This is a genomic window from Geobacillus sp. CCR (genome assembly GCF_052906625.1).
This window is the reverse complement of sequence record NZ_JBREBQ010000009.1, coordinates 57,016-101,206: the sequence shown is the minus strand read 5'-3', so window position 1 is coordinate 101,206 and position 44,191 is coordinate 57,016. Positions and strand designations below refer to the sequence as shown.

Annotated in this window: 50 protein-coding genes and 2 pseudogenes (1 of these 52 cut by a window edge); 10 read left to right on the top strand and 42 right to left on the bottom strand. The window is 53.3% G+C overall.

Annotation, left to right across the window (positions count from 1 at the left end):
* On the top strand, positions 1-304 hold a 304-nt coding region (locus ACVBDQ_RS06910), incomplete at its 5' end, for a transposase (RefSeq protein WP_446663119.1).
* 13 nt (positions 305-317) lie between these two features.
* On the opposite strand, the pseudogene ACVBDQ_RS06905 reads toward ACVBDQ_RS06910, so the two are convergent.
* Positions 318-584, bottom strand: a pseudogene (locus ACVBDQ_RS06905) (NUDIX domain-containing protein); the annotation flags it as partial.
* A gap of 565 nt (positions 585-1,149) precedes the next feature.
* Entirely contained in the window at positions 1,150-3,360 is a 2,211-nt protein-coding gene (gene katG, locus ACVBDQ_RS06900) for a catalase/peroxidase HPI (RefSeq protein ID WP_429879219.1), read from the bottom strand.
* A gap of 315 nt (positions 3,361-3,675) precedes the next feature.
* Between katG and ACVBDQ_RS06895 the strand changes: the two genes are divergently transcribed.
* Positions 3,676-3,807, top strand: coding sequence for an iron-containing alcohol dehydrogenase (locus ACVBDQ_RS06895; RefSeq protein WP_023634322.1), 132 nt, complete (start codon positions 3,676-3,678; stop codon positions 3,805-3,807).
* Between the two features lie 203 nt (positions 3,808-4,010).
* Here ACVBDQ_RS06895 and ACVBDQ_RS06890 read toward each other — a convergent pair whose 3' ends face one another.
* From ACVBDQ_RS06890 to ACVBDQ_RS06855, 8 genes are all read right to left on the bottom strand, one after another.
* Positions 4,011-4,280, bottom strand: coding sequence for a hypothetical protein (locus tag ACVBDQ_RS06890; RefSeq protein WP_014195798.1), 270 nt, complete (start codon positions 4,278-4,280; stop codon positions 4,011-4,013).
* A gap of 24 nt (positions 4,281-4,304) precedes the next feature.
* The gene (locus tag ACVBDQ_RS06885) at positions 4,305-4,805 is read right to left on the bottom strand and encodes a hypothetical protein (RefSeq protein ID WP_014195797.1); all 501 of its coding nucleotides are present in this window, start codon (positions 4,803-4,805) and stop codon (positions 4,305-4,307) included.
* A gap of 311 nt (positions 4,806-5,116) precedes the next feature.
* Positions 5,117-5,305 carry a hypothetical protein gene (locus ACVBDQ_RS06880; RefSeq protein WP_429879218.1) on the bottom strand — a complete coding sequence of 63 codons (189 nt, stop codon included), beginning with the start codon at positions 5,303-5,305 and terminating at the stop codon, positions 5,117-5,119.
* Entirely contained in the window at positions 5,302-6,531 is a 1,230-nt protein-coding gene (locus ACVBDQ_RS06875) for a DNA polymerase IV (RefSeq protein WP_429879217.1), read from the bottom strand. The genes ACVBDQ_RS06880 and ACVBDQ_RS06875 overlap by 4 nt, the downstream gene beginning before the upstream one ends.
* A gap of 65 nt (positions 6,532-6,596) precedes the next feature.
* On the bottom strand, positions 6,597-6,959 hold the full coding sequence (locus tag ACVBDQ_RS06870) for a LysE/ArgO family amino acid transporter (RefSeq protein ID WP_014195795.1): 363 nt from the start codon (positions 6,957-6,959) through the stop codon (positions 6,597-6,599).
* Complete coding sequence (locus ACVBDQ_RS06865) at positions 6,956-8,332, bottom strand: PH domain-containing protein (RefSeq protein ID WP_446663118.1); 1,377 nt, start codon at positions 8,330-8,332, stop codon at positions 6,956-6,958. Before ACVBDQ_RS06865 ends, ACVBDQ_RS06870 begins: the two co-directional genes overlap by 4 nt.
* Positions 8,333-8,505: 173 nt before the next feature.
* Positions 8,506-8,643, bottom strand: a complete 138-nt coding sequence (locus ACVBDQ_RS06860) for a hypothetical protein (protein ID WP_429879215.1) — start codon at positions 8,641-8,643, stop codon at positions 8,506-8,508.
* Entirely contained in the window at positions 8,633-9,115 is a 483-nt protein-coding gene (locus ACVBDQ_RS06855) for a PH domain-containing protein (protein ID WP_429879214.1), read from the bottom strand. The genes ACVBDQ_RS06860 and ACVBDQ_RS06855 overlap by 11 nt, the downstream gene beginning before the upstream one ends.
* 205 nt (positions 9,116-9,320) lie before the next feature.
* On the opposite strand from ACVBDQ_RS06855, the gene ACVBDQ_RS06850 reads away from it, so the two are divergent.
* The gene (locus tag ACVBDQ_RS06850; RefSeq protein ID WP_042381153.1) at positions 9,321-10,685 is read left to right on the top strand and encodes an amino acid permease; all 1,365 of its coding nucleotides are present in this window, start codon (positions 9,321-9,323) and stop codon (positions 10,683-10,685) included.
* Positions 10,686-10,736: 51 nt separating this feature from the next.
* Here ACVBDQ_RS06850 and ACVBDQ_RS06845 read toward each other — a convergent pair whose 3' ends face one another.
* The 5 genes from ACVBDQ_RS06845 to ACVBDQ_RS06825 form a co-directional block, all read right to left on the bottom strand.
* Positions 10,737-10,925 (bottom strand): hypothetical protein, encoded by a 189-nt coding sequence (locus ACVBDQ_RS06845; protein WP_231847818.1) that lies wholly within the window; start codon positions 10,923-10,925, stop codon positions 10,737-10,739.
* Between the two features lie 229 nt (positions 10,926-11,154).
* Positions 11,155-11,721, bottom strand: coding sequence for a YdhK family protein (locus ACVBDQ_RS06840; protein WP_277391998.1), 567 nt, complete (start codon positions 11,719-11,721; stop codon positions 11,155-11,157).
* Between the two features lie 126 nt (positions 11,722-11,847).
* Complete coding sequence (locus ACVBDQ_RS06835) at positions 11,848-12,405, bottom strand: TVP38/TMEM64 family protein (protein WP_429879213.1); 558 nt, start codon at positions 12,403-12,405, stop codon at positions 11,848-11,850.
* A gap of 31 nt (positions 12,406-12,436) precedes the next feature.
* Positions 12,437-13,117, bottom strand: coding sequence for a response regulator transcription factor (locus tag ACVBDQ_RS06830; protein WP_011231185.1), 681 nt, complete (start codon positions 13,115-13,117; stop codon positions 12,437-12,439).
* A 2-nt stretch (positions 13,118-13,119) separates the two neighbouring features.
* On the bottom strand, positions 13,120-14,493 hold the full coding sequence (locus ACVBDQ_RS06825; RefSeq protein WP_044744309.1) for a sensor histidine kinase: 1,374 nt from the start codon (positions 14,491-14,493) through the stop codon (positions 13,120-13,122).
* A 216-nt stretch (positions 14,494-14,709) separates the two neighbouring features.
* On the opposite strand from ACVBDQ_RS06825, the gene ACVBDQ_RS06820 reads away from it, so the two are divergent.
* From ACVBDQ_RS06820 to ACVBDQ_RS06810, 3 genes are all read left to right on the top strand, one after another.
* Entirely contained in the window at positions 14,710-16,803 is a 2,094-nt protein-coding gene (locus ACVBDQ_RS06820; protein WP_011231183.1) for a DNA topoisomerase III, read from the top strand.
* A gap of 120 nt (positions 16,804-16,923) precedes the next feature.
* Positions 16,924-17,121, top strand: coding sequence for a hypothetical protein (locus ACVBDQ_RS06815; protein WP_011231182.1), 198 nt, complete (start codon positions 16,924-16,926; stop codon positions 17,119-17,121).
* Positions 17,121-17,948, top strand: coding sequence for a serine/threonine protein kinase (locus ACVBDQ_RS06810; RefSeq protein WP_021321385.1), 828 nt, complete (start codon positions 17,121-17,123; stop codon positions 17,946-17,948). The genes ACVBDQ_RS06815 and ACVBDQ_RS06810 overlap by 1 nt, the downstream gene beginning before the upstream one ends.
* A 152-nt stretch (positions 17,949-18,100) precedes the next feature.
* Here the strand turns inward: ACVBDQ_RS06810 and ACVBDQ_RS06805 are convergent, their stop codons facing one another.
* The 5 genes from ACVBDQ_RS06805 to ACVBDQ_RS06785 form a co-directional block, all read right to left on the bottom strand.
* On the bottom strand, positions 18,101-18,880 hold the full coding sequence (locus tag ACVBDQ_RS06805) for an enoyl-CoA hydratase/isomerase family protein (RefSeq protein ID WP_011231180.1): 780 nt from the start codon (positions 18,878-18,880) through the stop codon (positions 18,101-18,103).
* 39 nt (positions 18,881-18,919) lie between these two features.
* Entirely contained in the window at positions 18,920-19,690 is a 771-nt protein-coding gene (locus tag ACVBDQ_RS06800) for an SDR family NAD(P)-dependent oxidoreductase (protein ID WP_014195784.1), read from the bottom strand.
* 69 nt (positions 19,691-19,759) lie between these two features.
* The gene (locus ACVBDQ_RS06795) at positions 19,760-20,512 is read right to left on the bottom strand and encodes an SDR family NAD(P)-dependent oxidoreductase (protein ID WP_011231178.1); all 753 of its coding nucleotides are present in this window, start codon (positions 20,510-20,512) and stop codon (positions 19,760-19,762) included.
* 307 nt (positions 20,513-20,819) lie between these two features.
* Entirely contained in the window at positions 20,820-21,083 is a 264-nt protein-coding gene (locus ACVBDQ_RS06790) for a hypothetical protein (RefSeq protein ID WP_011231177.1), read from the bottom strand.
* 30 nt (positions 21,084-21,113) lie between these two features.
* Positions 21,114-21,380 (bottom strand): hypothetical protein, encoded by a 267-nt coding sequence (locus ACVBDQ_RS06785; protein ID WP_011231176.1) that lies wholly within the window; start codon positions 21,378-21,380, stop codon positions 21,114-21,116.
* A gap of 153 nt (positions 21,381-21,533) precedes the next feature.
* Here ACVBDQ_RS06785 and ACVBDQ_RS06780 point away from each other — a divergent pair, with 153 nt between their 5' ends.
* Both ACVBDQ_RS06780 and ACVBDQ_RS06775 read left to right on the top strand, forming a co-directional pair.
* Entirely contained in the window at positions 21,534-21,740 is a 207-nt protein-coding gene (locus tag ACVBDQ_RS06780; protein ID WP_011231175.1) for a hypothetical protein, read from the top strand.
* A 154-nt stretch (positions 21,741-21,894) separates the two neighbouring features.
* A complete protein-coding gene (locus ACVBDQ_RS06775; RefSeq protein ID WP_014195782.1) occupies positions 21,895-23,145 on the top strand; it encodes a trehalase family glycosidase in 1,251 nt (416 codons plus the stop codon).
* A 35-nt stretch (positions 23,146-23,180) separates the two neighbouring features.
* Here ACVBDQ_RS06775 and ACVBDQ_RS06770 read toward each other — a convergent pair whose 3' ends face one another.
* The 6 genes from ACVBDQ_RS06770 to chrA all read right to left on the bottom strand — a co-directional run bounded on the left by ACVBDQ_RS06770 (position 23,181) and on the right by chrA (position 29,659).
* Positions 23,181-23,966 (bottom strand): ABC transporter ATP-binding protein, encoded by a 786-nt coding sequence (locus tag ACVBDQ_RS06770; RefSeq protein WP_014195781.1) that lies wholly within the window; start codon positions 23,964-23,966, stop codon positions 23,181-23,183.
* On the bottom strand, positions 23,963-25,090 hold the full coding sequence (locus ACVBDQ_RS06765) for a nitric oxide synthase oxygenase (protein WP_212744051.1): 1,128 nt from the start codon (positions 25,088-25,090) through the stop codon (positions 23,963-23,965). The genes ACVBDQ_RS06770 and ACVBDQ_RS06765 overlap by 4 nt, the downstream gene beginning before the upstream one ends.
* Before the next feature lie 280 nt (positions 25,091-25,370).
* On the bottom strand, positions 25,371-27,488 hold the full coding sequence (locus tag ACVBDQ_RS06760; protein WP_446663117.1) for a YhgE/Pip family protein: 2,118 nt from the start codon (positions 27,486-27,488) through the stop codon (positions 25,371-25,373).
* An 87-nt stretch (positions 27,489-27,575) separates the two neighbouring features.
* Positions 27,576-28,010 (bottom strand): DMT family transporter, encoded by a 435-nt coding sequence (locus ACVBDQ_RS06755; protein WP_025039060.1) that lies wholly within the window; start codon positions 28,008-28,010, stop codon positions 27,576-27,578.
* Positions 28,011-28,066: 56 nt separating this feature from the next.
* Entirely contained in the window at positions 28,067-28,270 is a 204-nt protein-coding gene (locus ACVBDQ_RS06750; RefSeq protein WP_128082653.1) for an acyl-CoA carboxylase, read from the bottom strand.
* A gap of 180 nt (positions 28,271-28,450) precedes the next feature.
* On the bottom strand, positions 28,451-29,659 hold the full coding sequence (gene chrA / locus ACVBDQ_RS06745; RefSeq protein WP_025039059.1) for a chromate efflux transporter: 1,209 nt from the start codon (positions 29,657-29,659) through the stop codon (positions 28,451-28,453).
* A gap of 74 nt (positions 29,660-29,733) precedes the next feature.
* Between chrA and ACVBDQ_RS06740 the strand changes: the two are divergent.
* Positions 29,734-30,239 (top strand): annotated as a pseudogene (locus tag ACVBDQ_RS06740) (QueT transporter family protein).
* A 10-nt stretch (positions 30,240-30,249) separates the two neighbouring features.
* Here the strand turns inward: ACVBDQ_RS06740 and ACVBDQ_RS06735 are convergent.
* Both ACVBDQ_RS06735 and ACVBDQ_RS06730 read right to left on the bottom strand, forming a co-directional pair.
* Entirely contained in the window at positions 30,250-30,507 is a 258-nt protein-coding gene (locus ACVBDQ_RS06735; RefSeq protein WP_013145362.1) for a hypothetical protein, read from the bottom strand.
* On the bottom strand, positions 30,504-31,505 hold the full coding sequence (locus tag ACVBDQ_RS06730) for a DMT family transporter (protein ID WP_100659659.1): 1,002 nt from the start codon (positions 31,503-31,505) through the stop codon (positions 30,504-30,506). The genes ACVBDQ_RS06735 and ACVBDQ_RS06730 overlap by 4 nt, the downstream gene beginning before the upstream one ends.
* Before the next feature lie 303 nt (positions 31,506-31,808).
* Here ACVBDQ_RS06730 and ACVBDQ_RS06725 point away from each other — a divergent pair, with 303 nt between their 5' ends.
* Positions 31,809-32,252, top strand: coding sequence for an OsmC family protein (locus ACVBDQ_RS06725; protein WP_011231160.1), 444 nt, complete (start codon positions 31,809-31,811; stop codon positions 32,250-32,252).
* A gap of 191 nt (positions 32,253-32,443) precedes the next feature.
* Here ACVBDQ_RS06725 and ACVBDQ_RS06720 read toward each other — a convergent pair whose 3' ends face one another.
* The 14 genes from ACVBDQ_RS06720 to ACVBDQ_RS06655 all read right to left on the bottom strand — a co-directional run.
* The gene (locus ACVBDQ_RS06720) at positions 32,444-33,658 is read right to left on the bottom strand and encodes an ABC transporter substrate-binding protein (protein ID WP_011231159.1); all 1,215 of its coding nucleotides are present in this window, start codon (positions 33,656-33,658) and stop codon (positions 32,444-32,446) included.
* A gap of 126 nt (positions 33,659-33,784) precedes the next feature.
* A complete protein-coding gene (locus tag ACVBDQ_RS06715; RefSeq protein WP_011231158.1) occupies positions 33,785-34,492 on the bottom strand; it encodes an ABC transporter ATP-binding protein in 708 nt (235 codons plus the stop codon).
* Positions 34,485-35,249: an ABC transporter ATP-binding protein gene (locus ACVBDQ_RS06710; RefSeq protein WP_011231157.1), complete on the bottom strand. Its 765-nt coding sequence runs from the start codon at positions 35,247-35,249 to the stop codon at positions 34,485-34,487. Before ACVBDQ_RS06710 ends, ACVBDQ_RS06715 begins: the two co-directional genes overlap by 8 nt.
* 2 nt (positions 35,250-35,251) lie before the next feature.
* Positions 35,252-36,289 carry a branched-chain amino acid ABC transporter permease gene (locus tag ACVBDQ_RS06705; RefSeq protein ID WP_011231156.1) on the bottom strand — a complete coding sequence of 346 codons (1,038 nt, stop codon included), beginning with the start codon at positions 36,287-36,289 and terminating at the stop codon, positions 35,252-35,254.
* Positions 36,289-37,152: a branched-chain amino acid ABC transporter permease gene (locus ACVBDQ_RS06700; protein WP_020279658.1), complete on the bottom strand. Its 864-nt coding sequence runs from the start codon at positions 37,150-37,152 to the stop codon at positions 36,289-36,291. The genes ACVBDQ_RS06705 and ACVBDQ_RS06700 overlap by 1 nt, the downstream gene beginning before the upstream one ends.
* 61 nt (positions 37,153-37,213) lie before the next feature.
* The gene (locus ACVBDQ_RS06695; protein WP_021321368.1) at positions 37,214-37,840 is read right to left on the bottom strand and encodes a TetR/AcrR family transcriptional regulator; all 627 of its coding nucleotides are present in this window, start codon (positions 37,838-37,840) and stop codon (positions 37,214-37,216) included.
* Positions 37,841-37,860: 20 nt separating this feature from the next.
* Positions 37,861-39,030: a thiolase family protein gene (locus ACVBDQ_RS06690; protein ID WP_446663116.1), complete on the bottom strand. Its 1,170-nt coding sequence runs from the start codon at positions 39,028-39,030 to the stop codon at positions 37,861-37,863.
* An 80-nt stretch (positions 39,031-39,110) separates the two neighbouring features.
* Positions 39,111-39,515, bottom strand: a complete 405-nt coding sequence (locus ACVBDQ_RS06685) for a MaoC family dehydratase (RefSeq protein WP_079936478.1) — start codon at positions 39,513-39,515, stop codon at positions 39,111-39,113.
* Positions 39,512-39,961, bottom strand: a complete 450-nt coding sequence (locus ACVBDQ_RS06680) for a MaoC family dehydratase N-terminal domain-containing protein (RefSeq protein WP_446663115.1) — start codon at positions 39,959-39,961, stop codon at positions 39,512-39,514. Before ACVBDQ_RS06680 ends, ACVBDQ_RS06685 begins: the two co-directional genes overlap by 4 nt.
* 18 nt (positions 39,962-39,979) lie before the next feature.
* Entirely contained in the window at positions 39,980-40,744 is a 765-nt protein-coding gene (locus ACVBDQ_RS06675) for a beta-ketoacyl-ACP reductase (RefSeq protein WP_013523726.1), read from the bottom strand.
* A gap of 36 nt (positions 40,745-40,780) precedes the next feature.
* The gene (locus ACVBDQ_RS06670) at positions 40,781-41,959 is read right to left on the bottom strand and encodes an acyl-CoA dehydrogenase family protein (protein ID WP_013523725.1); all 1,179 of its coding nucleotides are present in this window, start codon (positions 41,957-41,959) and stop codon (positions 40,781-40,783) included.
* 179 nt (positions 41,960-42,138) lie between these two features.
* Entirely contained in the window at positions 42,139-42,882 is a 744-nt protein-coding gene (locus tag ACVBDQ_RS06665) for an NAD-dependent protein deacylase (protein WP_011231148.1), read from the bottom strand.
* A 189-nt stretch (positions 42,883-43,071) separates the two neighbouring features.
* Positions 43,072-43,821: an oxygen-insensitive NADPH nitroreductase gene (nfsA, locus tag ACVBDQ_RS06660; RefSeq protein WP_446663114.1), complete on the bottom strand. Its 750-nt coding sequence runs from the start codon at positions 43,819-43,821 to the stop codon at positions 43,072-43,074.
* 95 nt (positions 43,822-43,916) lie between these two features.
* Positions 43,917-44,191: the final stretch of a pirin family protein gene (locus ACVBDQ_RS06655; protein WP_068895472.1), read on the bottom strand. It continues 559 nt past the right edge of the window; the window shows 275 of its 834 coding nt (coding positions 560-834); its start codon lies off the right edge, out of view; the stop codon is at positions 43,917-43,919.

Here is a 44,191-nt window from a genome sequence, read left to right as displayed (position 1 = left end):
CCAACAACGTTGGACTGTTGAGGTCTTTTTCCGTTGGGTGAAGCAATATCTGAATGTCCCGACCTTGTTTGGCACGACGGAAAATGCGGTATACAACCAACTGTTTGCGGCGTTCATCGCGTATGTGTTGCTGCGATGGCTGTATGATCAAACCAAAAAACAGACGAACGTCTCTCTTTCCTTCATTTCGTTCGTTCGCCGTTTTTTCTCTGGGCAGCTTCCTCTCGATTGGAAATCCGGGATGGCCGCTGCTTTGTTTGAGTATGCCCAAATTTATGGAAGGCGTATGTATAATTTTGGATAATCAACACTCGTGTTTCCCGGCTAATAAAAGAACCTTGTTTTCCTTCAATCCATACATCCAGTTGGAATATGGGGCCACCGAGAAGATCAACCACTATGCCTAGTTCTTCGTATAATTCCCTTTTTAAAGCTTCAGCTGGGGTCTCGTTTTCTTCAATGCCCCCTCCGGGAGTAACCCATAACACTTTGTTTCCTGCCACGTCCCGAAAATCAAATTGCTGAAGAAGAATTTCGTTTCGCTCATTGATGATCACTGCTCTAGCACATTTGCGTATCCTCATCGGGCGCTCCTTTCCGAATCTATCGAGGCATCGGTTCCCCCATAGGCCCCATAGTAAGAATAGTCAGCGTTAAACTGGTCAAGCTTATTACTTTCATCAAAATAGATTAAGTAGTGCATAAATGAGCAGACTCCCCTATTTTTCGATACATAATTTCATTTTTTGTTGACTAAAACACGTTTATATCTTATAGTTAGAATAGCAAGATGTTATTTTCCCCGCTATCGTTTGGCAGGGCTGAGCTATCTTTATTTTTGACATGAGCGGTTGTGTTTTCCTTCTCCTCTATTCTAGGTTATTTGGTCCTGCTGCAATAATACTGAAAACTACATAATTTGTCAATAAAATACATACTATTCCCAATTATTCCTCTTACAATCAAATAAACAGGCATTGAAATCACCAGTGAAACGATCGACATGACCTTGTTTTCTTCATCACCCTCAATTAAGTGATTGAGTGTTCCGTCTGCCTTCAGCCGCCCTTCCGCCACAGAAAGAGATTTCTAGACATACAAAAGCAGCTTGCCAATTCAGCGGCAAGCTGCTTCTTTTTGCCTCACTGATCAAACCGTGACCGACTCTTTGGCTTGTTTCAAATGAATGTCAAAGCGGTCGGCGTTCATCACTTTCACCCATGCGTTGATAAAGTCGCGGACGAATTTTTCGCGGTTGTCGTCTTGGGCGTAAAATTCGGCGTACGAACGAAGGATCGAGTTGGCTCCGAAAATAAGGTCAACCCGGGTGGCCGTCCACCGCACTTCGCCCGTTTTCCGGTCGCGGATTTCATAAATGCCGCTGTCTGTCGGCACCCATTCATAGTTCATGTCGACTAAGTTGACAAAGAAGTCGTTCGTCAGCACCCCGATGCGGTCGGTGAAGACGCCGTGCGGCAGATCGCGATAGTTCGCGCCCAATACCCTCAGACCGCCGATGAGCACGGTCATCTCAGGTGCGGTCAACCCTAGAAGCTGCGCTTTGTCGATGAGCAGCTCTTCCGGACCGACGCTGTACTCTTTCTTTTGATAGTTGCGGAAGCCATCGGCGAACGGTTCGAGCACCGCAAAGCTCTGGACATCGGTTTGCTCTTGCGTCGCATCACCCCGTCCTGGAATAAACGGCACTTTGACATCAAAGCCGGCGTCGCGGGCTGCCTTTTCCACCGCAGCGCTGCCGCCAAGGACGATCAAGTCGGCGATGCTTACTTTTTTCGGCAGTTCGCGCTGGATGTCCTCGTAGACGGACAGCACTTTGGCGAGCCGCTCCGGTTCGTTCACTTCCCAGTCTTTTTGCGGCGCGAGACGAATGCGGGCGCCGTTGGCTCCGCCGCGCTTATCCGAGTTGCGGAACGTGCTGGCCGAGGCCCAAGCTGTTTTCACAAGTTCACTGACGGTCAGGCCCAAGTTCAAAATTTTGGCTTTGATTTCTTCAATTTCCGCTTCTGTCAATTCGTAATCGACTTCTGGAATCGGATCTTGCCAGATGAAATCTTCTTTCGGAACTTCCGGGCCGAGATATCTCGTTTTCGGTCCCATATCCCTATGGGTAAGCTTGAACCATGCCCGGGCAAACGCCTCTGCAAATTCTTCTGGATTTTGATGGAATCGGCGGGCGATTTTTTCGTATTCCGGGTCAAACCGAAGCGCCAAATCGGTCGTCATCATCATCGTCGGAACTTTTTTCGACGGATCCTCGGCATCCGGAGCCAAGTCTTTTTCATCCGGGTCGACCGCCATCCATTGCCATGCCCCGGCTGGGCTTTTCGTCAGCCACCAGTCATAGCCAAACAGCATGTCAAAGTACGACGTATCCCACTGGGTTGGCGTCGGCGTCCAAGCGCCTTCAATGCCGCTTGTGATCGTATCGCTCCCTTTCCCTTTTCCGTAAGAGCTGATCCATCCCAGCCCTTGCGCTTCAATCGGGGCGGCTTCCGGCTCGGGACCGACGTGCGTGGCAGGGCCGGCGCCGTGCGCTTTTCCGAACGTATGACCGCCGGCGATCAAGGCGACCGTTTCTTCATCGTTCATCCCCATGCGGCGGAACGTCTCGCGAATATCGCGCGCCGCTGCTTTTGGATCCGGCTTGCCGTCCGGCCCTTCTGGGTTGACGTAGATTAACCCCATTTGCACCGCGGCGAGCGGGTTTTCGAGCTCGCGATCACCGGAATAGCGTTCAGAGGCGAGCCACTCTTTTTCCGATCCCCAATAAACGTCTTCTTCCGGATGCCAGACGTCAACGCGGCCGCCGCCGAATCCAATCGTTTTTCCACCCATCGATTCAATAGCGACATTGCCCGCCAAAATGAACAAATCGGCCCAAGAGATTTTGTTCCCGTATTTCTTTTTGATCGGCCATAACAACCGCCGCGCTTTATCCAAGTTGGCGTTGTCCGGCCAGCTGTTTAACGGGGCAAAGCGCTGCGTGCCGGTCGAAGCGCCGCCGCGGCCGTCGCCGATGCGGTACGTGCCAGCTGAATGCCAGGCCATGCGGATAAACAACGGCCCGTAATGGCCATAGTCGGCCGGCCACCAGTCTTGGCTTTCCGTCATCAGTTTGCGCAAATCTTCTTTGAGCGCCCAATAGTCTAGTTTTTGAAACTCCTCAGCATAGTTGAACTCTTCATCATGAGGATTCGTTTTTCGGTCATGTTGATGGAGAATGCTTAAGTTCAGCTGGTTCGGCCACCAGTCTTTGTTCGTCGTTCGATTCGAAGACTGATTCGTTACGCTTCCGTGAAACGGACATTGGGCTGCATTCTGACGATTTTGATTTTCCATTCTCCTGTTCTCCTTTCCCTTAATTAACAAAAAATAGAAATTCCATCATTACCATTTCTAACTGTTTTGTTGCCAGTCAAAAATGATAATGATTTGTACATTAGAATTATACTAAATTTATATTTGATAGTAAATAATAAAAGATACCTTTTATTATTTTTATTTGTGTTGCTATACCAGTCCAAGGTATGCCACTATTAATTTATGTTTCAATTGATTTAGAATTCAGTTATTTTTTAATATATAAAAGACGATGGCTTGTTTCATGAAAAACGCCGCTAGCTGAAAAAGGCAAACGCAGCACTAAGAACATCGTTGACGATTCAATTGACGCTAAAAGATGCCGCTCTCCGCCCGGCGTTAGCCGTGCTTGATCCGGAGCTGACGTTTACGATGCGGAAGCCAGTGACTGCAGCAACGGGGGTGGATGCCTTGCGTCAGAAATAGCTTGATCATACGCTATTTTCTTATGAAAGTACCGCTCAACGGACAACCACTGCCTGCCGGAAAGAATATACGATGCCCTGGTATAATCGTAATAAGTATAAAAACATTTCAACCACTTACATGATATATAGTCAAAAACCGGTCATTCATCTCCTCATGAAAATGAGGGGGATTCTGACCGGTTTCTCCTAAAGCGGACACCGTTAAGAAGGGAAATAGAGCTCTACAGCCCGATGCTGGCCATAAAACCGATAACGCCTCGGGAAATCGTGTACGATCTCATAGCTTGGGTAGTCATCCAACCGAATGGACCAGCGAATGCGCCCATCTTTGATGAAAGATAGCAGACCGTCTGATCGTTCGATGCCATCAAAGAAAAACCCGTCACGCGCCACCAGCTCGTCTTCTTCATAGAAGTTGACGACAACTTGGCGATGGCGGTATTCCGTCAGCAAAGAAAGCAAGTCACCCACGTTTTCTCTCTCCCTTACACGTGATTAGATCGGCCAAAATAGATGAAGGAGAAACAAACCGGCAAACAGCAAGGCAGAGACAAGATGAAACGTTCTTCTCCACCCTGACGCTTTTTGCCGCCGAAGGACACCTGCAAACAAGGTGATGGCCAACATCGCGAGGCTTGCATAACCGGTCACCAGTTTCCCATGGCCAAAACCGATCACCGCTCCGAGTTTCCATGCCATCACCACTCCGTGAAAGACAATCAAGCTCGTTCCGACAACCGCGAGCGGGATGTGGGCTTTCATCATGCTTCTTGCTATCCGCGCTAACGTGACTTTGACCTTCCGGATTTTTGTTTTGCGGATGACAAGGAAGATAAAATACATATTGACATTGACCAAAAACAGCAGCACCGCCACTTGTGCCAGCCATTTTCCTGCCAGCACCGCAGCTGAGTCGTTCGGGCGAAACAGCCAGATATAAACCGCCGTGCCGATCACCAACAGCGCATTAATGATCATCCAAACATAGTGGGCCATACATCCTCCATGGTTGTTCCGTTTACCATCCATTTTACCCCAAAAAACCATCCCGTCGGAGTGAGGATCATCACACCACAAACGCAGGGGCACTTCCAATACCTAGGTGCTTCCCCTCATTGACGGAAAGCCGTAGGCCGACTTTTTCACTCAACCAAAGCCAATCGGTTCATCCCATGTCGAAGAGAGCGACGCTCTGCCTGAGATGAACCGATGGCTACTTTGTCACCAGGGCTCGATTGTCCATAACCGTTTGTCTCTAAATGGTGCCGCGGCATCTAAACTCGACGGCGGGCATCGTCTTTCGCTTGTTATAACACTAGATATACCCCGATTCCCGCCGCTAGCACAAGGGCCAACCCGGCATAAATCAACACTAGGCGGGTGAGATTGCCTTTGGTTGCTGATGTGTACTGTTCGTCCCCCCGCCCCGACAGCGCGAGCGTGCCGATGAGGCCTGCAAGCATCACGACAGCCGCGGCAATTAGTAAGATCGTCAACGTTCTTCCCCCTCTTTCGTTTGCCTGTCGGATGAAAGCGGCTCAACACCTATCTGCAAGGCGCGGGCGCCAAACTTCGCCCGCAGCTGTTCAACCGTTTTCCAAAGCGGTTCCATTTTCGCCTCCTCTTCATAATGAAACAAATCGAGCTGCTTCACGGCCCCGGTCCGGTCAAACACATGGAGCGCAGCGACGCCAAGAAGACGCACCGGACGGCCGTCCCAATGCTTTTGGAACAACCGTGCAGCATAGGAAAAGATTTCTTCGCCGTCCGATAACGGCTCGATCCCAGTTTGGCTGCGGGTGATCGTGTGAAAATCGTGGTAGCGAATGGTCAGTTGAACGGTTCGCGAGGCAACCCGCTTTTCGTTCATCCGGGCGCCGACCGATTCGGCCAGCTGGCGCAAGACAGCGAGCAGTTTCTGTTCTTCCTCGATATCGTACGGCAGCGTTGTTGAGTGTCCGATCAATTTTCGTTTTTCCGCCGCCACTGGATCAACCGGACGCGGGTCGATGCCGTTCGCTTTCTCTTGAAGGCGCAAACCATAGATGCCAAACGTCTGACGAAGACGCTCGCGGTCAGCTTTGGCAAGATCGCCGATCGTATGGAGGCCAAGCGCATGCAGCTTCTTCGCTGTTTTGTCGCCGACGCCATGCATGTGTTCGACCGGAAGCGGCCATAGCACGCGCGGGACATCGCGTTTGCGCAGCACGGTGATGCCAAGCGGCTTTTTCATGTCGCTTGCCATTTTCGCCAAAAACTTATTCGGGGCGATGCCAATACTCACCGGAATCGACAACCGCTCAAGCAGTTCTTGTTGGATATGGTGCGCCAAAGCGAGCGGGTGAACCGTTGGCGTCCGCCCGGTCATGTCCAAATAGCCTTCATCAATGGAGGCGCGCTCCAATACGGGCGAGAAACGCTGTAAGCATTGAAACAAGCGACGGCTTACTTCGCGGTATAACGCGAAATCCGGCGGCCGCACGACGAGCGATGGACAGCGTTTTTTCGCTTCCCAAAGCGGCATCGTCGTATAGATGCCAAACTGTTGTTTCGCTACATAGCTGGCCGCCAGCACAATTCCTTTCCGCTCTTTCGGGTCTCCTGCCACAACGACCGGTTTTTTCTGAAGCGATGGATCACGGACGATCTCACAGCTAGCGAAAAACGAATTGGCGTCTACATGAAAAATGATCCGCCCATGCGATTCGCGCTCCGTTTGCATCTTTCTTCCCTTCTTTTCTTTCGTTGTTTCCTATTTTAGCAGATCATTTGTTCGTTGGGAACAACTCAGGTCGCTTTCAAGGCGGCAAAAGCGATTTGTTTGCGGGGCGGAAACCGTTCCGCCGCTTCGCTTTCGCCTGTTGCAGGCTCGCTCTTCCATGTACTCCAGCCCATATACAGCCAAAAAAGAATGCCAGCCCCCATCACGGCTGTTCTCAGCCAAGCGGAACCAAGCCAAACGAGCGAGACGCCCAAAATGGCGAGGAAAATCAACAACGTATCACACAACGACGCCGTCAGCACCGCCGGCAAGGCATGCCGCCAACGCCGCTGGACTGCTCCTTGGGTCAAAATGAACACGTTTTGCATCCCCAATGGCAAAATGAGTCCAAACGCAAGGATAAGCCCGTGAAGAAAGGCCTTCATCATGTTTGGTTCCTCCTTTTCCCTTGCAGCCAGCGATAGATTGAAGCCGCATCCTCTTCATCCATATCGACGACGCGCGCGCGGGTGCCAAGCGGCATAACAGCGGCGGAAATCGTGGCTAATCGTTTTCGCTGTTGCCACCACGTCGCCGCCACCTCAACCGCTTGCAGGCGATGTTTCAACATGTATGTGGTCGTTTGGCGGAACCAGCCGCTGCGGAGTGTTAACTGCCTTGAAGAAAGCGCCCAGCCGGCCGCTTGATAGCGCCGCGCCCCGATCCACAGAGCAAGCGGCAGCACAAACAAAAGCCCTGCTCCCCATGGACGCTCCATATACGCGGCAACTCCAACCGGAATCGTCAACCAATAAAGCGGGCGAAGCATATATCGACTTTTTGCACGCTGAGGAAGCGGACAAAATGGCACATCGAGGCGATACTCGGGCAAACAAGCCTGAACAATGGGGACGATGCGATGCTTTTTGACCAGCGGGCAAAGAACGACTTCCCCTGACGGTCCGCCATCGAGCGCTCCGCCGGCATGAATAATGGATACAGAGGCGTATCCGAAAAAACGGCGCAGCCAATTCTCATGAATAACGACGCCTTGGACGCGGTCAACAGGGACGGACACCGCTCTTCGTTCCAACCATCCGCGAGCAATCACAATCGTGTCTTCTTGTTTCCGCACGACAAACGAAGCGTACCGGATCATATTTTGCACGATGGCCACTCCATAGGCGGCCAAGAGAATCGACAAGATCAATAGAGCAATATACCATCGTCCATGTCCGTTCCATGTCGACTGAATATCACGGACAAGCGCCTCATACGGAATGAAGTCGCTAAATTGCGACAAAAACGCACATAAAGCGGCGACCACGCCAAGCGCCCCACCGCTTGTCAACGAAGCGACCCATACTTCTTTCATCGATAAGGTAAACAGAATAGGATGTGGGCGGTTCGCGAGTGGCTCCGGATGGGAAGCGTTTTCCGCCTTGTGTTTCGCCTGTTCCACGCATCGTTGCAGGCGGCGGGCTTCTTCCCTTGATATGGCCCGAAGCGTCACTTCTGCTTCACCGAGGGCATCGCCCGCCGTCTCAATATGCACTTGGACGACCCCCGCCATCCGCTGCCAGATTCCCTCTGTCACCGAAATCCCATGAATGCGCTCCAACGGAATGGAACGTTTTTTGCGAACAAACACCCCTTCTTCAACGACCAAGCAAGTGTCATCCCACTCATATGTAAAACGAAGCCAAGAAAGAACGCCCATGACCAGCGTGTAAATGAGGGCGGCCAACGGCACAAGAATATCGGTCCATGAAAACCCATGGCGACTGCCGGCTGCCATGATGACTAGAAGAGGAACGACCATATTTTTTAACTTCCCTCCGAAAGAAGTCTCCTACTTCTAAACGTGAAGGTGCGCCAGCACCAGTGAAAGTGGGAGATGAATTTCGGTTGGCGTTAGCCAACGAATATGATAGAATATGGCTAGAACGGACACCTTCGGAACGAAGGGAAGCGTAAAGGGTTCTTGTGTGTGGCTTACCGTTCAGCGAACACACACAAGTCGCTTGAAGCCCCCAGCTCTAAGCGAAGCGTAGGTGGTGGGTAGTTCACTTCTTTTCCTAGCCCGGCCATAATGGCAATCGGATGGAGGCGGCGTCTTGCTTTACGCGTCATTGTCATCCGCCACCTTCGCCCACTCCGCAATCAAGCGGCAAAGCCGTTCTGCTTCTTCCATCGGAAGAGCGGGAATTTCATGAGCGGCCGCCGCTGTGAACACCGCAATGGAAGCCAACCCGTACCGCTTAAGGAGCGGGCCTTGCCGCACATCGACGTACTGAACGCGGGTCATCGGAATGAGCGTTCGCTTCGTGGACCAGACCCCGCGCTGAATGTCGATTTCTTCTTCGCGAATAGCGTAACGCCAACGGCGCTGGCGAAGCACAGGCACCCATCCCACCCATAGAACCACTTCAATCAACCAGATGCCGGCTAACATCCCCAAACACCATTTCGGGACATGAAAGCGCGCCAGCACCCACGCCATTCCGCCAATGACGGCGCCAGAAACCAATGTCCCCAACGCTCCGGTCCAACGCCACACGGTGATGGCTTTTTCCGAAATCGGTTTACCGCTGTTGCGAAGCATCCTACCAATCTCCTTTTGGCGAGTTCAAAATCTGTTTCCAGTATAACAAAACATTTCCACATTAACGACATGTTTTTTGCGAAACATTGACAGAAAAACAAAACGATTATATTCTAAAACTATCTTTTTTGCTTAATTGCATAAAAGCATAAAAGCAAAAAAGCACATCATGAAATGAACTTCGTGTGAGAAAGGTTGTTGCTGTATGGAACATTCCCGCCCCTCATTGCAAAAAGGACTATTGCCCCGCCACGTTCAGCTGATCGCGTTAGGAGGGATGATCGGCACCGGCATTTTTAAAGGAAGCGCCGAGGCCATTCATATCGCCGGACCAAGCGTCGTGCTCACGTACTTGATCGGCGGCGTGCTGTTGTTTTGGATTATGGCTGCACTGGCCGAGATGGCGATCGCGTATCCGGGTTCGAACGTTCAACATTTGATCCGCCGGGCGTTTGGCTTTCGCCTGTCATGGATCGTCGGCTGGCTGTATTGGATCAATTGGACGTTGGTCACTGTTGTCGAACTGCTGGCTGCCGGCAGCTTTCTGAACTATTGGGTTCCGTCTGCGCCGTTATGGCTGCTTGCCCTCCTGTGCGCGTGTCTGATCATGGGGTTGAATCTTTTCCCTGTGAAGTATTACGGGGAAGCGGAATTTTGGCTGGCTGGCCTGAAAGTGGCGGCGCTAGTGGTGTTTATCGTGCTCGGGGCGTGCGTATGGGCTGGCGTGATCCCAAGCGGCATAAGCGGCTCGTTTCCGTCTGCCGGCGACGGCGGATGGTTTCCGCACGGGTTTGCCGGAACGCTCAGCGCCTTGCTTATCGTGATGTTTTCCTATGGCGGAGCGGAGCTGATCGGGGTGGCGGTGACGGAGATGAAAGACGCCGAGCAGGTGCTGCCGCGCGTCATTCGCACCACAATCTGGCGGGTTGTCGGCTTTTATCTTTTGCCAATGGCCATCATTTGCGGCATTATGCCATGGAACACCGTTTCGGAAACGAACAGCCCCTTTGTCCAAGTGTTGGAAGCGATCGGGTTGCCCGGCGCGGCCCATGTCATGAACGCGGTGTTGCTCATTGCCGTCTTATCGGCGGCCAATACAGGCGTCTATGCGACTTCTCGGTTGCTGTACACCATGGCTGAACAAGGAGAAGCAAGCCGCCGCTTGCAGCGGACGACGAAACACGGGGTTCCGCTGTACGGGATGGGCATGGTCGCCATCTGCATCGCCGCTGGCGTGATCGGCGCCTACTTGGCGCCCGGGCGGATCATCGGGGAATTGATGACGATTCCTGGGTTTACCGTGCTCATCGTTTGGATGATGATCGGCGCCGCTCAGCTGAAGCTGCGGCCGCACTACAAAACGAAGCCGTTTTTCCGAACGAAAGGGTTTCCGTACACAACGATGGCGGCGGTCGGGGCGCTCGGGGCGATTTGGCTTGGCTTTTTGCTTCAAAGAGAGCATCGAATCGGTTCGCTTCTCTGCGTGGCCGTCTTGGTTCTCTTATTCATCTATTCCACTGTCAAAGAAAAGCAGCATCAAGCAACAAAAGCGCCCGGGCGAACGGCGTAACCAAACCGCCTCTTTTCGCTCGGGCGACAGCTAGAGACGGGCGTCCTTTCATCATAGACGGCGCCCGTCTTCCTTTTTTCGTGTCCAACCGTTCCCACGATATTCGTCCCATGCCCGCCAGGCCATGGTCGCCATGCCGAGCGCGAGAATCAGCGCCTGTCCGTCCATCCGGTGTTCCGTCCATAAGTGATGCCCTGCCGCTCCGATGCCGTAAAGCACCCAAACCACTGAAAACCACATAACTCCCAACCAAAATCTCCGCATCGTTTCTCCCTTTCTTTCTCCCGTTTTCCCGATCGCTCCGTAAGACTCAGGCGAAGCCGCCTATATTGTCTATTTTTTGAAAAAATAGGGGGTTTTCGTATAATTATACCACAATTTTCACAAATGAGCCGAAAAAAAACAAGCCATTCCCCTATGCTCCAAGGGAAATGGCTGCGCGTTTTGCGGAAACACCGATGATGATTCGTTAGTTGGCCGGCGACAGCTCGTCTTCGGTCACCCATTTGTGGTTGGTCACTTTTTGACCAGTTTCCGTATCGATGTAATCGACCATATACACCGTCGTTTGTTTCGCCGAATCAATGACTGCTTTGGCCCCTTTCATCCCTTCCATGTGATCGGCATTCAAGACGACTTCATCGCCCGGCTGGAACGGTTTGTCTCCGGCGTTTTCGATTTCTTCGTGAATGACCCATTTATGGTTTTTCACTGGGTCCCCGCCTGTAGTTGGGGTGTATGTGACCGTATAGACGATCGTGTCAAAGGCACCGGTGACAGTCGCCTTGGCTCCATCCATTCCCGGCATATGGTCGGCATGGATGATGACTTGGCTTCCAATCGGATACTTTGGTTGTTTCGCCTCCTTCAATCCAGCCGGCACCTCTCCTGAACCCGAGTGGTTCATTCCCTCATGACCGGTGTGAGAAGCCGTATTTTCCTTTGGCGCTTTGTTGTCGTTGGCACCGGTGCAGGCGGATAGCAAGAGCGCTGCCATAACTGAAGTTGTTCCCAATAACATTTTCCAGTTTTTCATCGTTTTCACCCTCCTTGCCTTGTTAGCATACCGGACATTTGTGCAGATTTTGTGGAGATGGCCTTGGATTTGCCGCTAAAGGCCGTATGGCGCCTAGGCTGACTGTCCTTTTGGGCGGGGGCTGTTTCACCCCGCTGCTTTTTGCCCTATCTTTCGCCAGACGAACCACAAAAGAACGATCGATGCAACAGCGAGCATCAGTTTGCCCGCCCAGGCGGCCTCGAGGAATTGATGGACGGCATACGCTTCCATCCATAAAGCCGGGAGCTTGCCGAGCGAGCTAGCCGTTGCAAACACGAGAAGAGACGTGCGGCCGATGGCAGCAACGAACGTCACCGCCCCGGATGGCACAAACGGCAACAGTCGAAGCGCGAAAATAAGCCCAAACGCCTCCTTGCCACTTGCATGAAGCAACGGCTTCACCTTGGGATGGGAAAGCCATGTCGTCTCGCTCCATCGGCGAAGTCCTTTTCGATACAAGACAAACGAGACGACCGCTCCGAGCGCCTCGCCGGCAAACGACACCCAAAAGCCGGGCCAAAATCCGAAAACGGTCAAATTGGCGGCAGTTAAAAAGGCGCTTGGGACGACTCCGAGCACGCTGATCACCACATTGCAGGCTAGACTCAAGAAGTACGCCGCTCCGCCGTATGCTTGAAGGAACTCAATCATCCGTTCTTCCATTTGGCCCAAACGCCTCTCTTTCCGAAAATGGTTATGACTTGCGCCCTTCCCATTTGTAGCCGACGCCCCAGACCGTCTGCAAATATTCGTCCGCTGGGAACCCCGCTTTACGCAATTTTTCGCGGATGTTTTTCATGTGGGAGTCAACGGTCCTCTCTTCCGTATCAGCGAGATAGCCCCATAGCGATGCGATGATTTGCCCTCGGCTGAACACCTGATTCGGGTGCTTTAACAGCAGTCCCAAAATGGCAAATTCTTTCGGCGTCAACGCAATCGGCTTATCTTCGTAGCGGACCGTATGTTCCTCTTCGTCCCATACAAGCCCGGCCGCGCGAATGGCGGAACGACCGCCGGCTGTACGGCGCAGCACCGCTTCAATGCGAGCAAGCAGTTCCGCCTCGTCAAACGGTTTCGTCACATAATCGTCCGCTCCGATTTTCAATCCTTGGACAATATCCGCCGTCTCATCGCGAGCGGTGACCATCATGATCGGCACATTCGAAAACGATCGAATGCGGCGGCACGTTTCCCATCCGTCGAGTTCTGGCATCATGACATCAAGCAGCACCAAATCGGCATGATGGCGCCGCAAATAGTCAATGGCTTCCGCCCCCGAACGCCGTTTCACGCAGCGGTAGCCGTTCGGCGCTAAATACAATTCCAATAAATCGAGCATCCGCTCTTCATCATCAACCAACAGCAAGGTATACATCATTATCCCTCCGGCAGCGTAATGAGGATGGTCGTTCCTTTTCCTTGTTCGCTTCGAGCAGCGATCGTTCCCCCGTGCGCCTCGACGATTTCTTTGGCAATCGCCAAACCGAGTCCGGTCCCGCCGCTTGTCCGCGACCGCGATTTGTCAACCCGATAAAACCGCTCGAAAATCCGGGGCACATCTTCCGGCGGAATGCCGGTTCCTTCATCGGATACGGCAATGACGATTCCTTGCTTTTGAAGGTGAACGGCGACGGCCACCGTCGTGCCAGAAAACGCGTACTTTCGTGCATTGTCAAGCACATTGATCATCACTTGCTCGAACCGCTGCCGATCAATCGCAGCCATGACCGAACCGGGGCACTGGCACACAAGCGACAACGATTTTTCCTGAAACGCGGGGCGCAGTTTTTCACACAATTTTGTCAAAAACGAACAAAGATTTGTCGGTTGCTTTTCAATCTGGAACGAGTGTTGCTCCAGTTTGGCTAATTCAAACAAATCTTTGACCATCTTTTCGATCTTTTCCGCTTCTTCGTAAATGATCGCCATATAGTTCGCCCGTTGTTCCTCAGACAGATGCGGACGTCGGGCAATGTCGGCGTATCCTTTCACATACGTCAGCGGCGTGCGCAATTCATGAGAGATGCTCGCTAAAAATTCGCTCCGCTCTTGTTTCAAATACGCCAAATCATTGGCCAGCGTTTGAATCGCTCTCCCGAGTTGCGCCAGCTCGTCGTTGCCTTTCATCTCGAGGCGGACGGAAAAATCCCCCCGGCTGAGCGCCTCGGTCGCCTGTTTCATGCGAAGGAGCGGCATCGTAATGGCGCGGGAGAAAAAGGCGATGGTCAACACGGTGATCGCCACCGACAGCACGCCAACGACGATAAAATGATGCTTCAGTTTATACACCATCGTCCGGATCGAGCGGGTGTCTTGAAACATATACACATATCCTCTTGTTTCACCCCTGATTTGAATCGGGCTGACGGCGGCGATATGCGACGCCCGCTTCCAGTCGGTTTCGACCATCATTCCCCGGCGGGGAATATGGCGACCGTTCGTTAAAGGAATGATGCGCTTGGCAAACGGAACAATGCCGCTAGACGCCGATACAATCCGGCGCCGGGCGTCCGTAATGGCGACATCGGTTTCCGCCTCTGATTCCATCATCACGACATGCGCCAACGTCGTTCGATCGTAATTTTTTTCCAATACATTGCGATGGCTGTTTCCCCGCGCCAGAAGCTGCGCGAATTCTTCCTCGATGCGCGCATGGACGAGCGTAGCGTAGAGGGAAACGAACAGCACCATTTCAATGGCCAAGACAAAGGCAAAAAACAGCATGCCGAGTTTCCATGACAGTTTTCGCACGGATTCCTCTCCTCATCCATCAAGTCCGAGTGTCATTTCAATTTTACTATTTTATTTGGCAAATGTGCAGAAAGTGTGGAGATGCAGCTTTGCGCCACGCCAAGGCGTCTTGTCCCGCCAAGGAGACAAACCTTGACGGATGCGTCTTTTTCCTTCTTCCTTTATACTTAAGAAGCAGACTGTGCTCATGTAGAGACGACAGAAAGGGGTTTATCGATGAAATCGCTCGTGTTAGCGGAAAAGCCGAGCGTCGCCCGCGACATCGCCCGCGTGCTCGGCTGCAAGCAAGCACATAAACATTATTTTGAAGGAAAGCAGCACATTGTCACCTGGGCGCTCGGCCATTTAGTGGAGCTGAAGATGCCGGAAGACTACGACCGAAAATACGAAACATGGCGGCTGGAGGACTTGCCGATCATCCCAAAGAAAATGGGCTTGAAAGTCATTCGGCAAACAAGCCACCAGTTTCGCGCCATTGAACGGTTGGCGAAACGACCGGATGTGAAAGATGTCATCATCGCGACCGACGCGGGCCGCGAGGGGGAACTGGTGGCGCGCTGGATTTTAGAGATGATCGGTTGGACGAAGCCGATTTGGCGGCTATGGATTTCGTCGCAAACCGACCGCGCCATCCGCGACGGCTTCCGCCAACTCAAGCCCGGGGTGCAGTTTGAACGCCTGTATCAATCGGCCGTCTGCCGCGCGGAAGCCGACTGGCTGATTGGGTTAAACGTCTCGCGCGCCTTGACGACCAAATACAACGATCCGCTCTCAGCCGGGCGGGTGCAGACGCCGACGCTTGCGATGATCATCGAGCGCGAACGCGAGATCCAATCGTTCGTTCCCGTGCCATATTGGACAATTCGGGCCAAGATCGGGTCCATCACAGCCGTATGGGAGCGGCATGGCGGACATCGTCTGTTTGACCAAGACGAGGCCAACCGGCTGATGACTCGTCTCAAAGGCCAGCCGGCGCGCGTCACATCGATCAAACGGAAACGAAAAAGCGAGCCCGCCCCGCTGCCGTATGACTTGACCGAACTGCAGCGGGACGCAAACAAGCGGTTTGGCTTTTCGGCGAAAAAGACGCTCTCGGTGTTGCAGCGACTGTACGAACAACACAAGCTTGTCACGTACCCGCGCACCGATTCGCGTTATTTGCCAAGCGATATGGAAGCGACGATGACCGAGCGGTTGTTGGCGATGAAATCCGGTTATGAGGACGTCATCGCTCCGCTCCTTGCCAAAGGCAAAGCCAAAGCAGCCAAGCGGGTATTTAACGATGACAAAGTAACCGATCATCACGCCATCGTTCCAACGGATGAGCGGCTCAACCTTAGCAGGCTGTCCACTGATGAGCGCAAGCTGTATGATCTCATCGCCCGCCGTTTTTTGGCGCTTTTCTACCCGCCGCATGAATCCGAAACGACGACAGCCGTCTTTGACATCGGCGGCGAAACGTTTGTCGCCAAGGAGACGGCGGTTGTCAACGCCGGATTTCAAGCCGTTCTCAGCAAAGAAGACAACAAGGCCCAACCAACGTTGTTGCATCTCGCGGAAGGCCAGACGCTCCCATCAGTGCAACTTGAGCTGGAACAATCGTTCACGGAACCGCCTGCCCGTTATTCGGAAGCTGATTTGCTCGCGCAAATGGAGAAATACGGGCTCGGCACGCCGGCGACAAGAGCGGACATCATCGAACGGCTGGTTGAAACCGAAGTGGTCGAGCGAAAAGACGGACGGTTTTATCCGACAAAAAAAGGGAAACAGCTGATTGAGCTCGTCAATGAAGAGCTGAAATCGCCGGAATTGACCGCCCGCTGGGAGCGGGAGCTGGAGGCGATCGCCCGCGGGAAAGGAAATCCACAACAATTTTTGGCCAACATCCGCCGGCAAACGCAGCAGCTCGTTGCCGAAATTAAGCAAAGCGAGCAGGTATACAAAGCGCCAAACCTCACGAATCTGACGTGTCCAGAATGCGGCGCGCTTTTAAAAGAGCGGAAAACGAAAGACGGACGGATGCTTGTCTGCTCGAACTTACAATGCCGCTACCGCCGCCGGCGCGACCCGAAACTGTCGAACCGCCGCTGTCCGCAATGCCACCGGCGCATGGAAATGCATGAAGGAAAGGCAGGACTTTATTTCCAATGCCGCCCGTGCAATATTGTCGAAAAAGCGGACGAGACCAAACGCATCGCCGCCAAAGGCAGCGAACGGGCGCTTCTCAAAAAATACAGCGCGTCGAACGAATCGTTTGGGGTCAGTTTAGGAGAGCTGTTCAAGCAGGCATTGAGCCAAAAAGAGGAATGAGACTACTGCACGGCGCTGGGGGCTCATGCCCCTGGCGGTTTCTTTTTCATCTTTGAATCTGAAACCTCCCTCTCATTGCCTCGTATATATAGATAAATCTATCGCAAAGGAGCGATCACGATGTTGAAAAAATGGCTAAAATCCCTTTTCGGCCATCCCCATCATCCGTCGCACTACCATAAACATTACAGCAGCAGCGACCACCATTATTACAACCCAACGTATCACTCGCATCACCACCCGTCCCAGTATGGGCACCATCACTACAAAAAGAAACATCATAGCGGCAGCTTCTTCTCAAGCTTTTTCGGCAGCTGATGAAACGGTTTTTTGAACGCCATCCGTTCGTCTCCCGCTGGGTTGATCGGCCGCATCGGGGCGGGAAGGTGCTTTTGGGCCGCTATGAAATCATCGAAGAGCTTGGGATGGGAAGCTACGGCATCGCCTATAAAGGGCGCGACCTCCATACCAAGCGGTTTGTCGTCGTCAAGCAGGCGCGGCGGACAAAAGGAGAAGACGGCCGCCGCTTGCTTCAGCGCGAAGCGGATCTGCTTGCCCGTTTGCGCCACCCGCAAATTCCGAGGCTGTATGATCGGTTTGTGGAGCGCGGACAGCCGCATCTCGTGATGGAGTACATCGAAGGAGAAACCGTGGAAGACTTGATCTTCAAACGGGGAGTCACGTATACGGAACAGGCAGCGTTCCAGCTGCTGCGCGACGTGTTGATGGTCGTGTGCCACCTGCATACTTTGGGGATTGTCCACCGCGATTTGCGCATCCCGAACATCATCTGGCGCAATGGAACGGTGTTTGTCATCGACTTCGGCTTGGCCTGCCGCATCGGGGAATCGGTGGATGTGCGCGATGACGATCCAGTGGAAAAGCGACTGCGGCGCGAACCGCATCCACGAAGCGATTTCTATGCCCTTGGACACTTCACCTTGTTTTTATTGTATTCTGCCTATGAACCGATAAGTGACGAGGAAAAAAGCTGGGAAGAAGAACTTGACTTATCCTCGAACGCCCGCAGGATCTTGCGGAAAATGCTGCAGCTGGATGCGCCGTATGACCATGTTGACGAGTTGATCGACGACGTGGATCAGTTGCTCGCAGAACCCATCCGGAATCAAGCAGGGGCGCTTTGACGTTTGATCGCACCGCTCCCCGACCAACCCACCCCTTTTCCCCATTTGGAAAGGGGGGGCTGTTTCATTTGAGGCGAAGTGAAAACAAAATACGCCCTGTCTCCCGCTGATGGAGAAACAGGGCGCAACGCTCTTTCGGCACTGCCACTCGCTTATTTTCCTTGGAACACCGGGCTCCGTTTCTCTTTAAACGCCGTCACCCCTTCGCGATGGTCTTCGGTTTCCACCATCAACCCTTGAACGAGACGCTCTTCTTCGAGAATCTCCTCGAGTGTCGCGGTCAGCGCGTGTTCAATCAGCCGTTTTTGTTTTCCGATGGCTTTCGTGGGCCCACCCGCCAGCTTCGAGGCGAGCGATTCTGTCGCCTCGCGCAGTTTCTCAGCTGGGACGACCTCGCTTAGGACGCCCAATTCATACAGGCGACGGGCTGAAATCGGATCGGCGGTGAAGAAAAACTGTTTCGCCAAATGCGGACCGACAAGCCGCGGCAGCCAATACGACCCGCCGCCGTCCGAGACAAGGCCAACTTTCGCAAAGCTCAAAATGAATTGACTGTCTTCGGCCGCGAGGATCACATCGCAAGCCAGCGCCAAATTGAACCCAGCTCCGGCCGCCACGCCGTGCACGGCGGCCATGATCGGTTTCTCGCATGATTTCATCGCCAAAATGAGCCGGTTGAGTCGGCCGATATGCTCATACGCCTGCGGGGCGCTCGACTGACCCATCGTTTTCACATCCCCGCCGGCGCAAAACGCCCGCCCAGCGCCGGATAAGACGATGACGCGGACGGCATCATCCGCCGCGGCGCGTTCGATTTCATCCGTCAGTCCGGCAATCATCTCCGGGCTGAAGGCATTGAGCCGCTCCGGGCGATTCAGCGTCAACCATAATACAGAACCGGATTGTTCCACAAGCAAATGCGAGGTTTCCATATTCCTTTCCTCTCCTTTTCCATTTTGGACTTTTCAGTTTCATTTGATGAGCCATCCGCCATCGACCAACACATCAGAGCCGGTCATGTACGACGCTTCCGAAGAGGCAAGAAACGCAATGACGTTGGCGATCTCTTCCGGCGCTCCCACCCGGCCTAAGGCGGTGTTGCGCTCGATGGCTTTCACAAACCGCTCGTTTTGCAGTCCGCGCTCGGTAAGCGGCGTCTCGACAAAACCGGGCGAGACGGAATTGACGCGGATGCCATACGGCGCCAGCTCCAAAGCGAGCGACTTCGTCAAGTTAATCACGCCGGCTTTGGCGGCGCTGTAATGCGGAATTTCCGCCCCGGCCTGATGGCCGGACAATGACGCTACGTTCACAATCGCCCGATTGGCGCGCTCGCGTTTTGCCCCTTCGATCATCAGCGGAGCGAGCGTTTGCGAGACAAGAAAGACGCTTTTCATATTGACGCGCTGCACATCATCCCACTCTTGTTCGGTGAGCTCGAGCCATTTCGTATGGGTCGAAATGCCGGCATTGTTGACGAGCACATGCAAGTCGCCGTACCGATTTTGGACGTATGCGGCCAAGGCGCGCACTTGTTCGCGGTCCGTGACATCGGCCGCAAACCGATCGGCCACCCCTGGCACCCCAAGACGCGTGATGTCTTGCACCGTTTCTTCCAGTTTGACGGCTGTGCGGCCGACAAGCACGACAGTCGCCCCTTCCTGAGCCAGGCGGACGGCCGTCGCCCGGCCAATGCCGCTTCCCCCTCCAGTAATCACAGCGACGGTATTGGCAAAACGCATCGTTTCCTCTCCCCTCTCGTTTGTGCGACCTTTGTTTTCATCCGTTGCCCCGTATCAGCCGTCCGACGTCTAAAACGTCAGCCCGCCGCCGTCGACCGACAATGTCGCGCCGGTGATAAACGACGCTTCATCGGACGCCAAAAACAACACCGCGTTCGCCACTTCCTCTGGCGTCCCGATGCGGCCGAGGGCGTTCGCTTTCGAAATGATCGGCCATTTGCGCTCATCTTGTTTCCACGGCGTGATGATGTTCGTATCAATGACCCCCGGTGCAATGGCATTGACGCGAATGTTAAACTTCCCATATTCCAATGCCGCATTTTTCGTCAACAAAATCACCCCGGCCTTCGAGGCGTTGTAGGCCGATTCGTACTTTTTCCCTTTGATTCCAAGCAGGCTCGATGTGTTGACAATGGCCCCGCCACCGCATTGCTTCATCACGGGCACCGCGTATTTGATGCCAAGGAACACTCCTTTCAAATTAACGTTGATGACCCGGTCCCACTCTTCTTCAGACAAGTCGGTGCTCCGCACTTCCGAATGGCCGATGCCGGCATTGTTAAAGAGAATATGTAGGCCGCCAAAGGCATCAACCGCCGTTTGGACAAGGCGGCTCACTTGCTTGGAATCGGCTACGTCCGTTTGGACAAAAATCGCCTCCCCTCCTTTTTCCCGAATCAGGCGGACCGTTTCTTCCCCTCCTTCCTCATTGATGTCGCTCACCGCCACTTTGGCGCCTTCTTCCGCAAAGCGAATCGCCGTCGCCCGGCCGATGCCGCTCGCGCCGCCGGTGACAATCGCCGCTTTTCCTTTTAGCCTCATGATCTTCCCACCTTTCGATCCGCTTCTGAATCCGTTTTCAACAGACGATATACCAACCGGTTAGTATGTTGTTTCTTTTATTATACATCACATTTAGAATATTTTAAACATTTTTATACCCCTAATCGGAAAAGCCTGCACTTCCAAACAAAGACGAAGCCAACGGCAATCGAGCCTGCTTCCCCTCCTAACGCGTCTCCTTCCTTCAATGAACACCATGCCGTTCAGGAAAAAAGAGGAGCCTCGGTTTTGGCTCCTCGTTCATTCATCGATGAGGTCAGCGGCGCTGCCGGCGGTTCGGCCTTCATCAGCTCCCCTGTCCTGAAATTTGGAAAAAGAACGATCGACACACGGAATCCAATGACTGCAACCGCTCGATCAGCCCCTGCAAATCGCACGTATGGAGCGTATCGCTCAGTTCGCGGCCTTCCTCCGTCACCAAGTACAAGTGAATTTCCATGCATCCGTCCCAGCGGACGTTGGCGTCAAGCCAGCCATCTTCGCTCTCAAGCTCCAGCCCCACCGTCTCCCCTTGGTCATTTTCGTGTTTTGTTTTGATGACCCATACCATCCTTCGTTCCGCCCTTTCCTGTTCGCCGCCTCACTCTTGTTGTTCCGCTCCGATTCCTGACACCGGGGAGCCAGTGGACGTATGTTCATTCACCCAACGGAGTGCCGCGTCCACCACTGCATCGGCGTCAGAAAGCTGGGTGCGGTGCTCAATGATCCAATTGAGCCCGTCTTGCGGATCAAGGTCATGTTGTAAACATTCCACCAAAAATGACTGGACACATGCCGCATCGCTCCGCTCCCACGCTCCGCACTGGCGGCGCCAAATCGCTTCGATCGCATCTTTCCCGAACTGCATTGAGTTCCTTCCCTCCTGTTGCCCATATTGTCATCCATAGTATGCCTACAACAGATGACAGGGCTCCACAAAAGAAATTGGCGGGAAAGGATTTGATTTCCATTTATACGGCCTCCATCAATGGCCATACTGAGAATATGGAGGTGTTGATTCATGAGAGAGCCTTGGGAAGAACGCGGCGCCACTTCCAGCCTGCCGCGCTATACCCCGGGAATTGGCGTTCCCGATGAAATGAGCCCGATTCGCGACATCGCCCGCGGTTTTGAAAACGGTCGGCCGCCGGTCATGGAAGTCACGCCAGCTGACAGCCGCCAAACGGCGGATGATATTGATTTTCCGCCGGTTGACCGCGCGTTTTGAAAAAGTGGCAACAAGGGCGTCCTTGTTCGGTGGCCCTTGTTGCTCGGCTTCCGTTTTCTTCCTCTGCCATCGCCGTGCACTCGATTGGCGGCATGACCGGGTCGTTTTGGCCATATACATAGCCATATAGACCATTCCCATGGAGGGACAGCCGTTGCCGATTGAGCTTCCGGACATCACGGCCATTTGCCCGGATCCAGCCGTAGAGCATGTGTTTTCTTCCATTCACCAACGGTGGGAACAATTGGTCAAAACAAGCTCGCCTTACTCCAAAGGAGAACTGTTTTCCCTTCCGTTTCCATACGTCGTTCCCGGCGGGGTGTACCAGCAGCTCTTTTACTGGGACAGCTATTTCATTATATTGGGACTGAACATTTCAAGGCTGCACGAACTCGCCCGCAACATCGTCAACAACTTCTTTTACGAGTTGAAAACGTTTGGAATCATTCCAAACAGTTCCGAACTGGCCCACTTAAGCCGTTCCCAGCCTCCGTTATTGACGTCGATGATCGAGGAGGTATGGCGCGGAGACAAAGAGTGGCTCCGCTCCGCTTACGAATGGGCCAAAATCGAATACAAAGAAGTCTGGATGGACGAAACCACTCACTATCATCCCCAGATCGGCCTCAATAAATATTACGATCGGCTTGAGTCGATGCTGCGGGTAAAGGGGGAGGCGTATCTCCATTTTGACGAAATGTATATCCCGCCTGCGTTTTGGCATGAAAGGGTCGAGGCGGAGTCCGGTTGGGACTATACAGGCCGTTTTCACCGGCAATGCGGCTATTTCATTCCGGTGGATCTCAACGCTTTGCTTTATAAGTACGAAACCGATTTAGCGGCGTTTGCCCGCCTTTTAGCTTTAAACGGCGAAGCGGAACAATGGGAGCAGGCGGCTAAGCGGCGAAAAGACTTGATGAATCAATATTTATGGAACGAGTCGTTTGGCATGTATTTTGATTTTCATTTCCTCAACGGGCGGCAGCACTGCTATTATTCGTTGGCTGCTTTTTATCCGTTATGGGCTCGGGCGGCCTCTAAACAGCAAGCAGCGAAAGTCGTCCGGCATTTACCTTTGTTCCTTCAACCCGGCGGATTGGCTGCCTCCAATGTCCAAACCGGATTTCAATGGGATTTTCCGAACGGCTGGGCCCCGCTTCACTGGATTGTCATCAAAGGGTTGCAAAACTACGGCTATGACCTTGAAGCGCAAGAGATCGCCCGGCGATGGATTCGGCTTTGCACCAAAGTGTATTTGGAAACTGGCAACATGTACGAAAAATATAATGTGGTCGACATGAGCATCCGCACCATCGGCCGCTACCCTTCGCAAAAAGGGTTCGGCTGGACCAATGCGGTCTATCAAAAAATAGCGGTTGACCTTCTTGGGTGCACGGTATGTTGAGGCAGTCGGCCTAGGAACGGCTGCCAACGGCCGCCCTACCGATGGACGGACACCCACGGCCGGCCGTCTTCCCAATGAACGCGGATCGGAAGGCGAAACGCTTCTGAAAGCCGCTCGTCGGTTAACACTTCCTCTTTTTGGCCAGCCGCAAGGATGCGCCCGTCTTGCAAAAGCAAGACATGGGTAATGGAGTCGACGATTTCTTCGATATAATGGGTGACGTATAAGAGATGGCACGGCTGAGTGACGATCTGTCCGATCAATGCTAAAATTTCTTCGCGGGCCAATAAGTCAAGGCCGACCGTCGGCTCGTCCAAAATGAGCAGCTTCGGATTCGCCATCAACGCTCGGGCGATCAATGTTTTTCGCTTTTCTCCTTGCGACAACGTTGCGTACCGCTTTTCTTGGACAGCTTCGAGGCGGAAAGACTCGATTAACGATTGCGCTTTGGACCGATCGTCCTCAGTGACGGCATCGTACAGGCCAATCGTCGCAAACTTGCCGCTGATGATGACATCTTCAACCGTTTCCGTTTGCAGCGTGTCGTGAAATTGATCAAGGAGCGCGCTGCTGACAAACCCGATGTGCCGGCGCAACTCCGGCAGACTCGCCTGTCCAAACCGATAGCCTAATACTTCCACCTCACCGCGCGTCGGGTACTGATAGCCGGTGACGATATTGAGAAGCGATGTTTTCCCGGAGCCGTTTAGTCCAAGAATCGCCCATTGCTCGCCTTCTTTCACCTCCCAGTTGATATCACGCAAAATCATGCGCCCTCCTCTTGCCCATGACACATCGCGCATGCGGATGATGACGGTCATTGTTCCTCTCCCCTTTGTCGTTCGTATGGACGGTCCTGATAGAAAAAGTTGGGCAACATGGTCGTGTTGTCATAAGTTCGGTGAAAAATGTGCGTTGTTGCCGGAGAAAGAGGCGGAATCAGCCATGTCCAATCGCCGGTGACATGGCGGCCGGCTGCTTTCTCTTGCTGTTCAAACAACTGAAATTGGCGCGCGGCGGTATGATGGTCCACGATGCTGACGCCCGCCTTTTTGTAGGAATACAAAACCGCGATATTCAATTCGACCAACGCCTTGTCTTTCCATAATGATGCGTTGGAGTTAGTGTCAAGCCCCATACAAAAGGCCACTTTCGGAAGCATGTTGTAGCGATAATCATCGGCAAAATTGCGGGCTCCAATCTCCGTACCCATGTACCACCCGTTAAACGGTGCTGCCATATAGCGAATGCCGCCAATTTCTAGACACATATCTGAAATAATCGGGACCGCGTACCATTTTAACTGCAGATCGCGAAACCACGGAAACTCCGGATGTTCAATTGGCACCTCAAGCACCAATTCTTTAGGGATCGGTGTCCAAACAGGCTTCTGGCTGCCTACCTGGATCACCAAGGGCAACACGTCAAAAGGCGTTTTTTCCCCCTTCCACCCAAGCTGTTCACAGGCGCGGGTGAACGTGAGGGAGGATGAGTCGCCGATGATCCCTTCTTCGGTTTCATAACCGGCATAACGAATCAGTTGATGATTCCAAATGCGCACTTCCCCATTTGGACGGAAGATCGTGATCGTCGGCCGGATTTTCCCGCCATTGGTCGCAAACTCAATATGATGGAATAGATACGAAAACACCTCATCCTCGGTGACCGCTTCTCGCGCATCGATGACATGGAGCGATTGCCAAAACAAGCGGCCGATGCAGCGGTTGCTGTGGCGCCAAGCCATCTTCGCCCCATAGCTTAACTCTTCGTACGTATGGCGGTACGTGCCGGTTTGTTCCACTTCCCAACGGATTTCGTTCAACCGCCGCCTCATTTCTTGCTCACTTTTTCCAAGCTCCCGATAGCTGGCCATGATAAACTGTTTCGCTTTTGTCATCAACTGCTCATCTTGCTGTCTGAGCTTATCGCTCTCGATCGTTACCATATATGCTTCTTTTTCCTCCACTTCGCCGTCATTCCAATTCCAATCAAGAGGCAAATGCCCCCGACCCACCACATTTGCTCGATAAACATCGAAATCGCCAAAAAAAGGAATGCAACACCAAGCAGTCGACGGATCGACACAATTCTCTCCCCTTTTCCCCGCCATTCGTTCTCTCATCTCGCAAAACGAGAAGCATGCATCCTACGGGGCCATTGAACAGGAAGCAACGCTCTCGTCCTTATTGTAGCAGATGCTTCCAAAAGAAAATAGAGCAAATGTTTCAATGAAACAACCCGCTTAGGGCGGCTTTCTCTTTCAGCACGCGCATCCATGGGCTTAACGGGCCTTTCAACACAAGCCCGGCCAAAAGGGCGGAAACGGCAAACAAGAGAAGCCGCTTGACATCATGCTCAACATTTTCCCATACGATCCCGCCGACTGCCTCGCGCATGACATCAATGGCGTAGGTAAACGGCAGCCAAGGGTTTAATTGCTGAAAGAACGGAGGAATCAGCTCAATCGGATACGTGCCTCCCGCTCCGGCAATTTGCAAGACGAGCAACACAATCGCCATCGCTTTTCCCACATTGCCGAACAAGGAAACAAGCGAAAAAACCACCGCCATAAAGACAAAGCTGCACAAAAGGCCGAACGTCATGAACCATCCCGGCTCACGGACGAAAATATTCGGCAAGATGAAAGCCGCTCCAGCCGTCACGACCATCGCCTGCAAAGCATTCAGCGTCCAAAAGGTCAACAACCGTCCGGCATATCTTTCCCGCTCATTCGCTTCCGAAAACGAAGAAGGATCGGTCGACAAGACGGAAACAAGCAACAAACATCCTACCCATATGGCCAGCACCGTGTAAAATGGATTCATGCCTGAACCATAGTTCGGCAGCGGGAAAAGGCGGAACGTTTTGACGTCAATCGGGTGGGCCAAAAAGGCGCCTTTCGCCTGTGGATCTTGTTTCAACAAGCGAATCAGTTCGTCGATGTTGGTTTCTCTTTTGATTTTCGATAGGAAGGCGGCCAGCTCGCGGACCTGGCGGGAGAGAAATGGATATTGAGCCTGTGCGGTCTTTAGCGCTTGTTGCGCGGCCGCTAAATCACGATCTGTGTTTGACAACCATTGCTCTGCCTCATTTAACGCTTGATCCATGCGAAGAAGCGTTTGTTTCGCTTGTCGCACCTGTTCCCCTGTTTGATTCCATTTTGCCCGCAGCATAGGCAGCAGCCGTTGGCGATATGCTTGATCAAGTTGCTGCGCCTGTGCGTCCAATAAGGCCATTTGTTCACGCAGGTGAGTGATCTTCCCTTCGACGCCTGTTGGATGTTGTTTCACTAGCGCCGCTGTTTCTTGAATAGACGCTAGCGTCTGCTCGATACGGCTGATGGTGCGTTGCACAGGTTGAAGCGAAGAGGAATCAATCGTCCCCTCCCATGTTCTCAACGTTCGGCGCAATTGCTGAACCAATGGGCTCGCGTCTGTTGCCGCCTGTTGGATGAGAGCCGCCCAACGCGCTTGCTTTTCCGGTGTATCGAGGGACTGTGGCGTCTGCTCTGCAAAGGAATAGAGCGCATGAACCGCCATTTCCACCGGCTTTTCCCATAAGTGCGATGAATCATTGACTTGCATGAACAACTTCTCAACGCGGCCTGTCCATTCTAAACCGCGCCGCACCGTTGTTTTGGCAGCCGGCAGAAGCTCGCGGCCTGTACGAACTAGTGATCTTGCCTCTCCCACATCGCGATCTAGGGCTTTCAATTGTCGTTGAATCGTTGGCAATTCGTTTTCCAAACGAAACACGAACGCTTCAACGCGGCGAATGGTGGGAAGCTGCTGTTCGAGCGTCACTCCCGCTTGGTGGAACAAGGAAAACAATGCGGTATTGACCACCCTCACAAACTCATCGCTGACTCGCGCTGACAATGTACTTGCTCCGCGCTCCGTGATTTTGGGAGCGATGGCGTTCCGTTTGTCGTTTTCATAATAGTAAATAACCGCCCTTTTCGGACGTTTCTGCACTACAGTGGCTAATTTAGCCGAGAAATCAGCCGGAATGACGATCGTCGCAAAGTAGTCTCCCCTCCGAACGCCTTCCATTCCTTTTTTCCGCGTGACAAATCGCCATCCCAACTGGTGGTTGTTTTTTAAGGTCTTGACGATCTCATCGCCGGCGCGAAACCGGTGACCGGTCAACTCCGCCCCTCGGTCTTCGTTCACGACGCCGACCGGTAAATCCTCTGTATGGGCATAAGGGTCAATCGAAGCCTCTACATTGATCCAAGCGTAAAGCGATGGAAGAACGATCAGACCGAGAGCCAATATGGATGCGGCCCAGTTGGTCGTGAGATGTTTCAAATCGCTCATATAAATGCGCCATGCCTGTTTCACTTTGATCCGCTTCCTTTCAAGTCGATCATGCTGTTGTTAGTATGAGCGGATCACGGAAAACTAAACCAACTTGGCCAGTCCTGTTGTTCATTTGCGGAAAAAAAGCCAAAGCGCCAAAAACAAACAGGCTATAGCAACGAGGCGCGTCATGTCAAACGGAATGCGCTGTCCCCCGAATAACCCGAAGTGATCAATGATCGAGCTCATGACGAGCTGGCCGGCGATCACCGCCGCCAATGAATTGGCAACGCCGACTTTCGGAACGATCAGCACCATGACAAACACATAAAAAGCGCCGAGAATGCCGCCCGTCAGCTGCCATTTCGGCACAGAAAACATGGCCAGCAATTCTCCTTTTCCGAAAAACAACTGCACTAAAAATAAGACGATCGTTCCGATTAAAAATGACACGAACGCCCCTTCCAACACACCAACCCGCTTGCCGAGGCCGCCGTTCACTCCTGCCTGTACGGAGGCAGCCATTCCGGCCGTTAGAGCGAGCAGCATCCATACCCACTTCATCGGCTCCCCCTCCTTTTGCCTTTATACGCCTGCGGATCAGGCGGTGAGCTTTCCTTTCAGCGCACAGCCCTACGCCCTGCCGGCGCTCTTTTGTTTCTGCCGCCTCGGTATTGCGTCCATGCAAACGAAAACCATTTGATCAAACTCATCACTAATACACTGACACCGGCCAGTAAGGAAACGAGGTTGACGATCGACGCCATCGTGCTCGCCACGACGGTTGGCGGCGGCTGGCTTGCGGCGCAGATCGCACTCGACACCCTTGTTTTCTGGTTTGACCTCCCGCCTGCTATTGTAACCATCCATTTTCTCATAGCATTTTTCTTGGCTGGCGCTGCTGCTGATCGAACTGTACGTCTATTTGCATTTGCCGTCCATTGCAGGGGCAAAGCAGAAAGCGCCGTTGTCCATTGGACGGTAACGAATGGTGTTTGGCGCGATCAGCCGAGCCAAGCGCGCAGCCATCCGCCGACGAACGAAACAAGGACGACCGCCCATGCTGGCCACTTCCACACAACAAGAAGAAGAAAAGCCCCAAGGGAAAACGCCAAATCGGCCGGTCCCTTCACCGCTTTCGTCCAGATCGGGTCATACAGCGCCGCAAGCAAAATCCCGACCACAGCGGCGTTAATGCCGGCAAGCGCCGCTTGGAAGCGTGGATGACGGCGAAGCCAGTGCCAAAACGGAAACGCGCCAAGAACGAGCAAAAAGGATGGAAGAAAAATGGCTGTGGTAGCCACTAGCGCTCCCTTCCAGCCCAACGCCGCCATTCCAATATACGCGGCAAACGTAAACAGCGGCCCAGGGACGGCTTGGGCGGCGCTGTAGCCGGCTAAAAACTGATTGGCGGTGACCCACCCTTGCGGCACCACTTCCGCCTCCAAGAGCGGCAACACCACATGACCGCCGCCAAACACGAGCGCCCCAGCGCGGTAAAAGCTGTCAAACAGCGCCAAAAGCGGTGAATGGATCCAAGTGCGAATGAGCGGCAGCGCAACAAGCAACACGGCAAACAATGAAAGCAACGTCAAACCGGTGGAACGACGAATGGAAGGCGGGATGCCTGCCGCAGACGAAGAAGGTGCGACGTTTTTTCGCAATCCAACAGCGCCAATGCCCCCCGCTGCGGCGATGACGGCTACTTGGCTCCACGCGCCCGGCGCAAGAAGCACGGCGGCCGCCGCTATGATGGCGACCGTTGCCTCGAGGCGGCTAGAGGCGAATTTGCGCGCCATCTCCCATACGGCTTGTGCCACGACCGCCACGGCCACCAACAGCAAGCCGTGCATCCAGCCGGCGTCACCCCAAGAATGGTGTTGCAGCCAAACAGCAACCAGGCTGAGGGCGACCGCTGACGGCAGCGTAAAACCAAGCCAAGCTGCCAACGCCCCCCAAACGCCGGCGCGCATAAATCCGATGCCGATGCCGACTTGGCTGCTCGCTGGACCAGGGAGGAATTGGCATAAAGCGACCAAATCGGCATACGTTTTCTCGTCAATCCATTTTTTTCGTTTGACGTACTCTTCGTAAAAATAGCCGAGATGAGCGACCGGACCACCAAATGACGTTAAACCGAGGAGAAGCGCTGTTTTTCCGACTTCCCAAACCGATCGCCGCCGGCTTGTTGCTTGTTGATCCGTCAAGGTCAACGAGATTCACTTCCTTTCGTTCATTCGTTTGTCGTGCTACAATCATATTATCATCAATGCGAGGAGAGGACGTTATGAACATTCGGATCATACGGCAAATGGCTTGATCGCCGCCGTGTATATCGCGGTGACGGCGCTCATTCAGCCGTTTGGCTTTACGAATATTCAGTTTCGCGTGTCAGAAATATTGAATCACTTGGTCGTGTTCCGCAAAACATACGCCATCGGCATTGTGCTTGGCGTCTTTTTCGCCAACTGGTTTTTCTCGCCGATCGTCGCGTATGACCTCGTATTTGGCGTCGGCCAGTCGGTGTTGGCGCTGCTCATCACGATCGTCTCTATGCGGTATGTCCGAAACGTTTGGGCGCGCATGACCGTCAATACGCTGTCATTTACTGTGACTATGGCCATTATCGCCTTCGAATTGAAACTGGCGCTCGGCTTTCCGTTTTGGCTCACATGGCTGACGACGGCCATCAGCGAGTTGGTCGTCATGGCCATCGGCGCGCCGATCATGTATGCCGTCGGCCGCCGGATCGCTCCAGAAGCCTTCCGGGCCGCTGACGGCCGCAACGACTGACCAAGTGTTCCTACGGCATCGAGCGCACCGCCCATTCGATGATCAATGAACAGACGGCGGCAAGCATCGACGCCGCCGTCATCGTTGTTAGCATAGACCGCAGCTTGGGATGAATACGGGGGCGGAAGTGAAGGATGGTGAGGCTGACAGCAACCCCTCCGCCCCATACGACAAGACCCACGGGCGTCATAAGCACGTCCCAGTCGCTAATCCAGAGATAAATCACAGCCGCATGGCAGGCCAGCAGCGCGTAGATGCTCGTTTTCACCGCTCTCCCTCCACCCGATACGAAGGCTGGGCCTTCGAAACAGCCGAAACCGGCCGTTTCGCCATTCTCACAGACTCAAAACTATGCCAGCAAATCCCCGCCACAATGACCGCCAAACCGACAAACGCCCATCCGTTCGGAAGTGGAGCGGATAAGAATAGCACTTCGCCGATAACAGCAAAAATCACTTCTCCGGATTGCGTCGCTTCAACAGCAGCCAGCTTCCGCTCATTTCCTTTCGCCCGGTCAGTGGCGATGAAAAAAAGCGTCGTCGCGATAACGCCCGAGCTGATAGCGACAATGAGCGACTGCGCCGTTTGCCCAGCCGAAGGAACCCCGGCTGTCGCCCATCCAATCAGCGCCACGACAAACCAAAACGGCAAGCTGGCGATCGTCATCCCGAATACGCGTTGAAACGCGTCAAGCCGTCCGGCACAATGCTCGATCATTTTTCGGTTGCCCAGCGGGTAAGCAAAGGCGGCGATGAGCACAGGAAAGATCCCCAACGCGATTTCTTTCCACGTGAGATGGCCTGCTTGCTGGAACTGAACGAGCGCGACGCCGAGCAAAATAAAAAATGAAATGAAGAGCGCCTGTTTTTCAATCGGGCGGCGCACGGACACAGTTTCGTTTTGCGTTTCAATTTGTTCTGTAAACAGCGGGCTAAGCAGGACGCCGGCGACGATCGTGCACTGCCATGTGCCGGCTACAAGCCATCCTGGGCCGTACGCAGCGGCGTACGTGAGCGGCGCGTAAAACAGACCGAAACCGACCGTCCCCCAGACGATCCATGTCCATGGATGGCTCTTCATGTCGCGCCAAACCGGACTGAGATTGCGGCGGGCAAGAAGAATGACAAACAACAGCGGAACCGTAAAGAAAAAACGAAGTGACGAGCTCCACGTCCAACTTCCGCCAGCTAGCTCCATAGACCGGTTCAATATGAACGTAACGGCAAAAAAGAACGAGGCGGCAAGGCCGAGGGCTATTTCCCGCATGGTCGGTCTCTCCCCTCCTGTGATTAGATTCATCATGTGGCAGAGCAGTTTTATTTTATCGCATTATTGAAAATTTTTCTATTTGTTTTCTTTGATTATTTAGAACATAGTTTTTTTATGATAAGAAGTACACAATAAGAATTGATCAACCCGAAACAGTGCTTCCAGGCGGCAATCCTATCATTACCGCATCCATTCTTCTGTCCGTCACCTCCGTTTTCTTTAAATTCTTACTTGTCAAATAGGTATTTATGTATTATTCTTAATTTATATATTATTCTTATTTATCAGGAGGTTTTTTTCATGCCTAAGCTTACCTTTTCCTCTGATGTCAAATGGTCTGGCGAAGGAGTACGCTCGGTGGCTGACATTAACGGCAAACAAGTCATCATTGACGAACCCCCAGCCTTGGGAGGCACCGATCAGGGGCCGAATCCCGTAGAGTTGGTCCTAGCCGCACTAGGCGGTTGCATCAATGTACTGATTTCTCTGTTTGCCAGCCATCACGGGGTCGAACTGAAAGGAGTTCAAGTACACGTAGAAGGAGATTTAGATCCCGATGGCTTTATGGAGAAAGCGGACGTTCGGCCTGGATTCTTAGAAATTCGTTACCATATTGATATCGACTCTCCTTCCGATCCAAAAAACGTCCAAGCTTTGATTGAACACGTTGAACGTGTCTGCCCGGTAAAAGACACCCTAAGGGGCGTCCCCACAGTGTCTATAGCGAATCAAAAAACGTCATAATGCGAAAACGGAAAAGGCTGTCTGGAAAAAGTCGTGCGATGACCTTTTCAGACAGCCTCTCTATTGCTCCATCCATATACCGCTCCATCTACGGATCCTTGAGAAGATGCATACTTCAGGGCTCATGCAAAGAGCATTCCCATTGAAAGCCCGATGATAAGGTGCCTCTGCTTGTCAGTCTGCATGGTGTATTATTGTTTTATTAACTCAATGGGCACAATTTTTCCATTTTCCACCGCAGCCACGACGATTTCCGATTCAAATCCGCCATCGTCGCCGATGCTTGGGACGTTATACACTTTCTTTTCGTCTGGAATGTTTTTCAAGCCGTCGTTCATATGTTCGCGGATCGCTTGCGGGTCATCGACGGTGCCTGCGGCTTTCATCGCCTCGACGAAAGCGTAAAGCGCCAAATAGTTGTAAGCGGCTTCCGATCCCGGATCTTCATTGAACTTTGCCCGATAGTTTTTCACAAACTCTGGAACCGCGGGTTGATCCGACTCGACAAGCGGCATGACGCCGATCGAACCTTCAAGCATGTCATAAGAGCCCGTCACCCGTTTCATCTCATCGAGTTTCGCCTGATCCATAATGATAAAGCCGCCTTTAAAACCAAGTTCGCGCGCTTGTTTCGCCACTTTTGCCGTCGGTTCCGACGGTCCACCGATAAACAAGACATCCGGCTTTTCTTTCAATGCATTCGTCACGATCGTAAAGAAGTCGGTGTCTTTCGTAAAATCAATCGATGATTTGTAGACAACTTTTCCGCCTTGTTTTTCCCAATACGGCAACAGTTTTTCTGTCCAGTCTTTCCCGTATTGCGTCGCCGTCGGCAAGGCGGCCAGTTTCCTGCCGAAATGCTTCATGGCATAATCGGTAAACGTCGGGATGTAGCCGTCATAGCGCGGCGGAATGCGCACGGTCAGCTTATTGCCCGTTTGTGTAATTTTCGGCTCACTCGTATACGCCGCGATGATGAAATTGTCCGTTTGGTTGAACACTTGCAGCGCCATGACGCCACCGCTGTGCGGCGTGAAAATGATCGGCGTATGATGCTCTTGCACAAGGCGTTTGGCGTTCGCTGCCGTTTCGTTTGGCAAATATTTGTCATCTAATGGGACGAGGTTAATTTTGTATTTCTTTCCTTTCACCTCAAAGCCGCCGCTGTTGTTGATTTCCTCGGCCGCCATTTTCAAGCCGTTTAACGTCCGTTGGCCATAATAGGCGGCCGGGCCGCTCAGCGGGCCGCTGTAGCCGATGTTGACCGTGCCCGTTTCACCGCTGCCTCCTCCGCTATTGTTTCCGCCGTTGGCGTTATTGCTGCTTGGCGAATTGTTGCACGCCGCAAGCATCAACATCATGATGGCCGCGATCATAGCGGCGATTGACCATTTTCTTTTTTTCATTCTACTCCCCCCTATTGATGATCTATTATTTTGAATATTTAGATAATATTTAGCACACCCGTTATTCACCCCCTTTCAGTGCCATCTCCTCTCCTTACTTTCGCTGATGGACAAGGATGAGGCCTATCATGCACCAATGTACGCTTTGCGGACATCGTCGTTGGCGAGCAGCTCCTCCGCCGTCCCTGAGGCAACGATCGTTCCATTTTCAAACACATAGCCTTGATGGGCGATCGACAGCGCCGCATGAGCGTTTTGTTCCGCCAACAAAATCGTTGTTCCTCCCTCATTGATTTGCTTAATCGTCGCAAACATTTGCTCGACAATCAACGGGGCGAGTCCGATTGACGGCTCATCAAGCAAGAGCACCGCAGGACGTGACATTAAGGCGCGTCCGATGGCGAGCATTTGCTGCTGGCCGCCGCTTAACGACCCGGCTGGCGCGTTTTGCTTGTCGCGCAAAATCGGAAACAGTTCGTATACATGTTCAATCGAGCGGCGGATGCCTTCTTTGTCCTTCCGATGGACGTAAGCGCCCATCAGCAAATTTTCGTATACACTCATGCGCGGAAACAGTTTGCGCCCTTCCGCGCATTGCACGACGCCGCGCCCGACGATGCGGTCAGGAGGCAGCGAATCAATGCGCTCGCCATCGAGGCGGATTTCCCCTTGCACTGGTTTGTGCAGCCCGCTGATCGTGCGAAACAATGTGCTTTTCCCGGCCCCGTTGGCGCCAAGCAAAACGGCGATCTCCCCTCGCTTGACGGAAAACGTCACATCGCGAATGGCCGTAAAACTCCCGTAGCGGACGGATACGTTCGCAACTTCAAGCAATGGCGCTCCCTCCTAAATACGCTTGAATGACCGCCTCGTTGTTTCGCACTTCCTCGGGCGTTCCTTCTGCAATTTTCTCTCCATAGTTCAACACCATAATGCGGTCGGCAATTTTCATGATCATCGACATTTTGTGCTCAATCAGGCAAACAGTCAGGCCGCCTTCTATCATTTTGACGATCAACTCCTCAAGCCCTTCCGTTTCATCCGGGTTGATGCCGGCTGCCGGTTCATCAAGCAGCACGAGCTCCGGATCGGTCGCCAAGGCAAGCGCGAACGCCGCCCGCTTTTTCTGCTCCTGCGACAAGTTGGCCACCATCCGATCCGCCACATGGGTTAGACCGACAAAGTCGAGCACTTCCATCGCTTTTTCTTTGCATGCCTGTTCCTCGCGGCGGTGCCGTTTCGTGCGCAAAATGGCATCAAATAAGTTGGATGACGTGCGGAGACGATGGCCGATGATGACGTTGTCGATCACCGTCGCCTGTTCAAACAAGTGAGTCGTTTGAAACGTGCGGGCGATGCCGAGCTTCGCCCGTTCGTTTGCCGGCAGGCGGGTAATATCGCGCCCTTTGAACGTAATCGTCCCTGACGTCGGCCGGTACAAGCCGCTGATTAAATTGAAAAACGTCGATTTGCCGGCTCCGTTTGGGCCGATGATGGCGTTGATCTTCCCTTGCTCGACGGAAAAGGTGACATCGTTGACCGCCAGAAGCCCGCCAAACCGCTTCGTCAACCGTTCAACGTGCAAAAGCATCGTTATCCCTCCTCTGCGTGCCGCTCGCCTCGTCCTTGGCTCGAGACGGCCAGTTCCGCAGCAACTCGGTTCGCTTCTGGATCGAGACGGCGCGCTTCTTCACGCTTTGCTTTCAAACGGATGACCCCCCCGGCAATGCCGTGTGGGTAAAAGATGATGAGCAACGTCAGCACCGGACCGAAAATCAACATCCGGTAATCTTGCAAAAACTGCAATTGTTGGGACAGAAACGTAATCAGCAACGTCCCGACGACCGGACCGGCGAGCGTGCCAATCCCACCGACAAGCAAATACGTTAAAAAGTCGAACATGACGCTGACGTACGCAATGTCCGGGCCAAGAAAGCGGATGAACGATGCGTACAGCGCTCCGGCAAGCGATGTAAAAAAGACCGAGAGAACAAACGAGGCGAGTTTGTTTTTCATCGTCGAGATGCCAAGCGTCAACGCGAGCTCCTCACTGTTGCGAATGGCGATGTACGTCCGTCCGGTCAACGAATAGACAAGGCGGTACATGGTGAAGATGACCGCAACCAAGAAGCATAACACCAAATAATATTGGGCGACGGGCGTTTGAAACGAGAGCGGACCGATGTCAGCCGGCGCCGGGATGCCGATAAACCCGCGCACTCCGCCGGTTAAACTGTCCCATTTGTCAATGATCAAATAGATAATATAGCCCACACAAAGCGTATAAATGGCGAAAAAGTGCTCTTTCGTCCGCAGCGCAACAAGCCCGATGACGGCCCCAAGCAACGTGGTGAACAAACAAGCAAGCACGAAAGCCAACCAAAACGGCACGCCGGCTTTCACCGTCAAAATGCCAAGCGCATACGCGCCAATCGCAAAAAACCCGGCGTGGGCAAGCGACAAATAACCAGTATAGCCAGCAAATAAATTCAGCCCGTAAACAGCGATCATCCAAATGAAAGAGATCGTCATCATGTGCAAGTAATAGCTGTTGGTGACAAGCAACGGAAAGGCAAGCGCCAGCGCCGCAAGAACGGCGATCCATAAGCGCCGGTTGGCGAATACAGCCATCAATGTCCCTCCTTGGCAAACAGTCCGTTCGGTTTGACCGTTAAAATGATGACGAGGATGGCAAAAGCGATAATGTCTTTGTAGTCGTTCGACACATACGTTGCTCCCAAGCTTTCGCTGAATCCCAAAATATAGCCGCCGACAATGGCGCCTGGAATGCTTCCCATGCCGCCGAGAATGATGATGACAAACGCTTTCAAGATGACAAGATGGCCCATGCCGGGAAACACGAGGTTGATCGGCGAAGCGAGCGACGCGGCGAGCGCTGCCAAACTGCCGGAAAGGAAAAACGTCAGCATGGCGACTTTATTGGTGTTAATGCCGACCAAATTCGCCCCTTCGCGGTTTTGCGCCATCGCGATGATGGAAGCCCCGATGAACGTCTTTTTCAAGAAGAGGTAAAGCAAGATCATGATGATGACAGCGGATGCGATGATGAGGATGCGTTGAACCGTCAAGGTCAAGCCGAAAATGCTGACAACGTCGCCGTATGGGGTTGGCATCGTCTGGTAGTCCGCCCCCCAGACGAACTGGGCGAATGCCTCCAAAAACAACAAAATGCCAATCGCCGCAATTTTGTCATGGAGCGGCGGTGCGTCGCGAAGCGGATAAAACACAAGCCGTTCCATCAATACACCGAGCATCCCGACCGCGGCCATCGACACGACAACGGCCAACCCGTACGGCAGCCCGGCTTTCGTCATCGCAGTGAGCGTGACATAACCCCCCATCATATATAACGCGCCGTGGGCAAAGTTTGGAATGTGCAAAATGCCATAAACAAGCGTCAAACCTAACGCGACAAGGCTGTAAACGCTTCCAACTGTCAGCCCGTTTAACAGCTGCTGGATGAATAGCTCCATCCCGATCCCCCCCTTTTTGTTTGCCGTTTGGCCAGACCATCAAAGCAGCGCGGCCGATCTTTCATTCGGTCTGGCCGCCCGAATTGCCTGGCTCCGCCTCATTTCGACCGCTTTCTCCAGCTCTTGGCGCCTTTATGCCGTGCAAAATGAAATCAACGAAAATGTCCGTCAGTTCTTCTTCAGAGATGCCTCCGTCAGGCCGGAACCAATAATAGCTCCAGTTGGTGATGCCAAGCAGGCCAAACGTAATCATTTCTGCATGAAGCGACGGCTTGAATTCCCCGCGGGCGATCCCTTCTCGAACCAGCTGTTCATACCGCTTGCGAAACAACCGCCGCTTGGCGCGGATTTCCGTCAAATGGTCATCCGCCAAATGCCGCATTTCACGGAAGAAAATGCGGGCGCTTTTCTTCCGTGTGCGGATATTGCAGATGACCATATGGACGATGGCCCGCAATTTCTCCGTGCAGCTTTTCTCGGGATCTTGGACAATGCAGGCTTGCTGCCGAAGCAAATCATCTAGATAGGAAACGCAAATATCACATAGCAACTCCTCTTTGCTTTTGTAATAGTAGTAAAAGGCCCCCTTCGTTGCCCCGATCGCTTCGACGATTTCCTGCACCGACGTTTCTTTGAATCCTTTGCGTTCAAACAACTCAATGGCGACTTCCCTTAATCTTTCTTTCATCCTCCACGGTCTCCAATGCGTCATTCTCTCTCAATAATCGTCGCGATGCCTTGGCCGCCGCCGATGCACGCCGTAATGAGCGCGTATTTCCCTCCGCAGCGCTTCAGTTCATACACCGCTTTTGTGATCAAAATCGCTCCCGTCGCGCCGAGCGGATGGCCATGGGCGATGGCGCCGCCGTTTATGTTCACTTTTTCGGGATCCATCTCAAGCTCACGGTCGCAGGCGATCACTTGCGCGGCAAACGCTTCATTGATTTCAATGATGTCCATCTCATCAAGCGTCAGCCCCGCCTTTTCAAGCACTTTTCTTGTCGCCGGCACCGGGCCAATGCCCATGATGTTCGGATCCACTCCGGCGACCGCATGGGCGCGGATGACGGCAAGCGGCTTTAAGCCAAGCTCCTCTGCTTTTTCCCGCGACATGATGACGAGCGCGGCAGCGGCGTCATTGAGCCCTGAACTATTCCCCGCCGTCACCGTGCCGCCTTCCAAAAACGCCGGCGGCAGTTTTGCGAGCGCTTCCATGGTTGTGTTTGGCCGCGGATGTTCGTCCGTATCGAAGATGAACGGCTCCCCTTTTTTCACCGGCACGGCAATGGGCACGATTTGCTCGTCAAACCGCCCTTCCTGCATGGCGCGCGCCATGCGCTGCTGGCTGCGCAAGGCGAATGCGTCTTGTTCTTCACGGCTGATGCCGTACTTTTTGGCCAAGTTTTCCGCCGTGATGCCCATCGGCGGGTCGCCGATTTCTTTCGGCGATAGCTGCGATTTGCGGAAGCTTGGCGGCGTCGAGCTGTACGGTTTTTCCGGGCGGTCCATCAAATACGGCGCGCGGCTCATGCTTTCCACGCCGCCGGCAATATACACATCTCCGTCGCCGGCCCAAATGGCTTGCGCCGCTAAATTGACGGCGTTAATGCCCGAACCGCACTGCCGGTCCACCGTCACTCCCGTCAGCTCGAGCGACAATCCGGTTTGCAGCGCGGTCAGCCGGGCGATATTGCCGCCGCCGCTTAGGACGTTGCCCATAATGACATCATCGACATGCTCCGGACCAATATTCGCCCGCCGCATCGCTTCTTTGATCACTTCCGCGCCGTAAATATGCGCCGGCATCGTCGCCAAAGCACCGCCTTGGCGGGCGATGGCCGTTCGTACAGCAGACACAATGACGGCATCCCGTCTCATCCTGACTCCTCCTCATCCCCTTTGTAGTACGAAACCCGGCAACTGGGCGTTCTCGATGTTACCGGGCTCGCTGCCTTGCTTCATTCATACAGAGAAAACACGGCTTCGCCCTTAATGACTTCTTTTCCATGCTGGTTGACGGCGGCGACGGCAAAGCGGATCGCTTTCTCGTCTTTTTCCTTCACCGTTGCTTTTAAGGTGATGACATCGTTCAAAAACACCATCGACTGGAAGCGGACGAAATAGTCTTGGACAAATCCTTCTTCGTAGTACGGCGTAAACAGCTTTGCGAGGTTGCCCATCGTCCACATGCCGTGGGCGATAATGCCCGGCAGGCCGGCTTTTTTCGCCTCTTCATCGATCGTATGAATCGGGTTGTAGTCGCCTGATGCGCCGGCGTATTTGATTAAATCGAGCCGGGACACCGGTGCGAGCGTTACTTCGGGAAGCGACTCTCCGACTTGCCATTTGCGGATGCTCGTCATACGCTCATCGCCTTTCTAACCGCCTCGTTGATCATGATCGTCGAGGTGGAAGTGAAAATGAGATTTCCGTCAGCGTCCTCGCCGTTGTTGGCGATGACCAAAAAGCCGAGCAGGCCCATGCTGCTTTGTTTTTCGTAATAATCTTTCACTTCCGCATAGCAATACAGCTCTTCACCGACAAACAACGGGCGCTCATAATGGAAGTGCTGTTCGCCATGGATGAGCCCTTTGGACGGCAATTTCAGCCCTTCAATGACGCCGTAGTCAAACACGCGCGGAAACGTCGGCGGCACAATGTTGCGCCCGTAGCGCGACCGTTTCCCCGTCTCTTCGTCCCAATAAATCGGGTTCGGATCGCCGATCGCCTCCGCAAACTTTTTCACCGCTCCGCGCTCAACGACATTTTTCACTTTCGCTGACCGTTTCCCGATGTCATGTTGGTACATGCCCCGTCCTCCTCGTTTTCAGCATTTCGGACCGCCGGCGACATACAGCACTTGGCCGTTGACAAACGACGACCGCTCATCGGCGAAAAAGGCGACCGCATGAGCGATGTCTTCCGGACGGCCGCTGCGCCCGACCGGGATGTTGGCGACGCTCGCTTGGATGAGCTGCTCAAACGAAATGCCAAGCCGCTCGGCCGTCGCTTTCGTCATATCGGTTTCAATAAACCCAGGGGCGACGGCATTCGTCGTGATGCCGAATTTGCCAAGCTCAATCGCCAGCGTTTTCGTAAATCCTTGGATGCCGGCTTTCGCCGCCGAATAGTTCGCCTGGCCGCGGTTGCCGAGCGCGGATGTCGACGAAATGTTGATGATGCGCCCGTACCCTTTTTCGACCATATATTTTTGCGCGGCGCGGGCGCAGTAAAACGCGCCTTTTAAATGGACGTCCATCACCGTTTGCCAGTCGTCATCGGTCATTTTAAACAGCAAATTGTCGCGGATGACGCCGGCGTTGTTGACGAGAATATCGAGCGAACCGAACCGATCGACCACTTCTTGGATCGTCGCTTCTACTTGTTCGCGGTCGGTGACGCTCGCCACCTTGGCGTAAACGTCATACCCTTTTTCCCGCAGCTCCGCAGCCGTCGCTTCAAGGGCTTCTGCGTTTAAATCAATGAACGCCACTTTCGCTCCTTCTTCCGCGAAGCGGGTGACAATCGCCTTGCCAATGCCGCGGCTTCCTCCGGTCACAAACGCCACTCTTCCTGCAAACCGTTGGCTCATCGTGTTCTCCTCCCTTTCGATAACGCTTTCATTTTTTTAGATGAACTGTCCAAGCTTGACGTGCCCTTTGATCAAATTGCGGGCGATAATGAGGCGCTGAATTTCATCCGTGCCGTCGTAAATGCGCCACAATCTCGCTTCACGATACCAGCGCTCGATCGGCATTTCTTTCGTGTAGCCCATGCCGCCGTGGATTTGCATGACGCGGTCGACGACGCGGTTGCCCATGTTCGCGCCAAACAGTTTCGCCATCGAGGCTAAATGGCGGTTGTCCTCCCCTTGGTCAAGCGTAAAGGCCGCGTTTAACACAAGCCATTTCGCCGCTTCGATTTCTACCGCCGAATCGGCAATCATCCATTGGATCGCCTGCCGCTCGGCGATCGGTTTGCCGAATGTGACACGCTCCTTCGCATAGTCAATGGCCATTTGCAAAAGCCGCTCGGCCGCTCCGACCGCACGGGCGCCTACGACCCAGCGGGCGTAGCCGATCCACTCAAGCCCAAGCTTATAGCCGTGATGCAGCTCGCCTAAAATGTTTTCTTCCGGCACGCGCACGTTTTCGAAAATTAAGCTGGCTGGAGTGGAAGGTCCCATCGTATGTATCGGTTCCGAACGCCAGCCCATCTCGCGGTCGACGATAAAACACGTCACCCCTTCACGCCCGTTCGAAGCTTGGTGACGCTCTTTGTCGGTGATGGCGATCACCATGACAAAATCGGCGTCGTTGCCGCCGGTAATGAATGTCTTCTCCCCGTTTAACACCCACTCGTCGCCGTCTTTCACCGCCGTCATTTTAATGTTGCGCGTATCTGATCCTGCTCCCGGCTCGGTCATGGCAAAGCACGATTTTTTCTCGCCGTTGATCGTCGGGATCAAATATTTTTTCTTTTGCTCTTCATTCGCGTAATACAAAATGTTGTCCGCCGATCCGCCAAACTGGAACGGAACAAGCGTTTTCGACACTTCCATCAACACAATCGCCTGCATGACATGGCCCAAATTCGCGCCGCCGTATTCCTCCGGCGTGTTGATCCCCCAAAACCCCGCTTCCTTCGCTTTGAGCTGCAGCTCTTTTAATTTTTCGGGCGGGAGCCCAGGCTTCCCTTCGCGCTCATTGCGCAATACTTCATTTTCGAGCGGCATCAATTCTTTTTCGACAAACTTGCGGATCGCTTTTTGCACCATGCGCTGCTCGTCCGTTAAGCGCAAATACATGATGGTCCCCTCCCTTTTCCGTTACGCCTTTATGCTCGACTCCACTCATCAAAATACCAACCGGTTGGTATGTTATCTTTATTATATTCGAATGTTCTGAAAAGTACAATACCTTTTTTGATTTTCGTCCAACGGGAAAACGCCATATGCGTTCTCCCGTTGGCATGGAATCTATCGATCTATTCCGCCTGTATTTGCTTGCGCACGCTAGCGACCGTTTTCCCGATTCCGCCATAAATGACAAGGTCAAACATCCCGTCCATTCTTGTCGCTGTTTTGTTGATCAATACTTTCCTTGTTGCCGGCGATTCGGCGGCGACATAAAACGGGATTTGATTCACGGGCGCCACTTCCAAACTTGTTCCCATCGCCAGAAGCAAGTCGCTGGCGGCCGCCGCAGCAAACGCTTCTTCCATGCGCGGCACGAGCCCGCCAAACAAAACGACATCCGGTTTGACAATCGTCTGGCACTTTTCACAGCGCGGCACCTCGTGACGGTTGATAAACGACAGATCATACTTGTTGCCGCATGACGGGCATGTCGCCGTCTGCAGCGTGCCGTGCAGCTCAATGACATTCGTGCTTCCTGCTTTCGTATGCAGCCCGTCAATATTTTGCGTCAAAATCGTCACCGTCTTGCCCATCTCCTCAAGCCAGCGGAGAAACCGATGCCCGTCATTCGGGGCAAAGCCGCCCATCATTTTTAATGAAAACATCCGCTTGAATCGACGCCAAAAATCAACCGGATCTTTTTTGTAATAATACTCTGACAAATAATATTCGACATTGTCCTCTTGGGCGTAAAGGCCGTTTTCGCTGCGAAAATCAGGAATGCCGGATTCCGTGCTCATCCCCGCCCCGGTCAGGACGGCGATCGTATTCGCCTCTTTGATCCATTGCGCCAGTTGCCGGATTTGGTCCATCCTCGTTCTCTCCTTTCCTACGAACCTCTTGGTTTTACCAGTCTCGCCTTCGGTTCTTTTCGAGGCCATAACGTATAGCTGAAACTCCAGACAAAATCAATCACCAAAACCAATGTCCAACGGGCTGGCATAGTTTTCTCACAAATGGAATCGCCTGCAAGAAAAACCCCTCTTCCGAACGAAGAGAGGCTACCGTAAATTGAACCCTTTCCCTTCCACAAACTCCTTCATGTACATCCGGACTTGGCGGCTGAGCGTATCGGCCATCTGCCCGGTCCATGTGTCGCGGCGGCGGCCGTTTGTCCGTTGTTCATAATAGGCGGAAACGGTTTCATTGTAGCGCTGCAACTGCGCGATGAATCGCGCCCGGTCTTGGTCGTATTCGTCCTCGTGATAAACGTGTTCAAACGGCAACCGCGGCTTTGGATCCGGCGTTTGTGCAGGATAGCCGACGGCAAGCCCAAACAGCGGAATGACCCGCTTCGGCACATTTAGCAGCGCACATACTTCCGGCAAGTTGTTGCGAAGCCCGCCGATATAGCAAATGCCAAGCCCCATCGACTCCGCGGCAATGGCGGCATTTTGCGCCGCAAGCGCCGTGTCAATCAGCGCGACCATAAACTTTTCCGTACTCTCAAGCGATGGAAGCACGTCTTTTCCTTCTAGCTCGCCAATGAGCTCATGGCGGTGAAAATCAGCGCAAAAGACAAAGAAATGGCCGTTATGCTCGACATAGGATTGATTTCCCGCCAGCTCGGCGAGCTTCCGTTTTTTCTCCGGATCTTTCACCCCGATGATCGAGTACGCTTGAACATAGCTTGAAGTCGATGCCGCCTGGGCGCATTCGACGATCGTGCGGATTTGTTCATCCGTGAGCGGCCGGTCTTCAAACCGGCGGATCGAACGGTGCTGGAGAATCGTTTCGATGACTTGGTTCATGACTATGTCCTCCTTGAACAGCCCAACGGCTTCTTTTTGTGAACATGATAACAAAAAAGAAAGAGCCATACAACGAATCGGCTCTTTCCCTTCCATTATCGCCCAAACCGCCCTTCCTGGTAATCGCGAATCGCCTCGCGGATTTGTTCCGGCGTGTTCATGACGAACGGCCCGTAGGCGACGACCGGTTCGTTCACCGGCTCGCCGGCATAAAGAAGAAGGCGGAGTTTTTCGCGGGCGGTCACGTTTAGCTCCGTTTCCTCGCCGCGGTTGTGGCGGCTGAAAAACAGCGCTTGCCCGGCTTTTCCTTCGATGTTGTCGGCACCGAACACGCCACTCCCCTCAAGAATGTACAAAAACCCATTGTAAT

What these genes read in the sequence shown, in the direction of transcription:
- katG (WP_429879219.1), bottom strand. Translation starts at nt 3,360, where the DNA reads ATGGAAAATCAAAATCGTCAGAATGCAGCCCAATGTCCGTTTCACGGA.
- ACVBDQ_RS06885 (WP_014195797.1), bottom strand. Translation starts at nt 4,805, where the DNA reads ATGGCCCACTATGTTTGGATGATCATTAATGCGCTGTTGGTGATCGGC.
- ACVBDQ_RS06875 (WP_429879217.1), bottom strand. Translation starts at nt 6,531, where the DNA reads ATGCAAACGGAGCGCGAATCGCATGGGCGGATCATTTTTCATGTAGAC.
- ACVBDQ_RS06870 (WP_014195795.1), bottom strand. Translation starts at nt 6,959, where the DNA reads ATGATGAAGGCCTTTCTTCACGGGCTTATCCTTGCGTTTGGACTCATT.
- ACVBDQ_RS06865 (WP_446663118.1), bottom strand. Translation starts at nt 8,332, where the DNA reads ATGGTCGTTCCTCTTCTAGTCATCATGGCAGCCGGCAGTCGCCATGGG.
- ACVBDQ_RS06860 (WP_429879215.1), bottom strand. Translation starts at nt 8,643, where the DNA reads ATGACGCGTAAAGCAAGACGCCGCCTCCATCCGATTGCCATTATGGCC.
- ACVBDQ_RS06855 (WP_429879214.1), bottom strand. Translation starts at nt 9,115, where the DNA reads ATGCTTCGCAACAGCGGTAAACCGATTTCGGAAAAAGCCATCACCGTG.
- ACVBDQ_RS06850 (WP_042381153.1), top strand. Translation starts at nt 9,321, where the DNA reads ATGGAACATTCCCGCCCCTCATTGCAAAAAGGACTATTGCCCCGCCAC.
- ACVBDQ_RS06845 (WP_231847818.1), bottom strand. Translation starts at nt 10,925, where the DNA reads ATGTGGTTTTCAGTGGTTTGGGTGCTTTACGGCATCGGAGCGGCAGGG.
- ACVBDQ_RS06840 (WP_277391998.1), bottom strand. Translation starts at nt 11,721, where the DNA reads ATGAAAAACTGGAAAATGTTATTGGGAACAACTTCAGTTATGGCAGCG.
- ACVBDQ_RS06835 (WP_429879213.1), bottom strand. Translation starts at nt 12,405, where the DNA reads ATGGAAGAACGGATGATTGAGTTCCTTCAAGCATACGGCGGAGCGGCG.
- ACVBDQ_RS06830 (WP_011231185.1), bottom strand. Translation starts at nt 13,117, where the DNA reads ATGTATACCTTGCTGTTGGTTGATGATGAAGAGCGGATGCTCGATTTA.
- ACVBDQ_RS06820 (WP_011231183.1), top strand. Translation starts at nt 14,710, where the DNA reads ATGAAATCGCTCGTGTTAGCGGAAAAGCCGAGCGTCGCCCGCGACATC.
- ACVBDQ_RS06815 (WP_011231182.1), top strand. Translation starts at nt 16,924, where the DNA reads ATGTTGAAAAAATGGCTAAAATCCCTTTTCGGCCATCCCCATCATCCG.
- ACVBDQ_RS06810 (WP_021321385.1), top strand. Translation starts at nt 17,121, where the DNA reads ATGAAACGGTTTTTTGAACGCCATCCGTTCGTCTCCCGCTGGGTTGAT.
- ACVBDQ_RS06805 (WP_011231180.1), bottom strand. Translation starts at nt 18,880, where the DNA reads ATGGAAACCTCGCATTTGCTTGTGGAACAATCCGGTTCTGTATTATGG.
- ACVBDQ_RS06800 (WP_014195784.1), bottom strand. Translation starts at nt 19,690, where the DNA reads ATGCGTTTTGCCAATACCGTCGCTGTGATTACTGGAGGGGGAAGCGGC.
- ACVBDQ_RS06795 (WP_011231178.1), bottom strand. Translation starts at nt 20,512, where the DNA reads ATGAGGCTAAAAGGAAAAGCGGCGATTGTCACCGGCGGCGCGAGCGGC.
- ACVBDQ_RS06790 (WP_011231177.1), bottom strand. Translation starts at nt 21,083, where the DNA reads ATGGTATGGGTCATCAAAACAAAACACGAAAATGACCAAGGGGAGACG.
- ACVBDQ_RS06785 (WP_011231176.1), bottom strand. Translation starts at nt 21,380, where the DNA reads ATGCAGTTCGGGAAAGATGCGATCGAAGCGATTTGGCGCCGCCAGTGC.
- ACVBDQ_RS06780 (WP_011231175.1), top strand. Translation starts at nt 21,534, where the DNA reads ATGAGAGAGCCTTGGGAAGAACGCGGCGCCACTTCCAGCCTGCCGCGC.
- ACVBDQ_RS06770 (WP_014195781.1), bottom strand. Translation starts at nt 23,966, where the DNA reads ATGACCGTCATCATCCGCATGCGCGATGTGTCATGGGCAAGAGGAGGG.
- ACVBDQ_RS06765 (WP_212744051.1), bottom strand. Translation starts at nt 25,090, where the DNA reads ATGGTAACGATCGAGAGCGATAAGCTCAGACAGCAAGATGAGCAGTTG.
- ACVBDQ_RS06755 (WP_025039060.1), bottom strand. Translation starts at nt 28,010, where the DNA reads ATGAAGTGGGTATGGATGCTGCTCGCTCTAACGGCCGGAATGGCTGCC.
- ACVBDQ_RS06730 (WP_100659659.1), bottom strand. Translation starts at nt 31,505, where the DNA reads ATGCGGGAAATAGCCCTCGGCCTTGCCGCCTCGTTCTTTTTTGCCGTT.
- ACVBDQ_RS06725 (WP_011231160.1), top strand. Translation starts at nt 31,809, where the DNA reads ATGCCTAAGCTTACCTTTTCCTCTGATGTCAAATGGTCTGGCGAAGGA.
- ACVBDQ_RS06720 (WP_011231159.1), bottom strand. Translation starts at nt 33,658, where the DNA reads ATGAAAAAAAGAAAATGGTCAATCGCCGCTATGATCGCGGCCATCATG.
- ACVBDQ_RS06710 (WP_011231157.1), bottom strand. Translation starts at nt 35,249, where the DNA reads ATGCTTTTGCACGTTGAACGGTTGACGAAGCGGTTTGGCGGGCTTCTG.
- ACVBDQ_RS06705 (WP_011231156.1), bottom strand. Translation starts at nt 36,289, where the DNA reads ATGGCTGTATTCGCCAACCGGCGCTTATGGATCGCCGTTCTTGCGGCG.
- ACVBDQ_RS06700 (WP_020279658.1), bottom strand. Translation starts at nt 37,152, where the DNA reads ATGGAGCTATTCATCCAGCAGCTGTTAAACGGGCTGACAGTTGGAAGC.
- ACVBDQ_RS06695 (WP_021321368.1), bottom strand. Translation starts at nt 37,840, where the DNA reads ATGAAAGAAAGATTAAGGGAAGTCGCCATTGAGTTGTTTGAACGCAAA.
- ACVBDQ_RS06690 (WP_446663116.1), bottom strand. Translation starts at nt 39,030, where the DNA reads ATGAGACGGGATGCCGTCATTGTGTCTGCTGTACGAACGGCCATCGCC.
- ACVBDQ_RS06685 (WP_079936478.1), bottom strand. Translation starts at nt 39,515, where the DNA reads ATGACGAGCATCCGCAAATGGCAAGTCGGAGAGTCGCTTCCCGAAGTA.
- ACVBDQ_RS06680 (WP_446663115.1), bottom strand. Translation starts at nt 39,961, where the DNA reads ATGTACCAACATGACATCGGGAAACGGTCAGCGAAAGTGAAAAATGTC.
- ACVBDQ_RS06675 (WP_013523726.1), bottom strand. Translation starts at nt 40,744, where the DNA reads ATGAGCCAACGGTTTGCAGGAAGAGTGGCGTTTGTGACCGGAGGAAGC.
- ACVBDQ_RS06670 (WP_013523725.1), bottom strand. Translation starts at nt 41,959, where the DNA reads ATGTATTTGCGCTTAACGGACGAGCAGCGCATGGTGCAAAAAGCGATC.
- ACVBDQ_RS06665 (WP_011231148.1), bottom strand. Translation starts at nt 42,882, where the DNA reads ATGGACCAAATCCGGCAACTGGCGCAATGGATCAAAGAGGCGAATACG.
- nfsA (WP_446663114.1), bottom strand. Translation starts at nt 43,821, where the DNA reads ATGAACCAAGTCATCGAAACGATTCTCCAGCACCGTTCGATCCGCCGG.